Consider the following 57,671-nt stretch of genomic DNA (forward strand, 5'->3'; position numbering starts at 1 on the left):
CACGATCATCCTGTGCATGTAGATGAAAGGTGTGTTTTCCCAGATCGATGGCGGCAATAGCTACTTTGCTCATGGCAATGATCTCCGATAAGCCCCCTGTGAAAGCTTAGTGGGCGATCACAGGGGGTGGCGGGGGTAGCCATTTCATTAGTGGATCTCTGTTGTTCTCAGGGGCCGGGTTACAACACCGAAGCCGTCTGCGGCAGTTTCGGTTGGCGGTACAGGTCCAGCAGCACCTGATCGAGCACCGAGGAGGCGCCGAACGGGGCCTTGTCGTTGAGGATCGCCACCACCGCCCAAGTGTTGCCGTTGACGTCGCGACTGAAACCGGCAATCGCCCGCACGGTGTTCAGGGTGCCGGTCTTGACGTGGGCTTCACCGCGCATGGCAGTGGTCTTCAGACGTTTGCGCATGGTGCCGTCGGTGCCGGCAATCGGCATCGAACTGATGTATTCGGCGGAATACGGGCTGTGCCAGGCCGCTTCGAGCATCGAGGCCATTTCCCGGGCGCTGACACGCTCGGCACGGGACAGGCCGGAGCCGTTCTCCATCACCAGGTGCGGCGCGGTGATGCCCTTTTTCGCCAGCCACTGACGCACGACACGCTGGGCGGCCTTGGCGTCGTCACCATCGGCATCGGTGCGGAAGCGTTGGCCGAGGCTCAGGAACAACTGCTGGGCCATGGTGTTGTTACTGTACTTGTTGATGTCGCGGATGATTTCCGCCAGGTCCGGCGAGAACGCCCGGGCCAGGACCTTGGCGTCTTTCGGAGTTGGCGCCAGCACATCCTTGCCCTGAATGCTGCCACCCAGTTCCTTCCAGATCGCGCGGACGGCGCCGGCGGTGTAGGTCGCGTGGTCGAGCAGCGACAAATAAGTCTGCGAGCTGCAGCCTTCACCCAGCTGACCGCCGACCGTCACGGTCACGCTGCCATCGGCCTGTGCCACCGGGTTGTAGCGCACGCCACCGGTGCATTGCTTGGAGTTGAGGGCCTTGACCTGGTTGTCGATGCGGATGCTCGCAATCGGCGGCTCCACCGAGACCAGCACCTTGCCCGAGTCATTGCGCGCGACAAAGCGCAGCGCCTTGAGGTTGACCAGCAGCGAGTCGGGCTTGACCAGGAACGGCTTGTTATCGTCGTTGCCGTCGTCATTGAACTCCGGCAATTGCGATTGCACGAAGAAGGTTTTATCCAGCACCAGGTCGCCGGTGACCTGGGTGACGCCGTTGGCACGCAGGTCGCGCATCAGCAGCCAGAGTTTTTCCATGTTCAGCTTCGGATCGCCGCCACCCTTGAGGTAGAGGTTGCCGTTGAGAATGCCGCCACTCAAGGTGCCGTCGGTGTAGAACTCGGTTTTCCACTGGTGGTTCGGGCCGAGCATTTCCAGCGCCGCGTAGGTGGTGACCAGTTTCATGGTCGACGCCGGGTTGACCGACACGTCGGCGTTGAACACCGTCGCGGTGCCGGGGCCGGTGAGCGGGATCATCACCAGCGACAGGGCGTTGTCCTGCAACTTGCTGGCTTTCAGGGCTTTTTCAACGTTGGGCGACAACGCGGTATTGATTGGAGCGGCGCAAACGGGAAGGGCCAGAGGGAGAAGAAAACCGGCCAACAGCAATGGACGCAAAGATTTGATCATCTGAAATAAAACCCTACAGCCGAGGGGAAATAAGATGAGGGCACGGAGATAAATTCCCTCAATGGTCATGAAAGTGTCGGCATTATGCCCCAAGGTGTCACGGCTTGGGCCGTGCGCGGGCATTCTGATCGGCTATTTTTTACCGACGGTAGGCATGGTGGCCCAGAGAGTCAGGCAATCGGCGGCTTAAACTGCTAAAGTGCCGCCCGTTATTACTTAAGAGGATTGTTCCAATGGCGACTAACCGTTCCCAGCGTCTGCGCAAAAAACTGTGCGTCGATGAATTTCAAGAGCTGGGTTTCGAACTGAACCTGGATTTCAAAGAAGATTTGGCTGATGAAGCCATTGATGCTTTCCTCGATGCGTTCCTCAAAGAAGCCATGGAAGCCAACGGTCTGGGCTATGTTGGCGGCGACGACTACGGTCTGGTTTGCCTGCAGAAGCGTGGCTCGGTCAGCGCTGAACAGCGCTCTGCCGTTGAAGCCTGGCTCAAAGGCCGCACCGAGCTGACCAGCGTTGAAGTCAGCCCGCTGCTGGACGTCTGGTACCCGGAAAAGCCGATCAACCCGGTAGCTTGATGTTCTAAAAAAACGGCGACCCAAGGGTCGCCGTTTTTTTATGCCCGGGTTTTGTGTATTTCAGGCCTTGCGCCCGTTCAGAATCACCAACGTCACCACCCCCGCGACAATCCCCCAGAACGCCGAACCGATGGAAAACAGCGTCAGCCCCGATGCCGTGACCATGAAGGTGATGAGCGCCGCTTCACGTTCCTTCACTTCGCTCATGGCGATGCTCAAGCCGTTGATGATCGAGCCGAACAGCGCCAGCGCCGCAATCGACAGCACCAGTTCCTTGGGCAGCGCGGCAAACAATGCCGCGAGCGTCGCGCCGAACACGCCGGCGATCCCGTAGAAAATCCCGCACCAGACGGCTGCGGTGTAGCGCTTGTTGCGATCCTCATGGGCGTGCGGTCCGGTGCAGATCGCTGCGCTGATCGCCGCCAGGTTGATCCCGTGGGAGCCGAATGGTGCCAACAGCAAACTGGCGATGCCGGTGGTGGTGATCAGCGGCGAGGCAGGCACCGTGTAACCATCGGCGCGCAATACGGCGATGCCGGGCATGTTTTGTGAGGTCATGGCGACGACAAACAGCGGGATGCCGATGCTGATGGTCGCCGCCAGGGAGAAGTGCGGCGTGGTCCAGACCGGCGTGGCCACTTCCAGATGGAAACCGCTGAAATCCAGCAGCCCCATGAAGCCTGACAATGCCGTGCCGATCAGCAATGCTGCCAGCACCGCGTAGCGCGGCGACAGGCGCTTGACCACCAGATAAGTGACAAACATCCCCAGGACCAGGGCGGTGCGGTGTTGCGCCGCGACGAAAATCTCGCTGCCGATCTTGAACAGGATCCCCGCCAGCAGGGCGGCGGCCAGGGATGCCGGAATCTTTTTCATCAGTCGTTCGAAGCTGCCGGTCAGCCCGCAAATCGTCACCAGCACCGCGCAGGTGATGTAGGCGCCGATGGCTTCGCCGTAGCTCACGCCGCCCAGGCTGGTGATCAGCAGCGCGGCGCCGGGGGTCGACCAGGCAATGGTGATCGGCGTGCGATAGCGCAGGGACAGGCCGATGGAGCACACCGCCATGCCGATCGAGATGGCCCAGATCCACGAAGAAATCTGCCCGCTGCTCAGGCCCGCCGCTTGCCCAGCCTGGAACATCAGCACCAGGGAGCTGGTGTAGCCGGTCATCATGGCGATGAAGCCGGCGACGATGGCCGAGGGCGAGGTGTCGGCCAGCGGACGGATTTGCGTGTGGGTGGCGTCGTTCATGACGGTGGTGTTCCTTTTACAGATGAAGATGTTCGCTGCAACGCTGAATCCTGTGGGAGCGGGCTTGCTCGCGAAGAGGACGTGTCAGTCGGCATTGATTTAGCTGACAGACCGCATTCGCGAGCAAGCCCGCTCCCACAGGGATTGCGTTACAAAGGCGGATTCTGCGAACAAGCCTAAACTCAAAAGTAATCAGGCGTTGCGATACAGCCGAGGCAACATTCAGCCGTACAGTCGTGTTGCCACCCTCCATTGTGTACAATCGCAGTGTTTTTTACGCGATACTTGCCAGCGACCCACTGTGCCGTATTACAGTCGCGGTCAATTCGCCGCAGTTCTTCCGACTCGAGTGCCCATGAACGAACAGTTGCAACCCCTAAAGAAACAACCGCGAGCAGGCAAAGCCGGGCGCAGCGGTACCCAGGACGATATTGTCTACGCGCATATCTTCGAGGCCATCCTCGAGCAGCGCCTGGCGCCCGGCACCAAGTTGAGCGAAGAAGCGCTGGGGGAAATTTTCGGGGTCAGCCGCACCATCATTCGCCGCGCCTTGTCGCGCCTGGCCCATGAAGGCGTGGTGTTGCTGCGTCCGAATCGCGGCGCCGTGGTCGCCAGCCCGAGCGTCGAAGAAGCCCGCCAGGTGTTCATGGCCCGCCGTCTGGTGGAGCGAGCGATCACTGAACTGGCCGTTCAGCACGCGACCGCCGAACAGATTGCCGAATTGCGCCAGATGGTCAACGACGAACGCGACAGCTTCTCCCGTGGCGATCGTGGTGCCGGCATCCGCCTGTCGGGTGAATTCCACCTGAAGTTGGCCGAAGCTGCGAAAAACGCGCCGCTGATCAGCTTCCAGCGCAGCCTGGTGTCCCAGACTTCGCTGATCATCGCCCAGTACGAAAGCGGCAACCGTTCCCACTGCTCCTACGACGAGCACACCCAGTTGATCGACGCCATCGAGAAGCGCGACGCTGAACTGGCGGTCGACCTGATGATGCATCACATGGATCACATCGACAGCAAGCTCAACCTCGACGAGGAAAGTGCTTCAGATGATCTACATGCGGTGTTCTCGCATTTGTTGCAGACCAAGAAGCCTGGGCGTTCGCCGGCGAAAATCTGATCGACCGCGTCGCCTGATTCGCGAGCAAGCCCGCTCCCACAAGGGATTTGTGAGCGGCACAGATCAAATGTGGGAGCGGGCTTGCTCGCGAAGGCGGCCTCAAAGATACAAAAATCCCCCGGAATCTAACGATTGCGGGGGATTTTTTATGCCCGTAAAACCTTATCGCTGATGCACCAGATTCCCCGCCGCATAGGTCTGCTGAACAGTCCGGTCATCCCCCAGGGTCATCAACACAAACAACGTCTCGGCAATGTTATTGGCCTGCTTCAGGCGATAGCCCAGCAGCGGCGTGGCGTTGTAGTCCAGCACCAGGAAGTCGGCGTCGGTGCCAGGTTGCAGGGTGCCGATCTTGTCTTCCAGGCGTAGTGCGCGGGCGCCGCCGAGGGTGGCCAGGTACAGCGACTTGAACGGGCTCAGGCGTGCACCTTGCAGCTGCATGACCTTGTAGGCTTCGTTGAGGGTTTGCAGCAGCGAGAAACTGGTGCCGCCGCCCACATCGGTGCCGATGCCGACATTGAGCTTGTGCTTCTCGGCCATCGGCAGGTTGAACAGGCCGCTGCCGAGGAAGAAGTTCGAGGTCGGGCAGAACGAGATGGCCGAACCGGTTTCTGCCAGGCGCGCGCACTCGTCATCGCACAGATGCACGCCGTGGGCGAACACCGAGCGCTCGCCGAGCAACTGGTAGTGGTCGTAGACGTCCAGGTAACCCTTGCGCTCGGGGAACAGCTCCTTGACCCACTCGATTTCCTTGAGGTTTTCGCTGATGTGGGTCTGCATGTACAGATCCGGGTATTCGGTCAGCAACTGGCCGGCCAGGGTCAACTGTTCCGGGGTGCTGGTCGGTGCGAAGCGTGGGGTGACCGCGTAGTGCAGGCGACCCTTGCCGTGCCAGCGCTCGATCAATGCCTTGCTTTCGACGTAGCTGGATTCGGCGGTGTCGGTCAGGTAGTCCGGGGCGTTGCGGTCCATCATCACCTTGCCGGCGATCATCCGCAGGTCGAGCTGCTCGGCCGCTTCGAAGAACGAGTTCACCGATTGCGGGTGCACGCTGCCGAATACCAGCGCAGTGGTGGTGCCGTTGCGCAGCAGTTCCTTGATGAAAATGTCCGCGACCTGGTCGGCGTGGGCCTTGTCGGCGAACTGGCTTTCGCACGGGAAGGTGTAGGTGTTGAGCCAGTCCAGCAATTGCTCGCCATAGGCGCCGACCATGCCGGTTTGCGGCAGGTGGATGTGGGTGTCGATGAAGCCGGGAGTGATCAGTGCGTCCTGATAGTGGGTGATTTCGACGTCAGCCGGCAGGGTCGGCAGCAGTTCGCTGGCGTGGCCCAGGGCGCTGATCTGGCCGTTATCCACAACCAGCAAGCCGTCTTCGAAATACTCGTAGGAAGCTTCGATGCCCACGACGGCTGGGTCGGCGATGCTGTGCAGGATGGCGGCGCGGTAAGCTTTGCGAGTCAAAGGCATGTGAGTTCTCAATTGGAGGCTTGACTGCGGCGTGACGCAGGCAGCAGTTTGGCAATCGATCCGGCGCTGACGGTGTGTTGGCCGAAGTTCGCGTTATAGGTGGCGATGATTTCACCGGCGATGGAGATGGCGATTTCCACAGGCAGCTTGCCTTTGACTTCGCCGATGCCCATCGGGCAGCGCATGCGTTGCACGACGCTGTTATCGAAACCGCGGTCGCGCAGGCGATGTTCGAACTTCACCCGTTTGGTCTTCGAACCGATCAGGCCGAAGTAGGCGAAGTCGTTGCGCTTGAGGATCGCAGCGGTCAGTTCGAGGTCGAGCTGGTGGTTGTGGGTCATCACGATGCAATAGCTGCCGGCCGGCAGATCATCGATTTCATCCACCGGTTCTTCGCTGACGATCTTGCGCACGCCATGGGGGATCTGCTCGGGGAATTCATCTTCCCGCGAATCGATCCAGCGCACCCGGCAAGGCAGGCTGGCCAGCAGCGGAACGAGGGCGCGGCCGACGTGGCCGGCACCGAACACGGCGATCTGCGCCTGAACCTGGCCCATCGGTTCGAACAGCAAAACGGTTGCACCACCGCAGCACTGGCCCAGGCTGGCACCGAGGCTGAAACGCTCCAGATGGGTGTCCTGCTTGCCGCTGGCGAGCATCTCGCGGGCGATCTTCATGGCCTTGTATTCCAGGTGCCCGCCACCGATGGTGTCGAAGCTCTGGTTCGCGCTGATGACCATCTTCGAGCCAGCGTTGCGCGGCGTCGAGCCGAGCTCTTCGATGATGGTCACCAGCACGCAGGGCTCACCCCGGTTTTGCAGGTCGGCGAGGGCGTCGATCCAGTTGTACATGTTTCACCTCAACATCTCTGTTGTTTGTACCGGCCTCTTCGCGAGCAAGCCCGCTCCCACATTTGGAATGCATTCCCCTGTGGGAGCGGGCTTGCTCGCGAAGGCCGCACCTCGGTCTAGAGCGAAGCCAACTCGGCCTCAGCCTCGACAGCCTTCGCCGCCTTCAGCTGGCGCATCTGCTCACAGCCCCACAACACCCGCTCCGGGGTCGCCGGGGCGTCGATTTTCGGTTGATGCCGGTAATCGCCCAGGCTCGCCACGGCGTCCTTGATCGCACACCACGAGGCGATGCCGAGCATGAACGGCGGCTCGCCCACGGCCTTGGAATGGAACACCGTGTCTTCCGGGTTCTTGCGGTTCTCCACCAGCTTCACCCGCAGGTCCAGCGGCATGTCCGCTACGGCCGGGATCTTGTAGCTGGCCGGGCCGTTGGTCATCAGCTTGCCCTTGTTGTTCCACACCAGCTCTTCCATGGTCAGCCAGCCCATGCCCTGGATGAACCCGCCCTCGACCTGACCGATGTCGATGGCCGGGTTCAGCGAGGCGCCGACGTCGTGGAGGATGTCGGTGCGCAGCATCTTGTATTCGCCGGTCAGGGTGTCGACCAGCACTTCGCAGCACGCCGCGCCAAAGGCGAAGTAGTAGAACGGACGGCCGCGCGCCTGGCTGCGGTCGTAGTAGATTTTCGGGGTCTTGTAGAAGCCGGTGCTCGACAGCGACACCTGGGCGAAATACGCCTGCTGGATCAGTGCTTCGAAGGTCAGGATGTGATCGCGGACCCGCACGTGGCCGTTGTGGAATTCCACGTCTTCTTCGCTGACCTTGTACTGGCGAGCCGCGAACTCCACCAGGCGTTGCTTGATGGTTTCGGCGGCGTTCTGCGCGGCCTTGCCGTTCAGGTCGGCACCGCTGGAAGCGGCGGTCGGCGAGGTGTTCGGTACTTTGTCGGTGTTGGTCGCGGTGATTTGCACGCGGTCCATTTCCACCTGGAACACTTCGGCCACGACCTGCGCAACCTTGGTGTTCAGGCCCTGGCCCATTTCGGTGCCGCCGTGATTGAGGTGGATGCTGCCGTCGGTGTAGACATGCACCAGGGCACCGGCCTGGTTGAGGAAGCTGGCGGTGAAGGAAATGCCGAATTTCACCGGGGTCAGCGCCAGGCCTTTTTTCAGGATCGGGCTGTTGGCGTTGTAACGACGGATCGCTTCGCGACGCTCGGCGTACTGGCTGCTTTCTTCAAGTTCCGCAGTCATCTCTTCGAGCATGTTGTGCTCGACGGTCTGGTAGTAGTGGGTGACGTTGCGCTCGGTCTTGCCGTAGTAGTTGGCCTTGCGCACGGCCAAAGGATCCAGGGCCAGATGGCGAGAGATGGCATCCATCACTTCTTCGATGGCGACCATGCCTTGCGGGCCGCCAAAACCACGGTAGGCGGTGTTCGACGCGGTGTTGGTCTTGCAGCGGTGGCCGTTGATGGTCGCATCGCCCAGGTAGTACGAGTTGTCCGAGTGGAACATCGCGCGGTCGACGATCGACGCCGAGAGGTCAGGCGAGCAACCGCAGTTGCCGGCCAGTTCCAGGTTGATGCCGTGCAGGCGGCCGGTGCTGTCGAAGCCGACGTCGTACTCGACATAGAACGGGTGACGCTTGCCGGTCATCAGCATGTCTTCGACCCGTGGCAGACGCATCTTGGTCGGCTGGCCGGTGAGGTGCGCGATCACCGCGCACAGGCACGCCGGGCTGGCCGCCTGGGTTTCCTTGCCGCCGAAACCACCGCCCATGCGGCGCATGTCGACGACGATCTTGTTCATCGACACGTCCAGCACTTCGGCCACCAGTTTCTGCACTTCGGTGGGGTTTTGCGTGGAGCAATAGACGATCATGCCGCCGTCTTCGGTCGGCATCACCGAAGAGATCTGGGTTTCCAGGTAGAAGTGTTCCTGGCCGCCGATGTGCAGGGTGCCTTGAATGCGGTGCTCAGCGGTGGCCAGCGCGGTGGCTGAATCGCCACGTTTGTGGGTGTGGCTGTCGAGTACGAAGTGGCGTTTGCGCAGGGCTTCGACCACGTCCAGCACAGGTTCCAGGTCTTCGTATTCGATAATCGCGGCCATTGCGGCCTTGCGCGCGGTTTCCAGGTCTTTCGCGGCAACGGCGATCACCGGTTGACCGACGAATTGCACGGTGTCGATGGCCAGCAGCGGATCGCCTGGCAGCAACGGACCGATGTCTTTCAGGCCCGGTACGTCTTCGTGGGTGATGGCGATGCGCACGCCTTCGAAGGTGTAGCAGGGCGAGGTGTCGATGCTGATGATCCGGGCGTGGGCACGGTCCGACATGCGCGCATAAACGTGCAACTGGTTCGGAAACTCCAGGCGGTCGTCGATGTACTGCGCTTCACCGGCCACATGCTTGGCGGCGCTGTCGTGCTTGACGCTGCGGCCGACACCGGTGGTCAGGTCCTTGGCGAACAGTTCAGCCAATTCGGCTTGGGTCTTCTCTACGGCGTGATGATTAGACATAAGCGGTCACCCGAGTCTCGATGTGCGGTGTTTGCAGTTCGATGAAGTATTTGCGCAGCAGGTTCTGCGCGCTGAGCAGGCGGTATTCCTTGCTGGCGCGGAAGTCCGAGAGCGGCGTGAAGTCTTCGGCCAGGGCAGCGCAGGCGCGTTCGACAGTAGCGTTGTTGAATGGCGAGCCGAGCAACGCGGCTTCGCAGGCAGCGGCGCGTTTCGGGATGGCCGCCATGCCGCCGAAGGCGACGCGGGCTTCAGCGACGACACCGTTTTCCAGGCGAATGTTGAAGGCGGCGCACACTGCCGAGATGTCGTCGTCCAGGCGCTTGGAAACCTTGTAGGCGCGGAACAGTTTTTCGACGCTGGCCCGCGGCACGATGATCTTCTCGATGAACTCGCTTTCCTGGCGCGCAGTGACGCGGTAATCGATGAAGTAATCTTCCAGTGCCAGGGTACGGCGGGTTTCGCCTTTGCACAGCACGATTTGCGCGCCGAGGGCGATCAGCAGGGGCGGCGAGTCACCAATTGGCGAGGCGTTGCCGATGTTGCCGCCCAGGGTGCCCTGGTTGCGGATCTGCAAGGACGCGAAGCGGTGCAGCAATTCACCGAAGTCCGGGTACTCGGCGTTCAGGGCCTCGTAGCAATCGGAAAGGGAGGTGGCGGCGCCGATTTCCAGACGGTCGTCAAAGCGCTCGACGCGCTTCATCTCGGCGACGTTGCCGACGTAGATCATCACCGGCAGGGTGCGGTGGAACTGTGTGACTTCCAGCGCCAGGTCCGTACCGCCGGCCAACAGGCGGGCCTGTGGATAAGCGTCGTAGAGGTCGGCCAGGTCGGCCACGGTCAGTGGCACCAGGCAGCGTTTGTCGCCGCTGTTGAGTTCGCCGATATCGGTCGGGGCAATGGCTTTCAGGCGCGCGATGGTGTCGGCCTCGCGGGCGTCGAACTGGTCCGGTTGCTTGGCGCAGCAGGACTGCTCGGCGGCTTCCAGGATCGGCCGGTAGCCGGTGCAACGGCAGAGGTTGCCGGCCAGTGCTTCGTGGGCCTTGGCATGATCCGGTGCATCGCTGTTCTTTTGCAGGGCAAACAGCGACATCACGAAACCGGGGGTACAGAAGCCGCATTGCGAGCCGTGGCACTCGACCATGGCTTTCTGCACGCTGTGCAGTTCACCCTTGTGCTTGAGGTCTTCGACGCTGATCAGTTGTTTGCCGTGCAGGGACGACACGAAGGTCAGGCACGAGTTGAGGCTGCGATAGCGAATGTGTTCGCGGCCGTCATCCTCGGTCTGCAATTCGCCGACCACCACGGTGCAGGCGCCGCAGTCACCGCTGGCGCAGCCTTCTTTGGTGCCGGGCTTGCCCACATGGTCGCGCAGATAATTGAGCACGGTCAGGTTCGGGTCCAGGGCGTGCTCGCTACGGAGTTCCTGGTTTAGTAAAAACTGGATCACGGAAGGCCTCGCAGACTCATTATTGTTGTTAACCGATAGGAACTGAATTTAGCAGGTCTGACTTTTCGGTCAATGATTTTCTGACTTAAAGGTCAGGAAATTGCAATTTGTCGATTAACCACCTGTTCCTTAATTATTGTCGTTGCTTTGATAGCCTGCCTTTTTGCTTGAATTTGCTTGAATCGTGCCAAAAACCTCCGGGCGGGCACTCCGCCCTGACGCAGCAATTGCGCTACACTGCGCCGCTTGTACAGATCAAAGAGTTTGAAGGACAACCATGACGTTCAAGGCGCCGGACAGCCTCGCCGAGCAAATCGCTCACCACCTCGCCGAACGCATCATTCGCGGCGAAATGAAGCCCGGGGAGCGCATCCAGGAACAGAAGGTCACGCTGGCCCTCAATGTCAGCCGTGGTTCGGTCCGCGAGGCCTTGCTGATCCTCGAGCGTCGGCACCTGATCGCGATCCTGCCGCGACGGGGCGCCCACGTCACCGAGCTCACGCCGCACAAGGTGCAGAGCCTGTGCACGCTGATGAGCGAGCTCTATATCCTGCTCGGCAACTCGGTGGCCAGCGGCTGGAAAACCCAGGCCGACATGGCGCCGTTCGTGCAGATCCAGCAACGCCTGACTGCCAGCTACGAGCGTCAGGACATCCGCACGTTCGTCGACGACAGCTTCAATGTGATGCGCGCCGCGTACCCGTTCGCCAACAACCCGTACTTGCAGGAAACCGTCGAGAATCTGCAGCCGGCCATGAGCCGTGCGTATTTCCTCGCGCTGGACCAGCGCAAAGCGTCGATGAGCGAATTCCTCGAGCTGTTCGAACGCTTGCTCGCTGCCGTGCTGGCCCGTGATTTTGCGCAGATTCGCGTGGTGCTGACGGCTTACGCCCAGCGCAGTTGCGATCTGGTGATCTCTGCCCTGACGGACGCCTGAGGGTGCGGCTCAAGTGCATCAAGCTGGCGGGGTTCAAGTCCTTCGTCGACCCGACCACGGTGAACTTCCCCAGTAACATGGCGGCGGTGGTCGGGCCCAATGGTTGCGGCAAGTCGAACATCATCGACGCCGTACGCTGGGTGATGGGCGAGAGTTCGGCGAAGAACCTGCGCGGCGAATCGATGACCGACGTCATCTTCAACGGCTCCACCAGCCGCAAGCCAGTGAGCCAGGCGAGCATCGAACTGGTGTTCGACAACTCCGACGGCACCTTGCTCGGGGAGTACGCCGCTTATGCGGAAATCTCCATCCGCCGCAAAGTGACCCGCGACAGCCAGACCACCTACTACCTCAACGGCACCAAATGCCGGCGCCGCGACATCACCGACATCTTCCTCGGCACCGGCCTTGGCCCGCGCAGCTATTCGATCATCGAGCAGGGGATGATCTCCAAGCTGATCGAGTCCAAGCCCGAAGACCTGCGTAACTTCATCGAAGAAGCCGCGGGTATCTCCAAGTACAAGGAGCGCCGGCGCGAGACCGAAAACCGCATCCGCCGCACCCACGAAAACCTTGAGCGCCTGACCGACCTGCGCGAAGAGCTTGAGCGTCAGCTCGAACGCTTGCACCGCCAGGCCGAGGCCGCCAAGAAGTATCAGGAACTCAAGGGCGAGGAGCGTCAGCTCAAGGCCCAACTGTCAGCCCTGCGCTGGCAGGCGCTGAATGATCAGGTTGGCCAGCGTGAAGCGATCATCGGTAACCAGGAGGTTTCTTTCGAAGCCCTGGTGGCCGAACAGCGCAATGCCGACGCAAGCATCGAGCGCCTGCGTGACGGACACCACGACCTGTCGGAGCGCTTCAATCTGGTGCAGGGGCGCTTCTACTCGGTTGGCGGCGACATTGCCCGAGTCGAGCAGAGCATCCAGCACGGCCAGCAGCGTTTGCGCCAGTTGCAGGAAGACCTGAAAGAGGCCGAGCGCGCACGCCTGGAAACCGAATCGCACCTGGGCCACGACCGCACGCTGCTGCTAACCCTCGGCGAAGAGCTGGACATGCTCACCCCGGAGCAGGAAGTCACCAGCGCCGCCGCCGAAGAGGCCGCTGCCGCGCTGGAAGAATCCGAAACCACCATGCACGGCTGGCAAGAGCAGTGGGATACGTTCAACCTCACCGCCGCCGAGCCGCGCCGTCAGGCCGAAGTGCAGCAATCGCGGATCCAGCAGCTGGAAACCAGCCTCGAGCGCCTGGCCGATCGCCAGAAGCGTCTTGGCGAGGAACGCGCCTTGCTCTCGGCGGACCCGGAAGACGCGGCGATCATGGAGCTCAGCGAGCAGCTCGCCGAATCCGAAGCGACCCTTGAGGATTTGCAGACCAGCGAAGAAGCCCAGGTCGAAAAGCTTGAGCAATTGCGTCAGGAACTGCAGCAGGCGTTGACCGCGCAACAGCAGGCCCAAGGCGATTTGCAGCGCCTCAACGGTCGGTTGGCTTCGCTCGAAGCCTTGCAACAAGCCGCGCTCGATCCGGGCACCGGCACCGCCGAATGGCTGCGCGAACAGAATCTTGCGAATCGCCCGCGCCTGGCCGAAGGCCTGAAAGTTGAGGCCGGTTGGGAGCTGGCGGTGGAAACCGTGCTCGGCGCCGACCTGCAAGCGGTGCTGGTGGATGATTTCAACGATTTCGATCTATCGGGTTTTGCCCAAGGCGATTTGCGTTTGCTCAGCCCGTCCAGCGATGGCGTACGGATGCCAGGCAGCCTGCTGGACAAGGTTGAGGCGCAGCTCGATCTGTCGCCATGGCTGGGGCAGGTCAAGCCGGTGGACAGTCTCGAACAGGCCTTGGCCTTGCGGGGGCAATTGGCTGCCGGGCAGAGCCTGATCAGCCGTTGCGGTTATTGGGTCGGACGGCATTTTCTGCGGGTGCGTCGGGCCAGTGAAGCGGAAAGCGGCGTGCTCGCCCGTGGACAGGAAATCCAGCAACTGGGCCTTGAGCGTGAAGAGCGCGAAGCCGCCGTCGAAACCCTGGAAACCCGACTGCAGAATCTCAGGGCGCAGCAGCGTCAGCAGGAGAACGGCCGCGAACATTTGCGCCGTTTGCTGCAGGACGAAGCGCGTCAGCAAGGTGAATTGAAGGCTCAATTGTCCGCCGGAAAGGCCAAGGCCGAACAATTGACCCTGCGCCGTACGCGTCTCGACGAAGAGCTTATCGAACTCGACGAGCAGCGAGCGCTGGAACACGAAAATATCGGTGAAGCGCGCCTGCAATTGCAGGAAGCCCTCGACAGCATGGCGCTGGACACCGAACAGCGGGAGTTACTGCTGGCCCAGCGCGACAGCCTGCGCGAACGCCTGGACCGGGTGCGTCAGGAAGCCCGGCAGCACAAGGATCACGCCCATCAGTTGGCGGTGCGCCTGGGCTCGCTCAAGGCCCAGCACGATTCAACGCGTCAGGCGCTGGAACGTCTGGAGATGCAGTCCGAGCGGCTGACCGAAAAACGCGAGCAACTGAGCCTCAATCTGGAGGAGGGCGAAGCACCGCTGGAAGAGCTGCGTTTGAAGCTCGAGGAGTTGCTCGACAAGCGCATGACCGTCGACGAAGAACTCAAGACTGCGCAGATCGCCCTCGAAGACGCCGACCGCGAACTGCGCGACGCCGAGAAGCGCCGCAGCCAGGCCGAACAACAATCCCAGTTGATTCGCAGTCAGCTCGAAACCCAACGCATGGAATGGCAAGCCCTGACCGTGCGCCGCAAGACCTTGCAGGACCAATTGCTGGAAGACGGCTACGATCTCCACGGCGTACTCGCAACATTGACCGCCGAGGCCAGCGAGAAGGATGCCGAGGAAGAACTCGAGCGCATCGCTACGAGGATCCAGCGTCTGGGCGCGATCAACCTGGCGGCCATCGATGAGTACCAGCAGCAATCGGAACGTAAACGTTATCTGGATGCGCAGAACGACGATCTGGTGGAAGCGCTCGATACCCTTGAGAACGTGATTCGCAAGATCGACAAGGAAACCCGTAACCGTTTCAAGGATACCTTTGATCAGATCAATGGCGGTTTACAGGCGCTTTTCCCAAAAGTTTTCGGTGGTGGCCGCGCATATTTGGAACTGACGGGCGAAGATTTACTCGATACAGGGGTAACAATCATGGCGCAGCCGCCAGGAAAGAAGAACAGCACCATCCATTTGCTCTCCGGCGGCGAAAAAGCCCTGACCGCATTGGCCCTGGTTTTTGCGATCTTCAAATTGAATCCGGCGCCGTTCTGCATGCTCGATGAGGTTGACGCGCCACTGGATGACGCTAACGTTGGACGCTACGCGCGATTGGTAAAAGAGATGTCACAGACAGTGCAGTTCATCTATATCACCCACAACAAGATCGCCATGGAAATGGCCGAACAACTGATGGGGGTGACGATGCACGAACCCGGTTGTTCACGCCTGGTGGCGGTGGATGTCGAGGAGGCGATGGCGATGGTGGACGCCTGAGTCGTGGTTGTAGAAAAGGTGGCTTACGGTGTGTAGGACTCTTTTCCTGGCTTCGACTTGCTGGCCAATCGACATATTCGCGCTAGCCAACGTGGTAGACGGTGTAAAGTTGCCTTTGGTCGTGCTAGTTTAATGTCAATTTTTCGTATACGTGGGCAAAACGCCTGTCAGAACATAGAGTTGGCGCCACGTTTTAAAGCGGTTTGCAGGTTGTAAACCCCTTATTTTTCAGCATTTTTTATAGAGGCACGGGATTACATGGAAATCGGTCTGCGCGAGTGGCTGATCGTCATCGGCATTATTGTCATTGCCGGTATTCTTTTCGATGGCTGGCGCCGTATGCGCGGCGGCAAGGGAAAACTGAAGTTCCGTCTTGATCGAAGTCTGTCCAATCTGCCGGACGAGGACAGCAGCACCAGCGCCGAGCTGCTGGGCCCGCCGCGCGTGCTGGACACGCATAAAGAGCCGCAACTGGACGAGCACGATCTGCCGTCGGTGAGCATGCCGGCCCGCGAGCCTCGCGAGTCGGGCTCCAAGCGCGGCAAGCGTGGCCACAGCGAGCCTTCCCAGGGCGACATGAACCTCAGCCTGGATCTGGACGGCGGCCCGAGCTTCAGCAGCCGCGACGACGATTTCCCGGATGACACCAAGTCCTCGCCAGCGGTCAACGACAAAGAGCAACCGCAAGCTGAAGAAGTGCTGGTGATCAGCGTGATCTGCCGCGACGCTGCCGGCTTCAAGGGCCCGGCGCTGTTGCAGAACATTCTGGAAAGCGGTCTGCGTTTCGGCGAGATGGATATTTTCCACCGTCACGAAAGCATGGCCGGCAACGGTGAAGTGCTGTTCTCCATGGCCAACGCCGTCAAGCCTGGCGTATTCGACCTGGACGACATCGACCACTTCAGCACTCCGGCGGTGAGCTTCTTCCTGGGTCTGCCAGGCCCTCGCCATCCGAAGCAAGCCTTCGACGTGATGGTGGCGGCAGCGCGTAAATTGTCGCAAGAGCTGAACGGTGAATTGAAAGACGACCAGCGCAGCGTGCTGACTGCCCAGACGATTGAGCACTACCGTCAGCGCATCGTGGAATTCGAACGCCGCGCCCTGACCCAGAAACGTTGATTGAAATGGTTATTCCCGCGCGGTGCGCGGGATAATCGGCAAAACAGATTGAGCAGCCTCGGCTGCTCTTTTGCTTTATGAGAGAACACCCATGACCGCCGCCAAGAACCGTATTTTAGAGCTGCGCGCTGAGCTGGATCAGCACAACTATCGTTACCACGTGCTCGACGAGCCGAGCATTCCGGACGCCGAGTACGACCGCTTGTTCAACGAGCTCAAGGCTCTGGAAGCGGCCAATCCCGAACTGATCACCAGCGACTCGCCAACCCAGCGAGTGGGCAGCGCGGCGCTGTCGGCATTTACCCAGGTGCGTCACGAAGTGCCGATGCTCAGCCTCGGCAACGCCTTCGAAGAAACCGACATGCGTGAGTTCGACCGCCGGGTGACCGAAGGCCTGGACCTGCCGGCCGGCGATCTGTTCGGTGGCGGCGCAACCGTCGAGTACAGCTGTGAGCCCAAGCTCGATGGCCTGGCCGTCAGCCTGCTGTATCAGGACGGTATCCTGGTGCGCGGCGCGACCCGTGGCGACGGCACCACCGGCGAAGACATCAGCGTCAACGTGCGCACCGTACGCAACATCCCGCTCAAACTGCACGGTACCGGCTGGCCGGCGACCCTGGAAGTGCGCGGCGAAGTGTTCATGTCCAAGGCCGGTTTCGAGCGGCTCAACGCCACGCAACTGGAAGTCGGCGGCAAGACCTTCGCCAACCCGCGCAACGCGGCGGCAGGCAGTTTGCGCCAGCTGGACTCGAAGATCACCGCCAATCGCCCGCTGGAGTTCTGCTGCTACGGCATCGGCCAGGTGTCGGCGGACATCGCCGATACGCACATCGGCAATTTGCAGCAACTCCAGGCCTGGGGCATGCCGATCAGTCATGAGCTGAAACTGGCGCACGGTATCGCCGAATGCCTGGATTATTACCGCGACATCGGTGAGCGTCGCAGCGCGCTGCCGTATGAAATCGACGGTGTGGTGTTCAAGGTCAACAGCATTGCCTCCCAGCGTGAACTGGGCTTTCGCGCCCGTGAGCCGCGTTGGGCCATCGCCCACAAATTCCCGGCGATGGAAGAGCTCACCGAGCTGCTCGATGTGGAATTCCAGGTCGGCCGCACCGGGGCGGTGACGCCGGTGGCGCGTCTGAAACCGGTCAAGGTCGCGGGCGTCACGGTGGCCAACGCCACGCTGCATAACATGGACGAAGTCGCGCGCCTGGGCCTGATGATCGGCGACACGGTGATCATCCGCCGCGCCGGTGACGTGATTCCGCAGGTGGTGCAAGTGGTCATGGAACGCCGTCCGGAAAACGCCCGGCCAGTGCAGATTCCCGAGCAGTGCCCGGTGTGCGGTTCCCATGTCGAGCGCACGCAACTGATCAAACGCAGCAAGGGCCGCGAAACGGTCAGCGAAGGCGCGGTGTATCGCTGCGTCGGTCGTCTGGCCTGCGGTGCGCAGCTCAAGCAGGCGATCATTCACTTCGTTTCCCGTCGCGCCATGGATATCGAAGGCCTGGGTGAGAAGAGCGTCGAGCAACTGGTCGACGAAGGCCTGGTGAGCTCGCCGGCCGATCTGTACGCCCTGACCTTTGAACAGATCGTCGATCTGGAAGGCTTTGCCGAACTGTCGAGCAAGAACCTGCTCGGCGCCATCGAAGACAGCAAGAAGCCGGGCCTGGCGCGGTTCATCTACGCCCTCGGGATTCCCGATGTCGGCGAGGAGACGGCCAAGGTTCTGGCCCGCTCCCTGGGTTCGCTGGAGCGGGTGCAGCAGGCCTTGCCGCAGGTGCTGACGTACTTGCCGGATGTTGGCCTGGAAGTCGCGCACGAGATCCACAGCTTCTTCGAGGACGCGCATAACCAGCAGGTGATCGCCGATTTGCTCAGGCATGGCATGCAGATTCAGGATCAGGGCGAGTTGGGTGCCGAGTTTTCGGCGAGCACCACGCTGGGTGGTTTCCTCGACAAGCTGCATATCCCCTTGGTCGGGCCGGGCGGGGCGCAGAAACTGGCGGACAAGTTCGGCTCGCTGCAGGCGGTGATCGGCGCGGATTGGCTGGATATGCGCCAGGCGCTGCCGGAGAAACAGGCCAATTCGGTGCGCGAATTCTTTGCGGTCGAGGAAAATCGCCAATTGGCCGAAGCGGCGGAGAGGCAGCTGGCCGATTTCGGCATGCACTGGCAGAGCGAGAAGAAGGTCGTCGAAGGCTTGCCGCTGGCCGGGCAGACCTGGGTGCTGACCGGCTCGCTGGAGCTGATGAGCCGCGATATCGCCAAAGACAAACTCGAAAGCCTCGGCGCCAAGGTCGCCGGCTCGGTGTCGGCCAAGACCCATTGCGTGGTGGCAGGGCCGGGTGCCGGTTCGAAGCTGACCAAGGCCAACGAGCTGGGGTTGAAGGTGCTGGATGAAGAGGCGTTTGTCGAGTTTCTGCGCAAGCATGATATTTCGGTGTGAAGCCATTCGTCGGAACGCCGCCCGGAGCAAGCCCGCTCCCACATTTGAACGGGCTCTTCCTGTAGGAATCCGATCGAATGTGGGAGCGGGCTTGCTCGCGAAGGCGATTTCAACAGCCCCGCAGAAAACGGGAACGATCACCTCTCGGGAATGATCTAGTCTCTGCAAGCCCCAGGGAGAGATCACCATGTACCCTTTCTTCGAGCAACTCAGCTCGCGCATCGCCGCGCCGTTCATGGCCGAACATTCGCGCAACAGCAAGGTCTGGTCCTGTCGTTGCGGGCAGTCGCTGTTCTTTCGCAACAGCCAGTGCCTGGCCTGTTCGGCGGTGTTGGGTTATCAGCCGGAGCAGAGTCGCTTGTCTGCGCTGCAACCGGGTGTGCAAGCGGGCACCTGGCTGCTTGATGCCGATCTCGGGGCTGGCCTGTTTCGACGCTGCGCCAACCTCGACTCCCCGGCCGCCTGTAATTGGTTGCTGCCTGCCAATGACCATGACGTCTTGTGCATTGCCTGCAGCCTCAATCGCACCATTCCTGACCTGTCGTTAGCCGACAACCACGAGCGCTGGCGCAAGGTGGAAACCGCCAAGCGGCGTCTGGTCGCGCAACTGCTCAGCCTGGGGTTGCAGGTGATTCCCAAAACCGTCGATGAAGAGACCGGCCTTGCCTTCGATTTCATCGGCGTGGACCTCGAAGGCCAATCGCCTACCACCGGACACGCCAATGGCCTGGTGACTCTTGATATCAAGGAAGCCGACGATGCCCACCGCGAACAAGTGCGGGTGCAAATGCACGAACCCTATCGCACGTTGCTCGGGCATTTCCGTCACGAAGTCGGGCACTACTACTGGGATCGATTGATCGCCAATAGCCAGTGGCTTGAGCCTTTTCGAGGGTTGTTCGGCGATGAACGCGCCAGCTATGCCGAAGCCCTCGAGCGGCATTATCAGCAGGGCGCACCGCTCGACTGGCAGCAGCACTACGTCAGCGCCTACGCCACCATGCACCCGTGGGAAGACTGGGCCGAAACCTGGGCGCATTACCTGCACATGATGGACGCAGTGGATACCGCGCTGGGATTTGGCATGAGCGCCCGGGAAATGGACTTCGACTATCAGCCGTTTCCGTTGGATACCCTCTACGATCCACAGCATCCCGGCGGCGCGGCGTTCCTGTCGTTCGTCAATGCGTGGATCGAACTGGCCGGCATGCTCAACGAATTGTCACGCAGCATGGGGCAGCCGGATTTCTATCCGTTCGTCCTGCCACCGGCGGGCATTGCCAAGCTGCACTTTATCCATCTGGTGATTCAGCAGGAGGGCGGCAGGGCGGATGAGGTGCTTGAGGCACAATAGCAAGTGCTTGAACCCCCTCATATTTTTAATCCGAAACCAACGGTTGTAACTTCGCCTCAGATAGGTACAATGGCGCGGCTCGCCGACAGGTGAGCGTCGTTATGGTGACCCCATCGGTCCCCCCGCAACGATCAACCGTGAACCCGGTCAGGCCTGGAAGGGAGCAGCCGCAGCGGTGACATTGTGTGCCGGGGTGTGGCTGGTGGGGTTACCACCTTAACGCCACGCGAGTGTTCTCTCGCGTTATCTTTCTGAAAACAGTCTTTCGCTAGCTGCCAGGATCTTGTCCAGGGCGGTTTTTCGCCGTTTGCGGTTTATCCACAACCGCAGGTTCGCCACCGATATACCGCCGGACAATCTCATCGATCTCCCCGGACATCTTCATCCGAACCAGGGTGCGCAGAATGCGCTGCACCGGCACTTGCGGGTCGTTGCGCACGGCGGCGCATGCCGGGTGATCAACACGTCGGGTTGAGTGAAGAGCGGGATGCTCCAGAGATAATCGCCAGGCTGATCGGGCAGCCACGATTGCGCAGCCACGCTGTCCAGGCTGATCAACAGCAATGCCCCCAAGGCCAGCCGCATAAACACTCCGTTAATAGCCCCCGATGTGCAGCTTGGCCACAATACACGAGCGCACCGGATGCAATTTGTGCCTTGCTCCGCTAGCATTAGCCGCTTCTGCTTCCTTCGCTGCGACGGTTTTCGATGAGTTATCAGGTTCTTGCACGTAAATGGCGTCCGCGCTCGTTCCGCGAAATGGTCGGCCAGACCCATGTGCTCAAGGCTCTGATCAATGCCTTGGACAGCCAGCGGCTGCACCACGCCTACCTCTTCACCGGTACCCGTGGGGTCGGCAAGACCACCATCGCGCGGATCATTGCCAAATGCCTTAACTGCGAAACAGGTATCACTTCGACCCCCTGTGGCGAATGCTCGGTGTGTCGCGAAATCGACGAAGGCCGCTTTGTCGACCTGATCGAGATCGACGCCGCGAGCCGCACCAAGGTCGAAGATACCCGCGAATTGCTCGACAACGTGCAGTACGCCCCGAGCCGCGGGCGCTTCAAGGTCTACCTGATCGACGAAGTGCACATGCTCTCCAGCCATTCCTTCAACGCACTGCTCAAAACCCTTGAAGAGCCGCCTCCCTACGTCAAGTTCATCCTGGCGACCACTGATCCGCAGAAACTTCCTGCAACGATTCTGTCGCGGTGCCTGCAGTTCTCCCTGAAGAACATGACTCCGGAGCGGGTGGTCGAACATTTGACCCACGTGCTGGGTGTCGAGAACGTGCCGTTCGAAGACGACGCGCTGTGGCTGCTGGGCCGAGCCGCCGACGGGTCGATGCGTGACGCCATGAGCCTGACCGACCAGGCGATTGCCTTCGGTGAAGGCAAGGTCATGGCCGCCGACGTGCGGGCGATGCTCGGGACTCTCGATCACGGGCAGGTCTACGACGTCCTGCATGCCCTGATCGAAGGCGATGCCAAGGCGTTGCTCGAAGCCGTCCGCCACCTGGCCGAACAAGGCCCGGACTGGAACGGTGTGCTCTCGGAAATTCTCAATGTGCTGCACCGTGTTGCCATCGCCCAGGCCTTGCCGGAAGGTGTCGATAACGGTCACGGCGACCGTGATCGCGTGCTGGCACTGGCCCAGGCGTTGCCGGCCGAAGATGTGCAGTTCTACTACCAGATGGGCCTGATCGGCCGCCGCGACCTGCCGCTGGCGCCGGATCCCCGGGGTGGTTTTGAAATGGTGTTGCTGCGGATGCTGGCGTTCCGGCCCGCAGACACCGCGGATGCCCCGAGGCAACCGCTAAAGCCAGTGGGGATCAGCCAGGCCACAGTTGATTCCGCAAACTCAGTGGCTGCCGCGCCGGTTGTTGCGCCGGTAGTCGCTGCGGCCGTTGCACCGATAGTGGCTGCGCCAGTGGCGGCTCCATCGCCTGCACCGGAACCGGTTGCGCCGGTCGTTGTGCCAGAACCTGTAGCTGCGCCTGTGGTTGAAGCGGCCGTAGTCGAAGAGGTGGTCGACCTGCCGTGGAATGACCCGGTCGAGCCAGCCCCCGTTCAGCAACCGGCGGTGGAGCCGGTGCTGGAAACCGCCAGCGAACAACCCGAATTACCGCCGATGCCGTTGCCGACGCCGGACAGCGTGGTGCCGGACGCCCCGGAGTGGGCCGCCGCGCCGATCCCGGAACCATCGGTGGCCGCCGTCGATGCCGCGACGCCGGGCATGGACCTGGATGACGAGCCGCCGCTGGATGAGGATTACATCGAGCCGGACATGGATTCGGCCTACAGTTACCTCGACGAACTGGCCAGCGAGCATGCCGCCGACCCGGCTCCGGAGCCCGAGCCTGAGCCCGCGGCAATGCCCGCCACCGGCCTGGCCCTGCAATGGCTGGAGCTGTTCCCGAAATTGCCGATCTCCGGCATGACCGGCAGCATCGCCGCCAACTGCACGCTGATTGCGGTGGATGGCGACAATTGGCTGATGCACCTGGACCCGGCCCACAGTGCCTTGTTCAACGCCACTCAACAGCGTCGCCTCAACGATGCGCTGAACCAGTATCACCAGCGCACGCTGACCCTGAGCATCGAGCTGATCAAGCCCGAGCAGGAAACCCCGGCACAAGCGGCTTCGCGCCGCCGCGCCAACCGTCAGCGCGAGGCGGAGGAATCGATCCACGGTGATCCGTTCATCCAGCAAATGATGCAGCAGTTCGGTGCGGTGGTCCGTAACGATACTATTGAACCTGTCGACGCCCTGGTCACTCAGGGCTAATAACGCAAGGCGTCCGGCCGCATGGGCCGGGCGCTGTTTTAATCCAAGTACTTTTGAGGTGATTACCATGATGAAAGGTGGCATGGCCGGCCTGATGAAGCAGGCGCAGCAGATGCAGGAAAAAATGGCCAAGATGCAGGAAGAACTGGCCAACGCCGAAGTCACCGGTAAGGCCGGTGGCGATATGGTCACCGTGGTGATGACCGGTCGTCATGACGTCAAGAGCGTGACCATCGACCCAAGCCTGGTTGAAGGCATGAGCGAAGACGACAAGGAAATGCTGGAAGCGGTCATCGCCTCCGCGGTCAACGATGCCGTTCGCAAGATCGAAGCCAACAGCCAGGACAAAATGGGCAGCATGACTGCCGGCATGCAACTGCCGCCGGGCATGAAACTGCCATTCTGATTCGCCTTCAGGCGGCAGATGAGTTACAAAAATGCCAGGCATAGCGCCTGGCATTTTTGTTTCTGGCCATTGGGTCTGTGGTGACAGGCATGCCGCCATCGCGAGCAAGCTCGCTCCCACAGGGGGATTGCATTGCAAATGTGGGAGCGAGCCTGCTCGCGAAGAATTCACCCCGGTGCAACTGAAAACACATCGAACGCCATACCGCCACAAAGGTCTGCTCCCTATATCACTGAACCTCATCGATCTCAGGAGACGCTGCCATGTCCGACCCCATGACCCTCAATCAACGCATTGTCCTGGCTTCTCGCCCGGTGGGTGCGCCAACGCCGGAAAACTTCCGCATGGAACGGGTAGCGCTGCCGGACCTGGCCGACGGTCAGGTGCTGCTCAAGACCGTTTTCCTGTCGCTGGATCCCTACATGCGCGGACGCATGAGTGACGCACCTTCCTACGCCGCACCGGTGGAAATCGGCGAAGTGATGACCGGGGGTGCTGTCAGCCGGGTCGAGCGCTCGCTCAATCCGAAGTTTCAGGAGGGTGATCTGGTGGTCGGTGCCACTGGTTGGCAAAGCCACAGCATCAATGACGGTCGCAGCATCATTCCGATTCCCGCGCTGCCAAGCCCTTCGATGGCCCTTGGGGTGCTGGGGATGCCGGGCATGACCGCGTACATGGGCCTGATGGACATCGGCCAGCCCAAGCCTGGCGAAACCCTGGTGGTGGCGGCCGCGTCCGGGGCGGTGGGTTCGGTGGTCGGCCAGGTGGCGAAGATCAAGGGGCTGCGCGTGGTTGGTGTGGCGGGTGGTGCGAAAAAGTGCCGTTATGTGGTCGACGAGTTAGGCTTCGACGCCTGCATCGATCACAGGAGCCCGGATTTTGCTGAGGAACTGGCGCAAGCCTGTCCCAAGGGCATCGATATTTATTATGAAAATGTCGGCGGCAAAGTGTTCGACGCCGTGGTGCCGTTGCTCAATCCCAAGGCGCGGATTCCACTCTGCGGCCTGATTGCCTCTTATAACGCCCATGAAGCGCCGAGCGGCCCGGATCGCCTGCCACTGTTGCAGCGCACCCTGTTGACCAAGCGGGTGCGCATCCAGGGCTTCATCGTGTTCGATGACTATGGCGATCGTCAGCCGGAATTCCTCAGCGCCATGGCGCCCTGGGTGCGCGATGGCAAGGTGAAGTTCCGCGAAGACGTGGTCGATGGCCTGGAACAGGCGCCCGATGCGTTCATCGGCCTGCTGGAAGGGCGCAACTTCGGTAAATTGGTGGTTCGGGTTTCCCGGGACTGAGTAATTGACGCTGCAATTTGACGCTCAACCGAGGCGCGGGTATAAACCGCGTCTCGTTGTCTTGTCGGACTTTTCCACCATGAGCTTCAGCCCTTTGATTCGCCAACTGATCGACGCCCTGCGAATTTTGCCAGGCGTGGGTCAGAAAACCGCCCAGCGCATGGCGTTGCAGTTGCTCGAGCGCGACCGCAGCGGCGGCTCGCGGCTGGCGCTGGCCCTGAGCCAGGCCATGGAAGGGGTCGGTCACTGCCGCTTGTGCCGTACGCTGACGGAAGATGATCTTTGCCCGCAATGCGCCGATACCCGTCGCGACGACACCTTGCTTTGCGTGGTGGAAGGCCCGATGGACGTCTATGCCGTGGAGCAGACGGGTTTCCGTGGGCGCTATTTCGTGCTCAAGGGGCATCTGTCGCCGCTCGACGGCTTGGGGCCGGAAGCCATCGGCATTCCGCAGTTGATGGCGCGGATCGAAGAGGCCGGCACATTCGCCGAAGTCATCCTGGCCACCAACCCGACCGTGGAAGGTGAAGCCACGGCGCACTACATCGCCCAATTGCTCAGCAGCAAAGGCCTGATCGCCTCGCGTATCGCCCATGGCGTGCCGCTGGGTGGTGAACTGGAACTGGTGGATGGCGGGACGCTGGCGCATTCGTTTGCCGGGCGTAAGCCGATTTCGCTCTGAGTTCATGTGGCGTCCATGCTGACGCCATCGCGAACAAGCCCGCTCCCGCAGGGTTTTGTGTTTGCCGCATGATCCGGGCACGACGCATAACCTGTGGGAGCGGGCTTGCCCGCGAAGGCGTCCTCTCAGACACCGCAACTACAAGATCTGCCACCCCCCACCCAACGCCTTGTACAGCGCAATACTCGCCTGCATCCGCGACAGCCGCAGTTGCACGTTCAAATCCTGCGCCGCATACAGCGTGCGCTGGGTTTCCAGCACCGTCAGTAAATCCTCGGCCCCGGCCTGGTAACGGCTTTGCGCGATGTTGAACGCGGTCTGCGCCTGGCTCAGCTCTTCACTCTGCCACCCGCGTTGTTCATCCAGTCCGCGAATGCTGTTGAGGGCTTTTTCGACGTCGGCGAAGCCGTTGATGATCGCGCCGCGATAAGTCTCCAGCAGTTCTTCCTGGCGCGCCGTGGCCTTGTCGCGCTGGGCGCCGAGGCGGCCGTTGTTGAACACCGGCGCGAGCAGCCCGGCAGTGAGGTTGTAGAAGGGGCTGCGCAGGATGTCGTTGGCCCGGTCGGCGCCGGAGCCGATTTCGGCGGTGAGGGTCACGGTCGGCAGCATCGCGGCCCGGGCGACGGTGACGTCGGCCTGGGCCGCGGCCAGTTGCGCCTCGGCCCGGGCAATGTCCGGACGGCGGCTGAGCAACTGGCTGGGTACCCCGGCGTCAATCGCGGGCCAGGTCAGTTGATCGAAGTGTTCCTGGCCCAACGACAGCGCCTGAACCGGGCGGCCGAGCAGGGCGGCGAGGCTGATCCGTGCATCCTCGGCCTGTTGCTGCACCAGCGGCAGCTGGCGTTGCTGCGCCGCCACCAGGCTTTTTTGCTGCGCCAGTTCCAGGGCCGTGGCCGAGCCCGAATCGAAACGGGTCTGCACCAGTTTCAACACGTTTTGGGCATTGGCCAGATTCAATTCGGCGATGCGGCTCTGCTCCTGCAACGACAAGGCTTGCGCGTAGCCGTTGGCCACGCCGCTGAGCAACGTCAATTCCACCGTGGCCTGATCGAACTCGCTGGCTTGCAGACTGAATTGCGCGCTGTCGCGGCTGGCCCGTTGTCCTCCCCAGAAATCGATTTCGTAGCTGGCAGTCAGGTTTGTAGTGAAGTAGTCGACGGCGTCGTTATCGCTGTCGGCATCGAGCTGACTGTAGCCGCTGCCGCGCAGGAGTTTCTGGCGATTGGCGTTGACCCCGGCCTTGACCTCGGGCAGTTGCGAGCCGCCGGCAATCACCGTGTCGGCCTGGGCTTGGCGCACTCTCGCGATGGCCGCGGCCAGGTCGTAGCTGCCGAGCCGCGCCTGTTCGATCAGGCGATCCAGTTGCGGGCTGCCGAAGCGGTTCCACCATTGCTGGTTGTCATGGACAGCGCCTGCGGTGTGCGGCGATTGCCAGGCGGTCGGCGGCTGGATGCCGCTGTCGGGGCGCTGTGCCGGGGTGCCGCAGGCGCCGAGCAACAGGCACAGGGTTAACACACTGAGTGGCGGCTTCATCAATCGATCATTCACTGGTAAGGGCCGTGACCGGGTCGAGTCGGGCAGCCTTGCGGGCCGGCATGTAGCCGAAAACGACACCGGTGACCAGGGCGCAGCCGAAGGCGCCCAGCACCGCTATCAGGGAGAACGCGACAGCGACTTCGCTGAAAATCAGCACGCCACCGACGATCAGCGCCAGGGCGATCCCGGTGAGGCCGCCCACCACCGAGAGCATCACCGCTTCGGTGAGGAACTGGCGCAGGATGTCGCGTTGGCGGGCACCGGTGGCCATGCGGATACCGATCTCGCGAGTCCGCTCGCGCACGGTCATGAGCATGATGTTCATCACGCCGATCCCGCCCACCAGCAGGGAAATCGCCGCAATCGAGCCGAGCATCAGCGACAGGGTGTTTTGCGTGCGCGCCTCGGCCTGGATCATCGCCGCGTTGTTGGTCAGTTCGAAATCGTGCTTGCCGTCGTGCAGGCGCAGCATCAGTTGTTCGATGGCTTTTTCGGTCTCCTTGACCTTGCGCGCATCGGCGGCGGCGATGGCGATGTACTCGGGATTGTGGGTGCCGAACAGGCGCACGCTGGCAGCGGAGTAGGGGATGGCGATGCGGTCGTCGCTGTCGGAGTCGCCGGAGCTGGCGCCTTTTTCCGCGAGCACGCCGACCACTTGGAAGGGGACGTTTTCGATCAGGATGTACTGGCCGATCGGGTTGGCCACGTCCTTGAGCAGTTTGGTCCGCACCTTGTGCCCGATCACCGCGACCGCCGCGGCGTTCTGTTCATCGGCGTGGGTGAAGTAGCTGCCTTCGACCACCGGCCAGTTGAAAATCGCCGGGAAGTTGGTGTCGTTGCCACCGACGTAGCTCAAGTGGTCGAGGTTGCCAAAGCGCACCCCGGCCTCCTGGCCGTTGACCGGCATGATCCGCATCACCTGGGGCAAACTGGCAATCGCGGCAACGTCATCGAGGGTGACGATGCCCATGGGCGTACGCGGGTTGGGCGCCGAGCCGCTGAGGTAAATGATGTTGGAACCGAACGCGCCCATCTGCGCCATCACCTGGCGCTTGCTGCCTTCGCCGACGGCCAGCATCACCACCACCGAGGCCACGCCTATGATGATCCCGAGCAAGGTCAGCGCGGTGCGGAACTTGTTGATCCACATCACCCGCCACGCCGCGTGCACGGCATCGACCAACTCGCCTTTCCAGGCGCCGGTGGCTTCGGCGCCTTCGCTCAGGCGCTTGCGCAAATCGACGGCTTGCAGGGCGCCGGGATTGGCCGAGTTTTGCGCGGTGGGATTGTCCCGGGCGCTGTCGCTGATGATCTCGCCGTCGCGAATTTCGATGATGCGTTTGGCCCGGGCCGCCACTTCGCGGTCGTGGGTGATGAGGATCACCACGTGGCCCTGGCTCGCCAGTTCGTCGAGCAGGGTCATGACCTCGGCGCCGCTGTGGCTGTCGAGGGCGCCGGTGGGTTCATCGGCAAGGATGATGTGGCCGCCATTCATCAACGCGCGGGCAATCGACACCCGTTGCTGTTGCCCACCGGAGAGTTGATGGGGGCGGTTGCCGGTGCGCGAAGCCAGGCCGAGGCGCTCGAGCAGGGCCGCGGCGCGGGCGTGGCGTTCGGCGGCCGGGGTGCCTGCGTAGATCGCCGGCATCTCGACGTTTTCCTGGGCCGAACCGGAGGGAATCAGGTGGTAGCCCTGGAACACAAAACCGAAGGCTTCGCGCCGCAGCCAGGCCAGTTCGTCACTGTCCAGGGCCGCGACGTTTTCCCCGGCGAAGCGGTATTCGCCCGAAGTAGGGCGGTCGAGGCAGCCGAGGATGTTCATCAGCGTCGACTTGCCGGAGCCGGAAGCGCCGACGATCGCCACGAACTCCCCGGCATGGATCGACAGGTCGATGCCGCGCAATACGTGAACTTCAGGCGCGTCGCCACCGCCGTAGGCTTTGCGGATGTCCGAAAGGTCGATCAGGGGCGTGTGCATTCAGCCGCCACTCCCGTCGACCGGGCCGATCAACAGGTGATCGCCTTCTTGCAGGCCGTCGAGGATCTGCACCCGCAGGCGGTCGCTGATGCCAGTGCGCACGTTGCGCTGTTCGATGCTGCCGTTGCTGGCGACCACTTGTGCTGTCTGCCGGTCTGTCTGCGGGCCGGCCTGCAGGGCTGCTATGGGCGCGGTGAGTACGTTCTGCGCCTGATTGGCGACGAAAAATACCTGGGTGGTCATTTCCGCCATCAAGGCGTTGTCGGCGTTGTCGACGTCCAGCAACACGGTGTACAGCACCACGCGGGCACTCCCGCTTTTGCTGGCGCTGGCGGGGCTGCCGCCGCCCTGGCTGGTCTGGTCCAGCGGCTTGGGCGGGACGGGGAGGATTTGCCGCACGGTGCTGGTCCAGCGCCGGGTGCCGCCACTCAGGGTGGTGAACCAGGCGTGCATGCCGGGTTTGACGTGGCCGATGTCGGCCTCCGAGACCTCGGCCCACACGGTCATCGGCGACAGTTTGGCGATGCGCAGGATCAGCGGCGTTTGCTGCTGGGCGTTGAGGGTCTGGCCGACCCGGGCATCCAGCGCGACCACGGTGCCGGCCATTGGTGCATATATGCGCGTGTAGCCGAGCTCCGCCTGGTCGCTGCGCAGGCTGGCCTCGGCCTGGCGGATCTGCGCCTGGAACATGTCGACCCGTGCCTGGGTGGCGCGCAGTTCGGCCTGGGCGGTCTGCACGTCTTCTTCACGGGTGGCGCCGCCGGCGGCGAGGTTCTGTTGACGCTGGTACTTCTGCCGAGCCAGGTCGTGTTGCGCGCGTTGTTCCTGCAGCTGCGCCTTGAGATTTTCGACGGAGAAGCGCCCGGCATCGAGTTTGGCCTGTTGGGTGGACGGGTCGATTTCCACCAGCAATTGGCCTTCCTTGACCACATCGCCGACTTCCACATGGATCTTGTGGATCTGCCCGGACGCCTGGGCGCCGACGTCGACATAGCGCCGCGGTTGCAGGGTGCCCAATGCGGTGACGCTGCTTTCAATGTCGGCGCGGCTGACCTGGACGGTGGCGAACCCGTCGCGGCCCGGCGGGATGAACTGCCAGGCGGCAACGGCAACCACGGGGATCAGACAAAGTGCTGCAAGCAGGGCGCGTCGGGTCTGTCGGGGACGTTTCATGCAGGGTTCCGGCCTGGGAAAATCGGCCCGTCGTTCAGCGGCGGGACGATGGCTGAACGCTGCCGGCAGGGCCGGACAGGGACGGGGAGCTGTCCTGTAAACGTAGAAAGCGCCGGGGAATTTAGGTGCTGACACAAACTAATGTGGGAGCGGGCTTGCTCGCGAAGGCGGTGTGTCAGGCGCATGAATGATGAATGTGACGGCCTCTTCGCGAGCAAGCCCGCTCCCACATAGACCAGCACTATTTATCGGGCAAGTTGAAGCAGTACTTTAAATCTATATGAGAATTACTATAAATTACGCGACTCGAACTGCCACTATCGTGCCACTGTGTGATTCAGCAGTCGCCGAAACGGCTCAAGGACAGAAACCGCACCCCCGTGCGGACGGGAGTCATGTTGGAAAACTACTATCGCGAACTGGTGTGTTTCCTGAACGCCAGGCTGGGCAACCGTCAGGTGGCCGAAGATGTGGTGCATGACGCTTATCTGCGGGTCCTGGAGCGTTCCAGTGATACGCCGATCGAGCAGCCCCGGGCATTCCTTTATCGCACCGCCCTCAACCTGGTTATCGATGACCATCGACGCAACGCCCTGCGTCAGGCCGAACCTCTGGACGTGCTCGATAATGAGGAGCGCTATTTCACCCCTTCACCGCAAAACGTGCTTGATCATGGCCAGCGCCTGGACATGCTCCAGCGGGCGTTGGCGGAGTTGCCACGGCTGTGCCGCGAAAGTTTCCTGCTGCGCAAGATCGAAGGCCTGTCCCATCCGCAGATTGCCGAGCAACTGGGCATTTCCCGGGCAATGGTCGAGAAGCACATAGTCAATACCATGAAGCATTGCCGTATACGCATGCGACAGTGGGACGCCCAGTGATCCTGCGCGGTTAAATTTTTTTTCACGGTCCTCGTTCCTACTCAACAGACGACCTGTTGTGCGGCCCTTGGCGGGTCAGGTCACTTAGGTTCAATGCCCCGTCTTTGAGGGGAACATCCAGAGGACACTGGACATGACACAGGCAATTGCATCGCCCCTCGTTCACGACTTGATCGGCGTCGGTTTCGGCCCGTCGAACCTGGCACTGGCCATCGCGCTGCAAGAGCGCGGGGCGAGCCAGGGCAACCTGGATGTGCTGTTTCTCGACAAGCAGGCCGACTACCGCTGGCACGGCAACACCCTGGTGACCCAGAGCGAGTTGCAGATTTCCTTCCTCAAGGACCTGGTGACCCTGCGCAATCCGACCAGCCCTTACTCGTTCGTCAATTACCTCAAGGCCCACGGGCGCCTGGTGGATTTCATCAACCTGGGCACCTTCTATCCGTGCCGCATGGAGTACAACGACTACCTGCGCTGGGTCGCCGGGCAGTTCACCGGGCAAAGCCGCTATGGCGAAGAAGTGCTGACCATCGAGCCGGTGCTGCACAACCATCAGGTCGAGGCGTTGCGGGTGATTTCCCGCGATGCGACGGGGCATCAACATGTGCGCACCACCCGTTCGGTGGTGGTCAGCGCCGGTGGCACGCCACGCATTCCCGAAGTGTTCAAGGCGCTCAAGGATGACGGCCGGGTGTTCCATCACTCCCAGTACCTGGCGCAGATGGCCAAGCAGCCATGCGTGGACAACCGGCCGATGAGCATTGCCATCATCGGTGGCGGGCAGAGCGCGGCCGAAGCCTTCATCGATTTGAACGACAGCTTCCCGTCGGTGCAGGTGGACATGATCCTGCGCGGCTCGGCACTCAAGCCGGCCGACGACAGCCCCTTCGTCAACGAAGTGTTCTCGCCGGAGTTCACCGACCTGGTGTTCCAGCAGCCCGACAGCGAGCGCGAGCGACTGGTGAACGAGTACCACAACACCAACTATTCGGTGGTGGACATCGATCTGATCGAGCGCATCTACGGCATCTTTTACCGGCAGAAGGTCTCGGGCATCGCCCGTCATGCGTTCCACACTCTGACCACTATCGAAAAAGCCACCGCCAACGAACGGGGCATCGAACTGGTGTTGCGCAACAACGCCACCGGCGAAGTCTCGGTGCGTTACTACGATGCCGTGGTACTGGCCACCGGTTACGAGCGGCAGATGCACCGCAAGTTGCTGGCACCGCTGGAAGAGTACCTGGGTGATTTCGAGGTCGATCGCAACTACAAGTTGATCACCGATGAACGCTGCAAGGCCGGCCTCTACATGCAGGGCTTTTGCCAGGCCAGCCATGGGCTGAGCGACACCTTGCTGTCGATCCTGCCGATTCGTGCGGATGAGATTGCCGGCTCTTTGTATGAGCACGGCAAGCATCGCGGGCATGGGCGGTCGGTGGTGGATTTGTTGTTGGCGACGGCGAGCTAGGATCTTCAGCGCCTGTCAGGCCGCCTTCGCGAGCAAGCCCGCTCCCACAATTGATCTGCGAACACAGGTCAAAATGTGGGAGCGGGCTTGCTCGCGAAGGGGCCATCACAAACACCACCAAACTTGAATCCTGAACCCTTCCTGAAGAACCCCGCATTTCCCCCAGCAATATTTTGTATCGGGTTTACTCCCCAAACATCGGGGCGTAAGCTTCGCGCGTTTTCATCCATTACGGAGACCCACAGTGGGTACTTGTTCGAGTGACAGTTGTCGGCCGGTCTCGGTAACCGGCATTTTCTCGGCAAGATAACGCGCAGTCTCCTGTGCCGTTGTCTCGCCGACAAGCGAGCAGCGGCATCCTGATCATGGCCAGTCCCGGCCGTGTCCCGACGCCCCTCTCATCGACGCTGAACAGTGCGTGGTTTCGACTTTTTGTCGTGGCCGCCGCTCTATCGACACGCCTGTCATTCGTGACCGGCGCGCCAGGCCTTGCTTTGCCGGTTGTTCCGGCGGCAGCGGCGTGGACCTGCCTGCTCGACGGTTTCCCGGCTGACCAAAGGGGCACCAGCCATGAAACTTACCCTCAAGGAATTCTTCGCAGGTTTCCTGCGTAACCGCCACATCGCCCGGCACTTCCGTCGCCTGGCGTTGCTGGAAACCTTCACCGACACCACGGTCAGCCGTGAAGTCCCGCCCACCCTGGCGCAAACCCTGGTGGCCGCAGCCGGCAGCGACACCGGTCAATTGCTCAACACCCTGGGCAGTCACACCGACGGCTTGAGCGAGTTCGAAGCCGATGCCCTGCGCGAGCAATTCGGCCTCAATGAAGTCGAGCACGAACAGCCGCTGCCCTGGTGGACGCACCTGTGGCACTGCTACAAGAATCCGTTCAACCTGCTGCTGACGTTGCTGGCGGTCATCTCCTGGCTGACCGAAGACATGAAAGCCGCCATCGTGATTTTCTCCATGGTGGTGCTCTCTACTTTGCTGCGCTTTTGGCAGGAAACCAAATCCAACCAGGCCGCCGATGCTCTCAAGGCCATGGTCAGCAACACCGCCACGGTGATGCGCCGCGACCTTGAGGACCGTGGCGCGCAGCGCATCGAATTGCCGATCAGGCAACTGGTGCCGGGCGATCTGATCGTGTTGTCGGCCGGTGACATGATTCCCGCCGATTGCCGGGTGCTCAGCGCCAAGGACCTGTTCGTCAGCCAGGCGGCCATGACCGGCGAATCGATGCCGGTGGAAAAATTTCCCCGCCAGCAGGACCGTGACACGCGCAATCCGCTGGACCTGGACAACATCCTGTTCATGGGTACCAACGTGGTGTCCGGCACGGCCATGGCGGTGATCCTTACCACCGGCAACAGCACCTATTTCGGTGCCCTGGCCCAGCGCGTGGGTGCAACCGACCGGGCGCCGACTTCGTTCCAGACCGGGGTCAACAAAGTCAGCTGGCTGCTGATCCGCTTCATGTTCGTGATGGCGCCGCTGGTGTTGTTCATCAACGGTTTCACCAAGGGCGACTGGACCGAAGCGTTGCTGTTCGCGCTGTCGATTGCCGTGGGCCTGACCCCGGAAATGCTGCCGATGATCGTCACCTCGACCCTGGCCAAGGGCGCGGTGTTCCTGTCGCGCAAGAAAGTCATCGTCAAACGCCTCGACGCCATCCAGAACTTCGGCGCCATGGACGTGCTGTGCACCGACAAGACCGGCACCCTGACCCAGGACAAGATCTTCCTGGCGCGCAACGTCGACGTCTGGGGCAACGACTCCGATGACGTGCTGGAAATGGCCTACCTCAACAGCTACTACCAGACCGGCCTGAAAAACCTGCTGGATGTGGCGGTGCTCGAACATGTCGAAATCCACCGTGAGCTGAAAGTCGGCACGGCGTTTCGCAAGGTCGACGAGATCCCGTTCGACTTCACCCGCCGGCGCATGTCGGTGGTGGTCGCCGAGCGCGATCAACCGCACCTGCTGATCTGCAAGGGCGCTGTGGAAGAGGTGCTGGCGGTGTGCTCGCGGGTGCGCCATGGCGAAGTCGATGAAGCCCTGACCGAAGAACTGCTGGCGCGCATCCGTCAGGTCACTGCCTCGTTCAACGCCGAGGGCCTGCGGGTGGTTGCGGTGGCGGCACGGCCAATGGTCGAAGGGCGCAACACCTACGGCCTGGCCGATGAACAGGCACTGACGCTGATCGGTTACGTGGCGTTCCTCGATCCGCCGAAAGAAAGCACCGCGCCCGCCCTCAAGGCTCTGGCCGCCCATGGCGTGGCGGTGAAAGTGCTGACCGGCGACAACGAACTGGTGACGGCGAAGATCTGCCGCGAAGTCGGCCTGGAACAGCAAGGCCTGCTGATGGGCAACGACATCGAACGCATGAGCGATGCCGAGCTGGCGAAGGCAGTGGAGACCACTAACGTCTTCGCCAGGCTGACGCCGTCGCACAAGGAGCGCATCGTCCGGCTGCTCAAGGGTAACGGCCATGTGGTCGGTTTCATGGGTGACGGCATCAACGACGCCCCGGCCCTGCGCACCGCCGACATCGGTATTTCCGTGGACAGCGCCGTGGACATCGCCAAGGAAGCGGCCGATATCATCCTGCTGGAAAAGAGCCTGATGGTGCTGGAGGAGGGCGTGCTGGAAGGGCGCCGGACCTTCGCCAACATGCTCAAGTACATCAAGATGACCGCCAGTTCAAACTTCGGCAACGTGTTCTCGGTGCTGGTGGCCAGTGCGTTCATCCCGTTCCTGCCGATGCTGCCGATGCACCTGCTGGTGCAGAACCTGCTCTATGACATTTCGCAGATCGCCATCCCGTTCGATAACGTCGATGACGAAATGCTCAAGCAACCACAGCGCTGGCAGCCGGGCGACGTCGGACGCTTCATGCTGTTTTTCGGGCCGATCAGTTCGATCTTCGACATCACCACGTTCGCCTTGATGTGGTACGTGTTCGATGCCAACACCCCGGATCACCAGACCCTGTTCCAGTCCGGCTGGTTCGTGGTCGGGCTGCTGACCCAGACACTGATCGTGCACATGATTCGCACGCCGAAGATCCCGTTCCTGCAAAGCCGCGCGGCCATGCCCTTGCTGGTGATGACCGGGCTGATCATGGCCGTGGGGATTTTCCTGCCGATGGGACCGCTGGCGCATTACTTCAAGTTGCAGGCGTTGCCGTCGCTGTACTTCGTGTTCCTGCCGGTGATCCTGCTGGCGTACATGGCGCTGACCCAGGCGGTGAAGGGGTTCTACATTCGCCGGTTTGGCTGGCAATAAGGCCGCGAGGCTGGCCAATCAATGCAACCCCTGTGGGAGCGAGCTTGCTCGCGATGACTGAGTGTCAGTCGGTATCTATGTCAACTGACACACCGCTATCGCGAGCAAGCTCGCTCCCACAAGGGGATCGTGTGTTTTTTCAAGGGATTCATCATGCAAGCACTTAACAACCTCAACCTGACCTCCCTGCTCGACACCCTGGTCAGCCTCAGCGCGGCCTTCATCCTCGGTGGCCTGATCGGTTTCGAGCGCCAGTACCGGCAGCGCACCGCGGGCCTGCGCACCAACGTGCTGGTGGCGGTGGGCGCGGCGATTTTCGTCGACATGGCCAACCGTCTCGCCGGTGCCGAAGGCGCCGTGCGGGTCGTAGCCTACGTGGTTTCCGGCATCGGCTTTCTCGGTGCCGGGGTGATCATGCGCGAAGAGGGCAATGTGCGCGGCCTCAATACTGCCGCCACGCTCTGGACCTCGGCGGCAGTCGGTGCCTGCGCCGGTGCCGACCTGCTGGCCGAGGCCTTGCTTGGCACCCTGTTTGTGCTCGCGGCAAACACGCTGCTGCGGCCAATCGTCAACAACATCAACCGTCAGCCGCTGGATGTGATTTCGGCGGAAGTCACCAACATCGTCTACGTCATTGCCCGGCGCACGCAGCAGAAAACCGTGCTGGCCTTGCTCGAAGCCGAGCTGGAACGCAGCAACTACCCGGCCAGCGATGTCGATGTGCACGCCTTCGGCACGGATGAAATTGAAATCGAAGCCACCCTGGCCACCACCTCGGTCGATGGTGATGAACTGGATGCGCTGGTGGCACGTATTTCAACCTCGACCTTGGTGGTGCAGGCGTTCTGGAGTCCGAGTACCACGGAGTAAAGGCCAGGGTTTCCCTGGCAAGAGTCAGACAAACCGGCATTTATTTGGGAATATTCCTACATAAACCTAGGGCGGTCTTCCGTAGGCTTTGCGACCTCTTGAAACCGACATCCTTTTGGAGGTCACCTTGCCGAACAAATCCCTGCGCATCCTGATCGCCGATGCGCAGCACTTCAACCGCCTGCGGATCGAGCGGCTGTTCAACCAGCTTGGCTATTTCCGGGTGTCTCCGGTGCAGAGCCTCGACGAGCTCCTTCCACTGGTTGAGTACGGTTGCGAGCCTCTGGATCTGGTGCTCGTCAATGGGGCGATGGCCAGCGGAGCGCTGGACCTGTTGAATTTCTTTACCGACAACCCGCAGGTTCATCACGTCTTCATCTTTAATGAGCAGCAGGCGCCGTTGCCGCCAGTCGCGGGCAACGTCCAGGTCAGCCAGGCCGCTCTGCCGGACCTGGCGTCCGTTACGCAGTTGATGAGCGCCGTCGATCGCCGGCTACCGTTCGTCGGAACTGTCATTTCTGTCAGGTAGTTCTTTCCAGCCTTCCATGCAAGAGTCTATGCGCAGCGTTGTGCCTAACCGCTGTGGTGCCTGGAGGGCATTTTTTGCCCGATCGTGTTTTTTTGCACGGGAGTTGTCATGAAGTCAGCACTGATTGTGGAAGATCATCCGGTGGTTCGCTCCATGATCAAACTCGTACTCAAGGGCGAAGGGTTCAAGCAGATTTACGAGGCCTCCCGAGGCGATGAGGTCCTGGCGTTGATCCGGGAACATCAACCGGATGTCGTGCTGCTTGATCTGGGTCTTCCCGGTGTGGCGGGGCTTGAGGTGATGGACCGTATCAAGGCCGAAAACACGCGATGTCGCGTGGTGGTGTTCACCTCGCTGGAGGCCCAGTTCTATCAGGACCGCTGCATGCGTGCCGGGGCTGTTGCCTATGTTTCCAAGAGCAAGGACCTGGATGACTTGAAGGCGGCGGTGAATTCCGTGATGGCCGGCTATACCTATTTCGCCCAGATCCCTTCGAGTTCCGTGTCGATGGGGGAGTTGCAACGCAGTGAAAAGCAGTTGATCGACAGGCTCTCCAATCGTGAGTTGACCATTCTGCAGTACCTGGCCCGGGGTTCGAAAAACCTGGAAATCGCCGAGATCATGCACCTGAGCTACAAGACCGTCAGTACCTACAAGACCCGACTCACCCTCAAGCTCAACGTGAGCTCGTCGGTGCACTTGAGGGATTTCGCCCTGCGCAATCATTTGATCTGAATGAACGCTCTCCGACGACTGGCAGGCGGCTTGCTGATTGGCCTTCTTCTCTGGGCATCGACGGTCTGTGCGCAACAGTCGTTGACCCTGTTGGGACGCTCGAGTGCCGAAGGCCTGAGCGTCAGGTGGACGGAAACCGAATTGCACTGGCTAGAGAAAAAAAGCCGATTGGTGCTGGCGGTCTCGGCGCCGGACTATCCTCCTTTCGAGTTCAACACGGCGGGCAGGGTGTTCGAAGGCGTGACAGCCGATTACGCCGGGTTGCTCGAACAATTGTTGAACGTCGTCATCGAGGTTCAACGTTATCCGTCGCGGGCCGCCGCGGTGCAGGCCATCAAGGAAGGGCAGGCAGACCTGCTGGGAACGGCCAATCGATTTGAAGCCGAAGATCCGCTGTTACAGATGTCCAGCGCCTACGCGGTCGATCAACCGGTGCTGGTCACGCGTACCGATTTCCCTCCGGTGCTCGACCCGACACTGGCCGGCAAGCGGCTGGTGATGCTGTATCACTACTTGCCCGAATACAGCGTGCAACAGTTCTATTCCAAAGCGCAGGTCGAGCTGTTTCCCTCGACACTGGCGGCGATGGGCGCCGTGGCGTTCGGCCAGGCCGATGTCTATCTGGGCGATGCGATCAATGCCCATTATCTGATCAGCAAGAATTACCTGAACAACGTGCAACTGACGGACTTCTCGCCCATGGAGTCCGGGCGTTTTGCCTTTGCGATGGCCCGCGACAACGTTGCGCTATTGCGTGTCGTCAACAAGGCGCTGGCGGTCATCACCACCAATAAGCAAATGAACATCCTGCGTCGTTGGGGGGCAAACGGGGTGTCTATCCCCGGCACCCAGTCATTGCAATTGAGCGTGGCCGAACAGCACTGGCTCGAACGCCACCCGCGGGTGAGGGTTGCGATCAACGAAAATATCCCGCCGATTTCATTTATCGACAGCGAAGGCAAGTTTCGCGGTATTGGCATCGATGTGCTGACGAAAATCAGTTTGCGCACCGGGTTGCAATTTGACATCCGCGGCATGAAGTCGGTGGCTGAAATGATGACCGGCATCACCAGCGGCCAGATCGATGTGCTGGCCGGTATCGGCCTCAGTTCCCAGCGTGAAGATCAACTGCTGTTCACCCGGTCGTTCCTGAGCAGCCCTTCGGTACTGGTCACCCACGTGGATACGGACAGCCCCAGGACGCTGGATGACATGGCGGGAAGGACGTTGGCGCTGACCCGGGGCAACATTGTCGGCGAGTACCTTCGCCAGCACTACCCGCAGATCCAGTTGGTGGATGCGCCCCTGTCGACAGACGCCATGGAAATGGTCGACCAAGGCAAGGCCCAGGGCGGCATCAACTCCTTGATCAGTGCCCGTTACCTGATTTCCCGGCAGTATCGCGATCGCCTGCAAGTGACCAGCACCGTGGGCACCGACCCGGCACGAAGCACCCTGGCGACCGGTCGCGAGGCCACCGAGCTGCATTCGATCCTGGACAAGGCGCTGTTGAGCATCCCTCCCGAAGAAATTGACGAGCTGACCCAACCCTGGCGCTATGACGCGATGGTCGAGCAGAGTTACTGGCTGCGACACCGGCAGGCGATCGTGCAGGCGTTTGCGGTGGCGGGTGTCTTGCTGTTGCTCGCCTTGGCCGGGATCGTCTGGCAGCGGCGGCAGATTCGCCAGCGTCAGCAATTGCTCGGGCAATTGCAGGAAGCCAAGGACGCGGCGGACGAGGCCAACCGGGCGAAGACCACGTTCCTGGCCACCATGAGCCATGAAATCCGCACGCCGATGAACGCGCTGATCGGCATGCTCGAACTGGCGCTGAAACGGGCCGATGAAGGGGAGACCGACCGCGCCGCCATCGAGGTGGCGTCCAACGCCGGGCAACAATTGCTGGATCTGATCGGCGACATTCTGGACGTCGCCCGGATCGAATCCGGGCATTTGTCGCTGGCGCCGGAGCGGGTCAATCTGCACGCGCAGGTGACGTCGGTCTGCCGGGTTTTCGAAGGGTTGGCGATACAGAAGAATCTGCAGTGGCGGGTCGAGCTCGACGAGCACAGTGACTGTGACGTGATGCTCGACCCCACGCGCTTCAAACAGGTGCTGTCCAATCTGCTGAGCAATGCGATCAAGTTCACCCGGGAAGGCCAGGTGAGCCTGACGCTGCGAGTGCGGCCTCAAGCTCCGGCGCACCTCGCCGTCAGCGTACAGATCGAAGACAGCGGCATCGGCATCAGCGCATTCGACCAGCAACGCCTGTTCAGCCCGTTCGTGCAGGCGGGAAACAGTCAGCAGACAGCCCGGCAAGGCTCCGGCCTGGGCCTGGTGATCAGTCGTACCCTGTGCGAAACGATGGGCGGCCAGTTGCAACTCGACAGTGAGCCTGGGCGCGGGACGCGGGTGGACATCAGCCTGGTGCTGCCCGCCCTGCAAGCGTTACCCGTGGAGGGGACGCCCCAGGATCCGGCGCAGCTCACCACCCGGGCGTTGTCGATTCTGGTGGTCGACGATTATCCGGCCAATCGCCTGTTGCTCTCGCGGCAGCTGAGCTACCTGGGCCATCGCGTGGTGCTGGCTGAGGACGGGGCACAGGGGCTTGAACAGTGGCGTGGGCACGGGTTCGACCTGGTCATTACCGACTGCAACATGCCGGTGCTCAGTGGTTACGAATTGGCGGGCGCGATACGTGAGCAAGAGCGGGTGCAGGGGCTGTCGCCGACGCCGACGCTGATCCTGGGCTTTACCGCCAATGCGCAGGCCGAGGAGAAAGCCCGGTGTCAGGCCGCGGGCATGAACGATTGCCTGTTCAAACCCATTCGCCTGGTGGATTTGCAGGCGTGGCTGGCCCAGCGGTTTTCCAGCGCACCCTCAGCGGCAATCGACGACCATGGCTTCGCCGAATTCGATTTGAGCGGACTGGAGCGCTATGTGGATTCGGACCGTGAGCTGATCGATCAACTGATGCACGATCTGGCGCTGACCAACCGCGAGGACCGCGTGCATTTGCTGGCCTTGCACGCCGGTGGCAATCGCCCGGGCTTGCAGACGCTGGCACACCGGATCAAGGGCGGGGCGCTGATGGTGCGAGCGCTTGCCCTGGTCGAGTGTTGCGAACAACTGGAGCAGGCGTGCAATGACGGCCGCGCGGCACTGATCGACGACGCCGTCGACCAGTTGCAGCAAGCCATGGCCCGCCTGGACCAGCGTCTGGAGCAGGATTGAGGCTCAATCCCAGTTTGGCGCGATGCCTTTGGGGCTGGTCAACCGGTGGCCGCGATCCAGCGTTGCGATCAAGGCCATGTCGGCCTCGCTCAAGGTCAGCTCGCGAGCCTTCAAGTTGCTTTCGAGATTGGCCCGACGCGTGGAAGACGGGATCACGGCGTAACCCGATTGCATGGCCCAGGCCAGGGTGACCTGCGCCGGAGTCGCGTGCAGGCGTTCGGCGATCTGCTGGATGAGCGGGTCCTTGAGGACTTCGCCGTAGGCCAGGGTCATGTACGAGGTGATTCCGATGCCCTGGCTTTGTGCGAAGGCGACGACGTTGCGGTTTTGCAAGTACGGGTGCAGTTCGATCTGGTGGGTGGCGATGTGCTCGACTCCGATGGCTGCAATCGCTTGCTGCATCAGGCCGATGGTGAAGTTGGACACGCCGATCTGCCGGGTCAGGCCCAGGCGCTTGGCTTCGAGCAGGGCGCCCATGAACTCTTCGACCGGCACTTGATCGTCCGGCGACGGCCAGTGGATCAGGGTCAGGTCCAGGTAATCGGTCTGCAGTTTGCGCAGGCTTTCTTTCAGGCTGTCGATCAGGCGATCACCGGCCAGGTTGGCGACCCAGATCTTGCTGGTGATGAACAACGCTTCCCGGGCGATGCCGCTGGCGGCGATAGCCTCGCCGACTTCGGCTTCGTTCTCGTAGATTTGTGCGGTATCGATCACCCGGTAGCCGAGCGCAAGGGCACTGCTCACCGAATCGATGACCACCTGGCCTTGCAAGCGAAACGTACCCAGGCCGAAGGCGGGAATAGACATCAATGACTCCAGAGGTTGCAGTGGGAATGGACGGCAGTATCCGCACCTGCATCCGTGAGAAAAACCGCTGGAGCGGCAAAGCAATGTTTACCGAAAGTCATGAATCGGGGCAGGAAGATGTGTTGATGGTGTCTGGTCTGACGCCTTCGCGAGCAAGCCCGCTCCCACAGGGATTTACTGCGTCCACAGCTTTTGTGCACGACCCGGATCATTGTGGGAGCGGGCTTGCTCGCGAAGGGGGCAACCCGGTTTCAGAGCCTTACCCCCGCGCCTCAAGCATCATGCAATTGGTCGATCTGGTCGCATACAACCATCCCCCTAAGCAATATCGCTACGACTGAATTCCTCCCCAAGAAAATCGATCAACGTGCGCACCGAAGGCAGCAATCCCCGACGCGAGGGGAATATGGCATGGATGACACCGCTCTTCGGTGCCCAGCCCGGCACCAGTTCCACCAGTTGCCCGGCAGCGATTTCATCTCGCACCACCACACTGGGCAGGTGCACGATGCCGATCCCGGCGAGCGCCGCATGGCGCAAGGCCAACAGGTCATCGGTGACCATCCGCGGCGCGTGGCGAATCATCGCGGTGCTGCCGTCGGCACCGAACAGTTCCCACTGATATTCGCGTTGCGCCGCGCCCCAGTGCAGGCTCGGCAAGCCGCTGAGGTCGGCCGGGGAGGCCGGTGTCGACAGGCGCGATAAAAAGGCCGGGCTGCCGACCACGCTCTGGGTGCTGTTGCCCAGCACCTTCATCACCATGTCGGTGTTCTCCAGAGGCGGAAAGCGTACCCGCAGGGCAATGTCGAAGCCTTCGTGAATCAGGTCGACCCGGCGGTTGGTGCTCTCGATGAACAACTCCACCAAGGGGTACTTGAGCATGTAGCGGGTCAGCATCGGCCCGACCCAGGAATTGAGCAGCGCCGTCGGGCAACTGACACGCACCAGGCCCTGGGGCTCGGAGCGGTTGCGCTCGATCAGTTCGGCGGCGCTTTCCGCCTCCACCCGCATGGCCAGGCAACGCTGGTAATAGGCCTGGCCGATTTCCGTCAATGAACAATGCCGGCTGGTGCGGTGCAGCAGGCGCACGCCAAGGCGTTCTTCAAGCTCGGCGATGCGTCGGCTGAGCTTGGACTTGGGCATGTCCAGCGCCCGGCCGGCCGCGGCGAAACCGTGATGCTCCACCACCTGGGTGAAGTAGTAGAGGGTGTTGAGGTCTTCCACCATCGTTCTCCAAATAGAACGCTAAAGCTGATTTTTGCAGTCTAGCGCAGCAAAGGTCACGGTTTTAAGCTTTGTCCATGGCTTCACTCACCTCATCAGGAGACACCATGAAAAACATCATCGGTATCTACACCAGTCCACGGACCCATTGGGTTGGCGACGGTTTTCCGGTTCGCACGCTGTTTTCCTACGACAACCTGGGCAAGCACATCAGCCCGTTCCTGTTGCTGGATCACGCCGGCCCCGCTGAATTCACCCCGACCAGCGAGCGACGTGGCGTTGGTCAGCATCCGCATCGTGGCTTCGAAACCGTGACTATCGTTTACAAGGGCGAGCTGGAGCACCGGGACTCCACCGGCAGCGGCGGCAAGATCGGCCCCGGCGATGTGCAATGGATGACCGCGGCCTCGGGGATCCTGCATGAAGAGTTTCACTCCGAAGGTTTCGCCAAAAGCGGTGGCACCCTGGAGATGGTGCAACTGTGGGTCAACCTGCCGGCCAGGGACAAAATGGCCGACCCCGGCTACCAGACGATTCTCGACCGTGACATCCCGACCATCGCCTTGAAGGACAACGCCGGCAGCCTGCGCCTGATCGCCGGTGAGTTCGACGGCCACAAGGGCGCGGCGCGCACCTTCACCCCGGTCGACGTGTGGGACATTCGTTTGAATGCCGGCAAGTCGCTCACCCTGGATCTGCATGAAGGGCGCAACACCGCACTGGTGGTGTTGCGCGGCACGGTTCAGGTCAACGGCCTGGAATCGGTGCGCCAGGGGCAACTGGCCCTGTTCGACCGCAAGGGCGATCAGTTGACCCTCGAAGCCAGCGAAGACGCGGTGGTGCTGTTGCTCAGCGGCGAACCGATCGACGAGCCGATCGTCGGTCACGGCCCTTTCGTGATGAACACCGAGCAGGAAATCCACCAGGCCTTCGCCGACTTCCAGTCCGGTCGCTTCGGCCGGATGCACGCTTAGTTCGCAACGCTTTTACACCCGACTCTACACAGGATGAGTAGGCCGGTTTTCAGGCCAGGGATGGCTGTTGCCCAAAAGAAAGAGGAAACGCTCATGAACACTGTCTACGCGGCCAACTTCAACGGCCAGAAACCGACCATCGACCCCAACGACAGCGCGATGCTGTTGATCGATCACCAGAGCGGACTGTTCCAGATCGTCAAGGACATGGACGTGCCCCAACTGCGTGCCAACGCCATTGCCCTGGCCAAGGCCGCGACCCTGCTGAAGATGCCGGTGATCACCACCGCTTCCGTTCCCCAGGGGCCGAACGGGCCGTTGATCCCGGAAATCCACGAGGCCGCACCCCATGCGCAATACGTGGCGCGCAAAGGTGAAATCAACGCCTGGGACAACCCGGAGTTTCACGCGGCGGTCAAAGCCACCGGCAAGAAAACCCTGGTGATCGCCGGCACCCTGACCAGCGTGTGCCTGGCGTTCCCGTCCATCGCCGCCGTGCATGAAGGCTACAAGGTGTTTGCCGTGGTCGACGCCTCCGGCAACCACTCGAAACTGGCCACTGATCTGACCGTTGCCCGTTTGGCCCAGGCCGGGGTGGTGCCGATCGACATCATGGCTACGCTCTCTGAGCTGCAAGGCTCGTGGAACCGTCCGGATGCCGAGCAGTGGGCCGCTGTCTACGCCCAGGCCATGCCGCATTATCAATTGCTGATCGAGAGTTACCTCAAGGCCCAGCAAGTGGCGAACGAACACGAGGCGCTGGACTCCCAGCGCTGACCGGTGACCCCACGCCGATTTCCACTCGGCATCGATAACACGCGAGGACTACTGCAATGACTACTTCCTACAAGCGTCTGGACAAGGACAACGCCGCGGTTCTGATGGTTGATCATCAGGCGGGCCTGCTGTCACTGGTGCGCGACATCGACCCGGATCGATTCAAGAACAACGTGCTGGCCCTGGCCGACCTGGCCAAGTACTTCAAGCTGCCAACCATCCTCACCACCAGTTTCGAAACCGGTCCCAACGGACCGCTGGTGCCCGAGCTCAAGGCACTGTTTCCGGACGCGCCGTACATCGCTCGCCCGGGCCAGATCAACGCCTGGGACAACGAAGACTTCGTCAAGGCGATCAAGGCCACCGGCAAGAAGCAACTGATCATCGCCGGTGTGGTGACGGAGGTGTGCGTGGCATTCCCGGCGCTTTCGGCCCTGGCCGAAGGCTTTGAGGTGTTCGTGGTCACCGACGCGTCCGGCACCTTCAACGAACTGACCCGCGAGTCGGCGTGGAACCGTATGACCGCTCAGGGCGCGCAACTGATGACCTGGTTCGGCCTGGCCTGTGAACTGCACCGCGACTGGCGCAACGATGTCGAAGGGTTGGGCACATTGTTCTCCAACCATATTCCGGATTACCGCAACCTGATGACCAGCTACAGCACGCTGGCCAATAGCAAGTAACTTCGGCATCACGCATCCCCCCTGTGGGAGCGGGCTTGCTCGCGATGACGGTACAACAGGCACTGATGTAGTGACTGTCAGGCCGTCATCGCGAGCAAGCTCGCTCCCACAGGTTTTTTGGGTGTCCAGCCAGACGTGTTCATCCCGCCAAATCAATTGCTCCTACACTATGGCCAATCCATGCGATCTTCGCGTAATTGGCCCTGGCTGGAGTTGCTTGATGCTGTCATTGCTCACCGAACACCCGCTGATCTGCGCACTGGCGCTGATCCTGATCGATCTTGGGTTGTGGTACTTGCTCAGTGCCCTTGGCAGCGCCTGGCGGCTGTTGGTGCGGGTGGTGATTTTTTCGTTGTTCAGCCTCCTGTTGTTCAACGAAGGCCTGAACCCGATGGAGCCGCCGCCTTGGCCTGACAACGTACCGTTGCATCTGGCGGCCACCGGCTTGCAGATCGGCTGGTGGTTGTTCGGTGCGCGGACCCTGACCGTGCTGATTGGCGCGGTGATGATGCAACGGGTCGGGCATACCGGGCGATTGCTTCAGGATTTGCTCGGTGCGGTGATTTTCCTGATCGCGGTCATCGCCGCCCTGGCCTATGTGTTGGATCTGCCGGTCAAGGGTGTGCTGGCGACCTCAGGTGCATTGGCGATCATTGTCGGCCTGGCCTTGCAAAGTACCCTCAGCGACGTGTTCTCCGGGATCGTCTTGAACACCACCAAACCTTACCAACTGGATGACTACATCTCCATCGATGGCATGGAAGGCCGGGTCACCGACATCGACTGGCGTGCCACGCGCCTGCAGACCGCCCAGGGTTGCATGGCGGTGATACCCAACTCCCTGGCCGCCAAGGCCAAGATCATCAATTTCAGTCGGCCGAGCGATATGTTCGGCATCTCCGTTTCGTTGGAAGTGAGCCCCCACGCGCGACCGAACACGGTGATCGAAGCCCTGGAGCGGGCCATGCAGGGTTGCCGCTTTCTGCTGGACACTCCGTCGCCGAGCGTCGGCATGAAAAGTGCCGGCAACACCGGCGTGGTCTATGAAATCAGCGGATTTGTCGCGCAGATGGACCAGAAGCGTTCGGTGCGCAATCAACTGTTCGACCTGGCCTACCGGCACTTGCAGGCGTCCGGCGTCAACCTGTTGTCGAGCGTGGAGCCCAATCCGCCAGGCAACCTGTCGCGGGCCCGGGCGTTGCTCGACAGTTCGCCGATTTTCTCCACCCTGCGCCAGGAAGAGAAAGACACCTTCAGCCAGAACATGACCTTGCAATCGTTCCGCGCCGGGGAAACGATCCTGGAGGCGGGGGAGGTCAGTGATCACCTGTTCATCATCGAGTCCGGGGTGGTGACGGTGACGCTGACCCGGCACGGCGAACCTTTTGAATCCGGGCGCATGGGGCCGGGGGAAGTGATAGGCGAAGCCGGGATCCTGGACGGCAGCTCGGTGCCTGCGCAGTTTACCGCCAAGACTTTCTGTGGCCTGTACCGCATCGAAAAGTCCTACCTCAAGCCATGCCTGGATGCCCGTCACGACATCAGCGATGCAATGAAAACCTTGCTCGATTACCGGCTGCACAAAGCGAAAACCCTGACTCAGGACCTGCCGGTGGCGGAGGCGAAAAAGGGCTTTTTGCAGTGGTTGCGCAACCGGGTTTGAATTCGGTGGTGAATGGCCGCTACGCGGTTCGTCGCTCGGAGCAACCTCGCTCCCACAGGGGAATGCGCTCAAATGTGGGAGCGGGCTTGCTCGCGAAGGCGGCAGTGAACTCACCAAAAGTGAAGCGTGAAACCCATCACCCCCGCGCCTCCACCGACAACCAGGAAGGAACCGCCAATGGCCTCCTCGACTTCTGGAAGATTGGCTATTTGTGTAGACCGGTCGTGGGACTAACGTAGTGACACACTCATTTACCCTGGAGCACGCCATGCAACCCCGTATCGATTTCTACACCGCTTCCCCTGATGCCCTCAAAGCGATGATCGCCCTGGAAACAGCGGTGTCGAAACTGCCGCTGGAAAAAAACCTGATCGAACTGGTCAAGCTGCGTACCTCGCAAATCAACGGCTGCGCCTTCTGCCTGGACATGCACAGCGCCGATGCACGCAAGGGTGGTGAGTCCGAGCGTCGCCTGGCGACACTGTCGGCCTGGCGCGAAACACCGTTCTTCACCGAGCGTGAACGCGCCGCCCTGGCCTGGACCGAATCCCTGACCCTGATCAGCCAGACCCACGCCCCGGACGAAGACTATGAACTGGCTACCACGCAGTTCGATGCCAAGGAATTGGTCGACCTGACCGTCGCCATCACCACCATCAACGCCTGGAACCGCCTGGCCATCGGCTTCCGCAAAATGCCCCAGGCCTGACCTGCACAAGCATCAATGAGCATCGGCACTCGGCGCGGCCGGTGGTTGCACCTTGCGCATCAGGGGCACCATCGCCGTGGCGATAATGAAGCAGACCATGATCATCAGGAACGCGTCGCCATAGGTTTGCGTCTGGGCTTCGCGGTAGGTCAGCAACCATAGCTGATGCAGGCTGGCGGTGACCCCGGCGTCACCGCTCTGGCCGAGGGCGGCGAAGTTGTTGCCGACCTGGGACAACCACTGGTTGAGCGCCTCGTTGGTGCTGTTGAGATTCTCCGCCAGCCGGGTGAAATGCAGGTTGGTGCGGTCGTTGAGGATGGTCGCGCACGCGGCGATGCCGATGGCCCCGCCCAGGTTGCGCATCAGGTTGAACAACCCCGACGCATGCTTGAGCCGCGCCGGCGCCAGGCCGCCGAGGGTCAAGGTCACCGTCGGCGGCACCGCCAATTGCTGGGCAATCCCGCGCAGGGCTTGCGGCAGCATCAATTCTTTGGCCCCCCAGTCATGGGTGATCGGGCTGAAATCCCACATTGACAAGGCGAACAGCCCGAGGCCGGTCATCATGATCCAGCGCAGGTCGATGCGGTTGGCCAGAAAGGCATACAGCGGAATCGCCATGATCTGGAACACTCCGGTGGAGAAAACCGCCAGACCAATGTCCAGCGCTCCGTAGCCACGCACCCGGCCGAGAAACAGCGGCGTCAGGTAAATGGTGGCGAACAGGCCGATGCCGGTGACGAATGAGAAGAAACAGCCAAGGGCAAAGTTGCGATCCTTCAAGGCGCGCAGATCGACAATCGGATTGGCCACGTGCAGGGTCCGGCCGATGAAAGCCAGCCCGGCCAGGCCGCTGATCCACGCGGTGGTCAGGATCGTGCGGTCGCTGAACCAGTTCCAGCGCGGGCCTTCTTCGAGGGTGTATTCCAGGCAGCCGAGGAACAGCGCCAGAAACACCATGCTCAGGTAATCCGCGCCTTTGAGCAGCGACAGTTCCGGCTGGTCGATTTTCACCAGCATCGGCACGGCCACGGCGACAAAGATGCCGGGGACCAGGTTGATGTAGAACAACCAGTGCCAGGACGATATGTCGGTGATCCAGCCACCGATCACCGGTCCCAGGGTCGGTGCCAATGAGGCCACCGCGCCGATGGTCGCGGCGGCGATCACCCGTTGCTTGCCGGTGAAGAACACGAAGGCCGTGGTGAACACCAGCGGGATCATCGAGCCGCCCAGAAACCCTTGCAGGGCACGGAAGGCAATCATGCTCTGGATGTTCCAGGCCACGCCGCACAGCAGGCTGGTCAGGGTGAAACCCACCGCCGACGCACAAAACAGCCAGCGCGTCGAGAACACCCGGGACAGCCAGCCCGACAGGGGGATGACAATGATTTCGGCGATCAGGTAACTGGTTTGCACCCACGCGGTTTCGTCGGTGCCGGCGGAAAGCCCGCCGCCGATGTCACGCAACGAAGCCGAGACAATCTGGATATCCAGCAGCGCAATGAACATGCCGATGCACATGCTGGCAAAGGCGAAAACCTTGGTCGCCGTCGCCATGTTCGCGGCATTGAACGGTTGCGCCGGGGCGGCGAGGGCGCGGCTCATGGCGCGCTGGCCACGGCTGGCGCTTCAGGCTCCTTGCGCGTGTCCACTTCAGCGGTCACCGACAACCCCGGACGCAGGTGGCCGAGCACACTGTCGGCCGGGTCGAGGTGAATCCGCACCGGCACCCGTTGCACGATCTTGGTGAAGTTGCCGGTGGCGTTTTCCGGCGGTAACACACTGAATTGCGAACCACTGGCGGGGGCGAGGCTGTCCAGGTGACCGTGGAATTCCTGCCCCGACAGCACGTCGGCACGGATCACCACCCGTTGCCCCGGCACCATGTGCGCCAGTTGGTCTTCCTTGAAGTTGGCATCGACCCACAGACCGCTGGTGGGCACCACCGAGAGCAATTGCGAGCCGGCCTGGGCATAAGCGCCGACCCGGGCCCGGCGATTGCCGATCACACCGTCGACCGGCGCCTTCAGTTCGGTGTAGCCGACATTCAATTGCGCCAGGTCGCGCTCGGCCTTGGCCTGGATCAAGGCGGCCCGGGCTTGTTGTTTCTGGGTATCGATCACATTCAACTGACGTTGCGCGGCCAGCAGTTCAGCCTGGGCGCGGTTGCTTTGGGCCTGGGCCGTCTTGAACGTGGTGTTGGCTCGCTGGGCGCTTTCCACCGAGACGGCGTTGGTGATCACCAGTTTTTTGTAGCGGGCATCGTCATCCCGCGAGCGGGCGGTTTCGGCACCAGCGGCGTCGATGCCGGCACGGGCCTGGCCGATGACGGCCTGTTGCAGTTGTTCGGTGGCGTCGAGGTTGGCCAGCAAGGCCTCCTGGGCGGCCACAGCGCCTTCGGCCTTGGCCAGGTTGGCGCGGTAGTCGCGCGAATCGAGACGGATCAGCACGTCGCCGGCCTTGACCTGCTGGTTGTCGGCCACCAGCACTTCGTCGATGTAACCCGCCACTTTCGGCCCGATCACCGTCACATCACCGCCGATGTAGGCATCGTCGGTTTCCTCGATGAAACGACCGGCAGTCCACCAATGCGCGCCATACACCCCGGCCAGTACCAACGCTGCAATGCCCACGGTTGGCAACAGCAGGCGCTTGAGCAGGGGAGGTTTTGCCGGTTTCACCGGGGAGTCCAGATCGGGTTCTACGGTGGACATGCTGGTCATGGAGGGATACCTGTCAGGGCGGCGGTTAATTATGATGGCTGTAATATGACGCATGTAATATTTTGTGGCAAATGGTTTTTGCTGCCGGTCGTCAGGTCCTATTTCAGCCAGTCGCCGGGGGTGATGCCGGTCATGTCCTTGAAGAAGGCGATGAAGGCACTGTCACTGGCAAATCCCAGTTCAAAAGCGCTGTAGCCGATGTTGCGTCCGGTCGCGAGCAGTTCGATGGCGCGCATCAGCCGCCACTGTTGCCGCCATTGCTGATAACTCATGCCGGTCTCACGCTGGAAGATTCGGCCAATGGTGCGGCCGCTGGCGCCTATCCGTGCTTGCAGTGCCTGAAGTTTCGGCGGCAGCTTCTCGACGGTCGCGAGCAGCGGTGCCAGGCGTTTGTCCGACGGCAGCGGTAGCAGCATGGGCTGGCGGGCCGCGTCGCGAATTTCGCTCAGGCACAGCCCCAGCAGATGGACGTATTTCCCCTGCTGCCAGGCGGTGTCGAAGCCGGCGAGGGCTATCGACTCCAGCACGGCCCGCAGCAACGGGCTGACTTCGATCACGCAGACCTGTTGCGGCAGGTCTGCGCATAACGCGGGGCTGAGGTAAATGGAACGGTAATCGACGCTCTGTTGCATCACGGCGCGATGGGCCACACCGCAAGGAATCCAGGCCGCGCGCGAGGGTGGCAAAAGGCACAGCTGCTGCGCCAGGGTAATGCGCGTACAGCCCTGGCGGGTAAACAGCAGTTGCCCGCGTTGATGTTGATGCATGCCCGAATCGTGATCACCGAGGGTTGCGGCGATGCCGATAACCGGTACGGTGAAGCTGTCGGGATCGAAATGTGCGTGGGCGTCGAGCCAGGCCATGGGTTGTCCGATTTCAGCGATAAATTGGCAGGGTTCTGATAGTACGTCAGTCACGATTTCTTAAGCTGCACGGCAATTTCTTTTAAGAGTGAAGCCGTGATGAATGACAAGAAAATCGTGGTATTGGCCGTCGCGCTGCTGATGTTTCCCCAGTTGGCGCAATCCATTTACAGCCCGGCGTTGGCGGACATCGGCCGGGCCTTTGCCGTCGGGCCGCAGGCGTCGGCGCAAATGCTTTCCATCTATTTCCTGGCGTTCGCGTTCGGCGTGGTGGTGTGGGGCCGGATGTGCGACCTGGTCGGGCGTCGCCCGACAATGCTTGCAGGGTTCGCCCTGTACGCCGCGGCTTCGTTGATGGCGCTCAGTGTCAGCACGTTCGATGCACTGTTGGCGGCCCAAGGCCTGGCCGCGTTTGGCGCAGCGGTGGGCTCGGTCGTTACGCAAACGGTGTTGCGCGACCGCTTCAAGGGGGTGGCACTGGCCCAGGTGTTTTCGCTCATGGGCATCGCACTGGCCGCCAGCCCGGCCATCGGGCTGTTCGCCGGAGCAAGCCTGGTGCAAGGCTTCGGTTATCCAGGCGTGCCGGGTGGGCTGCTGGTGCTATCCGTTGGACTGTGGTTCTGGTGCCTGCGGGTTTTGCCGGAAACCCGACCACAGCAAGTGGCTTCGCCCGCGCTGTTCGAGACGCTGTGGCAAATGCTCCGGGATCGCGATATATGGCGTTCGACGTTATTGGTAGCAGTCTTCAACATTGGCCTGTTCAGCTACTACAGCCTGGGTCCCTTCATGTTTGAGCGGCTGGGGCTGAGTGCGCAAATGTTCGGCTACAGCGGCGTCATCCTGGCCCTGGGTTCCGGCCTTGGGGCCGGGCTCAATAAACGGCTGCTGCGACGAGGGTCGAGTGGTGCGCAACTGATCCAGGTGTCGGGTTCGCTGATGTTGGTGGGTGCCAGTTTCGTCTGGCTGATGGAGGACAGCGCTCTGTTCGTGCTGGCGATGTTGTTGGTGGTACTGGCCTTTGGCATGGCGATCCCGAACATCCTCGGTTCGGCCTTGGTCAACTACGGTGATCGACTGGGAACGGCCGGCGCGCTGTTTGGCTTGCTGTATTACCTGTTGATCGGTGGCGGGCTGATGCTGGCAGCCTGGGGGCAGGCATTGGGCGCGACCTTGATGGTATGTGCGGTGGTGGCCTGGATGTTGGCGTGGATCAAGCCACAAAAGACCTAGTCATCCAGGGGTTTCTTGCCGCGGCTGCGGTAATGACGGATTGCGAACCGTTCGCGGATAAAAGCCATCAAACAATCGGCGCGCGGAAATGAAAAAAAGGCCGGTGATCTGCGCAATCACCGGCCTTTTTTACAGCTATTGCTTAGACGCGTTCAAAAATCGCCGCAATCCCCTGGCCACCACCGATGCACATGGTCACCAGCGCATAACGACCGCCGGTGCGGTGCAGTTCGTGGATGGCCTTGGTGGCGATGATCGCGCCGGTTGCGCCCACCGGGTGGCCCAGGGCGATGCCCGAACCGTTCGGGTTGACCTTGGCCGGGTCGAGGTCCAGTTCCTGGCTGACGGCGCAGGCCTGGGCGGCGAAGGCGATGTTGGCTTCGATCACGTCCAGGTCGGCGACGGTCAGGCCGGCGCGCTTGAGCGCCAGGCGGGTGGCCGGGATCGGGCCCAGGCCCATGAATTCCGGTTCGACGCCGGCGTGGGCGTAGCTGACCAGGCGGGCGAGTGGCTTCAGGTTGTTGGCCTGGACCGCGTTGCCGGTGGCCATGACCAGTGCGGCGGCGCCGTCGTTGAGGCCCGAGGCGTTGCCGGCGGTGACCGAGCCGTCCTTCTTGAACGCAGGCTTCATCGCAGCCAGTTGTTCCAGGGACGTGGCGCGCGGGTGTTCGTCGACGCTGAACAGTTTGACGCCTTTGCGATCCTGGATTTCCACGGTCGCGATCTGCTCGCTGAAGTAGCCGTTGGCAATCGCGTGGGCCGCGCGTTGCTGGTCTTCGAAAGCCAGGGCGTCCTGCATTTCGCGGGTGATACCGTTGCGCGCAGCGACGTTCTCGGCGGTGATGCCCATGTGGATGCCATGGAACGGGTCATGCAGGATGCCGAGCATGTAGTCGATGACCTGGGCATTGCCCATGCGCGAACCCCAACGGGCGGCCGGCATCAGGTACGGGCCGCGGCTCATGGATTCGGCACCGGCACCGACGACAATGTCGGCATCGCCGAGCATCAGGGTCTGGGCGGCGTTGATGATGGCTTGCAGGCCCGAACCGCACAGGCGGTTGACGTTGTAGGCCGGGGTTTCTTTCGGAATGCCGGCGTTCATCGCCGCGACGCGGGAGATGTAGGCATCGCGGGTTTCGGTCGGGATCACGTTGCCCATCACCAGGTGGCCAACGAGCGCCGGGTCCACGGCGGCTCGCTCCAGGGCGGCTTTTACGGCCGTGGTCGCGAGGTCGGCCAGTGGCACGTCCTTGAGCGAACCGCCGAATGTACCGATGGCGGTACGGGCGGCGCTGACGACGTAGATTTCTGGAGTGTTCATGGCTGGTTTCCTTTCGGTGGATTCTTATCTGTACTGCGATTGAGCAGGGCGTTCAAGGCGGTTTTCGCCTCGTCGGTATTCAGGCGCTGAATGAACAGCGTGTTTTCTTCGCGCAGGGTGGCTTCCAGTTCGGCCAGGGAAGCCTGTTTCATCAATTGCCGGGACTGGCGCAAGGCTTGCTGGGGCATGGCCAGGAAGCGCTGGGCGATTTTTGTCGCCGCCGCCAGGCATTGTGCGCCGTCATCGAAGGCTTCATTGGCCAGGCCCCAGGCCACCGCTTCGTTGCCGTCCAGGCCGTTGCCCAACAGCAGCAGGCTCGCGGCGCGGGCATGGCCGAGCCGGCGTGGCAGCAACAGGCTGGCGCCGAATTCGGGGCACAGGCCGATGTTGACGAACGGCATGCGCAGCTTGGCGTTGCGGGTCACCAGCACCTGATCGCAATGCAGCAGCAACGTGGTGCCGATGCCGATGGCCGCCCCGCAGACTGCCGCGACCAGCGGTTTTTGCAGGCGCGTGACGACCTTCATCAAGTAGAACGCCGGGGCGTCCAGATGAGTGGGCGGATTCTGCAGGAAATCCACCAGGTCATTGCCGCTGGTGAAGCACGCCGGGCCGCCGGTGAGGATGATCACGCCGGTCTGCGGGTCTTCGTCGGCGGCCAGCAACAGCTCGGCCAGTTGCGTGTACATGGCGTTGTTCAGCGCGTTGAGCTTGTCCGGGCGGTCGATGGTCAGCGTCAACACGCCGTCGCGTTGCTCGTGTTTGATCAGGTCGGTCATCGCAGGCTCTGCAGGGTCGGTTCAGGGCTGCCACTTTAAGCGCCGGACAAACTCCGGATCTATGGCAAAACGGGTCAACTGCACTGCCGCTTTTTGCCATGCCGGTGTGCCAAAAGCGACACACACCCATTCGGGGTATGGCCGCGTCCGGCGAATCGACCAATAGTGGGGGCATCCGCTCATCCAGAGCCGAACTCGCTATAAGGTGCATTTGCTATGGGCAAGACGCTGCTTAAGGTGATTTCCAGTCTGTTTGTTGTACCGCTGACCTTTCATGCCTACGCCGCTCAAGTGGACGACAGCCATACGCTGCGGCTGTACAACTGGGCGGATTACATCGGCGAAAAAACCGTGGCCGATTTCGAAAAGGCCACCGGCATCAAAGTCATCTACGACACCTTCGATGCCTACGAAACGGTGCAGGCCAAATTGCTCACCGGCCACTCCGGTTATGACCTGATCGTGCTGAATGCGTCCCTGGCGCCGCCGCTGATCAAGGCCAAGGTGTTCCAGCCGCTGGACAAGAAACAGCTGCCGGGCTGGACCAACCTGGACCCGAAAGTCCTGGAGGATCTGCAAGGGTACGATCCGGGCACCACGTACTCAGCGCCTTATACCTGGGGCAGCAACGGCGTCACCTACAACGTCGACAAGATCAAGGAACGCATGCCGGACGCGCCGATCGGCTCGCTGGCGATGATCTTCGACCCGAAGATCGTCTCGCGCTTCGCCGATTGCGGCGTGACCCTGCTCGATGCCCCGACCGAAGTCATTCCCATGGCCCTGAAGTACCTGGGGCGTGATCCACGCAGCGCCGCACCGGAAGATCTGAAAGCCGCCCAGGACTTGCTGTTGTCGGTGCGGCCGTACATCCGCAAGTTCGACTCGGTCAATTACCTGACCAGCCTGCCCAACGGCGACGTGTGCATGGCCATGACCTGGTCCGGAGACTACGCCACCGCCATGGCCCGCGCCGCAGAAGCCAAGAAGAAGATCGACCTGGCGTACTTCATCCCCAAGGAAGGCTCGTTGATCTGGTTCGACAACATGTACATCCCGGCCGATGCGCCTCACGTCGCCAATGCCCACAAGTTTCTCGAGTACCTGATGCAGCCGCAGGTGATGGCGGACGTGAGCGACTTCATCAATTACGCCAACAGCAACGCCGCGGCCACGCCGTTGTTGAACGCCGATGTACGCAATAACCCGGCCATCTATCCCGATCCACAGACCCGCGAGCGGCTGTTTCCGCAGAAGACCCAGGACGCCAAGGACATGCGGGCGATTACCCGGGTCTGGAGCACCGTGAAAAGCGGCATCTGATGGGTTCGATCGTTAGTCATTTCGGTTAGAGGTTTATTTATGGCGACGCCAACACGCAGCGTTTTTTCCCCAGCGGACGAGTCCCGGCTGGTCAAGGCCGACAAGGCCCATCATATGCACGGCTATCACGTGTTCGATGAACACGCCGAACAAGGCTCGCTGAACATCGTCGCAGGCGATGGCGCCTACATCTACGACACCCAGGGCAACCGCTTTCTCGATGCGGTAGGCGGCATGTGGTGCACCAACATCGGTTTGGGCCGTGAGGAAATGGCCGAGGCCATCGCCGATCAGGTGCGGCAACTGGCCTATTCCAATCCGTTTTCCGACATGTCGAACAACGTCGCCATCCAGCTGTGCGAAAAACTCGCCAGCCTCGCTCCCGGCGACCTCGACCATGTGTTCCTGACCACCGGCGGCTCCACCGCCGTGGACACCGCGTACCGGCTGATCCAGTACTATCAGAACTGCCGTGGCCTACCTGCGAAGAAGCACGTCATTGCGCGGTTCAACGCCTATCACGGCTCCACCACCCTGACCATGTCGATCGGCAACAAGGCTGCCGACCGGGTGCCGGAGTTCGATTACGCCAACCCGCTGATCCACCACGTCTCCAACCCGAATCCGTACCGCGCGCCGGACGGCATGGACGAGGCGCAGTTCCTCGAGTTCCTGGTCAAGGAATTCGAAGACAAGATCCTCTCGATTGGCGCGGACAAGGTCGCCGGGTTCTTCGCCGAGCCGATCATGGGCTCGGGCGGGGTGATCATTCCACCCCGGGGTTATCTCAAGCGCATGTGGGACATCTGCCAGCGCTACGACATCCTGTTCGTCGCCGACGAAGTGGTGACTTCGTTCGGCCGCCTGGGCAAGTTCTTTGCCTCTTATGATGTGTTCGATGTGCAGCCCGACATCATCACCACCGCCAAGGGCCTGACCTCGGCCTACCTGCCGCTGGGCGCGTGCATCTTTTCCGAGCGCATCTGGAAAGTCATCGCCGAACCGGGCAAGGGCCGCTGCTTCACCCACGGCTTCACCTACAGCGGACATCCGGTGTGCTGCACCGCCGCGCTGAAGAACATCGAGATCATCGAACGAGAAAACCTGCTGGCCCATGTCGACACGGTGGGTGCTTATCTGGAAGAGCGCCTGGCAACCCTGCGGGACTTGTCGCTGGTGGGGGATGTGCGCTGCCAGAAACTCATGGCCTGCGTGGAGTTTGTCGCCGATAAACGCACCAAGGCGCTGTTCCCCGACGAGATCAACATCGGCGAGAAAATCCATGTGCGGGCCCAGGCCCGGGGCTTGCTGGTGCGGCCGATCATGCACCTCAACGTGATGTCGCCACCGTTGATCCTGACGTTTGCCCAGGTCGATGAAATCGTCGAGACCCTGCGCGAATGCATTCTGGAAGTGGCCGCCGAGCTTGAAGCGAGCGGACAGTACGCGGGCCAATGATTTCGTCAGTCAGGCTGTTACCAAGGGCGTGTCCAGCCGCTAGACTGCGGGG

44 protein-coding genes, 1 other RNA gene and 1 pseudogene (1 of these 46 running past the window's edge) are annotated in these 57,671 nt (G+C 61.6%); 29 read left to right on the plus strand and 17 right to left on the minus strand.

The features are described 5' to 3' along the window. Positions 1–179: 179 nt before the first annotated feature. Positions 180–1,640, minus strand: coding sequence for a D-alanyl-D-alanine carboxypeptidase/D-alanyl-D-alanine-endopeptidase (dacB, locus tag KGB28_RS14630; protein WP_223446089.1), 1,461 nt, complete (start codon positions 1,638–1,640; stop codon positions 180–182). 233 nt (positions 1,641–1,873) lie between these two features. Here dacB and KGB28_RS14635 point away from each other — a divergent pair, with 233 nt between their 5' ends. After that, a complete protein-coding gene (locus tag KGB28_RS14635) occupies positions 1,874–2,218 on the plus strand; it encodes a YggL family protein (protein ID WP_223446091.1) in 345 nt (114 codons plus the stop codon). A gap of 60 nt (positions 2,219–2,278) precedes the next feature. On the opposite strand, the gene KGB28_RS14640 is transcribed toward KGB28_RS14635, so the two are convergent. Further along, on the minus strand, positions 2,279–3,469 hold the full coding sequence (locus KGB28_RS14640) for a benzoate/H(+) symporter BenE family transporter (protein ID WP_223446093.1): 1,191 nt from the start codon (positions 3,467–3,469) through the stop codon (positions 2,279–2,281). A gap of 355 nt (positions 3,470–3,824) precedes the next feature. Between KGB28_RS14640 and KGB28_RS14645 the strand changes: the two genes are divergently transcribed. Continuing rightward, positions 3,825–4,589, plus strand: a complete 765-nt coding sequence (locus KGB28_RS14645; protein ID WP_008021853.1) for a GntR family transcriptional regulator — start codon at positions 3,825–3,827, stop codon at positions 4,587–4,589. A gap of 162 nt (positions 4,590–4,751) precedes the next feature. On the opposite strand, the gene guaD is transcribed toward KGB28_RS14645, so the two are convergent. From guaD to xdhA, 4 genes are all read right to left on the minus strand, one after another. Continuing rightward, positions 4,752–6,056 carry a guanine deaminase gene (gene guaD, locus KGB28_RS14650; RefSeq protein ID WP_046042873.1) on the minus strand — a complete coding sequence of 435 codons (1,305 nt, stop codon included), beginning with the start codon at positions 6,054–6,056 and terminating at the stop codon, positions 4,752–4,754. An 8-nt stretch (positions 6,057–6,064) separates the two neighbouring features. Then, positions 6,065–6,907, minus strand: a complete 843-nt coding sequence (gene xdhC, locus KGB28_RS14655) for a xanthine dehydrogenase accessory protein XdhC (RefSeq protein ID WP_223446095.1) — start codon at positions 6,905–6,907, stop codon at positions 6,065–6,067. A gap of 116 nt (positions 6,908–7,023) precedes the next feature. Next, a complete protein-coding gene (xdhB, locus tag KGB28_RS14660) occupies positions 7,024–9,423 on the minus strand; it encodes a xanthine dehydrogenase molybdopterin binding subunit (RefSeq protein ID WP_223446097.1) in 2,400 nt (799 codons plus the stop codon). Further along, positions 9,416–10,870, minus strand: coding sequence for a xanthine dehydrogenase small subunit (gene xdhA / locus KGB28_RS14665; protein WP_223446099.1), 1,455 nt, complete (start codon positions 10,868–10,870; stop codon positions 9,416–9,418). Before xdhA ends, xdhB begins: the two co-directional genes overlap by 8 nt. A gap of 277 nt (positions 10,871–11,147) precedes the next feature. On the opposite strand from xdhA, the gene KGB28_RS14670 reads away from it, so the two are divergent. The 6 genes from KGB28_RS14670 (at position 11,148) to ffs (ending at position 20,428) form a co-directional block, all read left to right on the plus strand. Beyond that, positions 11,148–11,807 (plus strand): GntR family transcriptional regulator, encoded by a 660-nt coding sequence (locus KGB28_RS14670; protein WP_046042869.1) that lies wholly within the window; start codon positions 11,148–11,150, stop codon positions 11,805–11,807. A gap of 2 nt (positions 11,808–11,809) precedes the next feature. Further along, a complete protein-coding gene (smc, locus tag KGB28_RS14675) occupies positions 11,810–15,298 on the plus strand; it encodes a chromosome segregation protein SMC (RefSeq protein WP_223446101.1) in 3,489 nt (1,162 codons plus the stop codon). Positions 15,299–15,556: 258 nt separating this feature from the next. After that, positions 15,557–16,417: a cell division protein ZipA gene (zipA, locus tag KGB28_RS14680; RefSeq protein WP_223446103.1), complete on the plus strand. Its 861-nt coding sequence runs from the start codon at positions 15,557–15,559 to the stop codon at positions 16,415–16,417. Between the two features lie 91 nt (positions 16,418–16,508). Then, positions 16,509–18,866 (plus strand): NAD-dependent DNA ligase LigA, encoded by a 2,358-nt coding sequence (ligA, locus tag KGB28_RS14685; RefSeq protein WP_223446105.1) that lies wholly within the window; start codon positions 16,509–16,511, stop codon positions 18,864–18,866. A 187-nt stretch (positions 18,867–19,053) separates the two neighbouring features. Continuing rightward, positions 19,054–20,220 (plus strand): putative zinc-binding metallopeptidase, encoded by a 1,167-nt coding sequence (locus KGB28_RS14690; RefSeq protein ID WP_223446107.1) that lies wholly within the window; start codon positions 19,054–19,056, stop codon positions 20,218–20,220. A gap of 111 nt (positions 20,221–20,331) precedes the next feature. Further along, positions 20,332–20,428: signal recognition particle sRNA small type (gene ffs, locus KGB28_RS14695), an RNA gene on the plus strand. A gap of 60 nt (positions 20,429–20,488) precedes the next feature. Here the strand turns inward: ffs and KGB28_RS14700 are convergent. Next, positions 20,489–20,757, minus strand: a pseudogene (locus KGB28_RS14700) (amino acid ABC transporter substrate-binding protein); the annotation flags it as partial. A gap of 171 nt (positions 20,758–20,928) precedes the next feature. On the opposite strand from KGB28_RS14700, the gene dnaX reads away from it, so the two are divergent. From dnaX to recR, 4 genes are all read left to right on the plus strand, one after another. Next, the gene (gene dnaX, locus KGB28_RS14705) at positions 20,929–23,010 is read left to right on the plus strand and encodes a DNA polymerase III subunit gamma/tau (RefSeq protein ID WP_223446109.1); all 2,082 of its coding nucleotides are present in this window, start codon (positions 20,929–20,931) and stop codon (positions 23,008–23,010) included. Positions 23,011–23,077: 67 nt separating this feature from the next. Further along, positions 23,078–23,416 carry a YbaB/EbfC family nucleoid-associated protein gene (locus tag KGB28_RS14710; protein WP_007971455.1) on the plus strand — a complete coding sequence of 113 codons (339 nt, stop codon included), beginning with the start codon at positions 23,078–23,080 and terminating at the stop codon, positions 23,414–23,416. A gap of 263 nt (positions 23,417–23,679) precedes the next feature. After that, positions 23,680–24,711 carry an NADP-dependent oxidoreductase gene (locus KGB28_RS14715; RefSeq protein ID WP_223446111.1) on the plus strand — a complete coding sequence of 344 codons (1,032 nt, stop codon included), beginning with the start codon at positions 23,680–23,682 and terminating at the stop codon, positions 24,709–24,711. Positions 24,712–24,790: 79 nt separating this feature from the next. After that, entirely contained in the window at positions 24,791–25,393 is a 603-nt protein-coding gene (gene recR, locus KGB28_RS14720; protein ID WP_008050204.1) for a recombination mediator RecR, read from the plus strand. Between the two features lie 138 nt (positions 25,394–25,531). Here recR and KGB28_RS14725 read toward each other — a convergent pair whose 3' ends face one another. Genes KGB28_RS14725 through KGB28_RS14735 form a run of 3 tightly spaced genes read right to left on the minus strand, consistent with a single transcriptional unit; the run spans position 25,532 to position 30,080 of the window. Beyond that, a complete protein-coding gene (locus tag KGB28_RS14725) occupies positions 25,532–26,926 on the minus strand; it encodes an efflux transporter outer membrane subunit (RefSeq protein WP_223446113.1) in 1,395 nt (464 codons plus the stop codon). A gap of 7 nt (positions 26,927–26,933) precedes the next feature. After that, positions 26,934–28,907 carry a MacB family efflux pump subunit gene (locus KGB28_RS14730; protein ID WP_223446115.1) on the minus strand — a complete coding sequence of 658 codons (1,974 nt, stop codon included), beginning with the start codon at positions 28,905–28,907 and terminating at the stop codon, positions 26,934–26,936. Beyond that, entirely contained in the window at positions 28,908–30,080 is a 1,173-nt protein-coding gene (locus KGB28_RS14735) for an efflux RND transporter periplasmic adaptor subunit (protein ID WP_223446117.1), read from the minus strand. 395 nt (positions 30,081–30,475) lie between these two features. Here KGB28_RS14735 and KGB28_RS14740 point away from each other — a divergent pair, with 395 nt between their 5' ends. The 7 genes from KGB28_RS14740 to KGB28_RS14770 all read left to right on the plus strand — a co-directional run bounded on the left by KGB28_RS14740 (position 30,476) and on the right by KGB28_RS14770 (position 41,082). Beyond that, positions 30,476–30,958 carry a sigma-70 family RNA polymerase sigma factor gene (locus tag KGB28_RS14740; protein ID WP_317853302.1) on the plus strand — a complete coding sequence of 161 codons (483 nt, stop codon included), beginning with the start codon at positions 30,476–30,478 and terminating at the stop codon, positions 30,956–30,958. A gap of 133 nt (positions 30,959–31,091) precedes the next feature. After that, a complete protein-coding gene (locus KGB28_RS14745) occupies positions 31,092–32,429 on the plus strand; it encodes a lysine N(6)-hydroxylase/L-ornithine N(5)-oxygenase family protein (protein ID WP_223446119.1) in 1,338 nt (445 codons plus the stop codon). A gap of 570 nt (positions 32,430–32,999) precedes the next feature. Next, entirely contained in the window at positions 33,000–35,714 is a 2,715-nt protein-coding gene (gene mgtA / locus KGB28_RS14750; RefSeq protein ID WP_223446121.1) for a magnesium-translocating P-type ATPase, read from the plus strand. A 153-nt stretch (positions 35,715–35,867) separates the two neighbouring features. Further along, on the plus strand, positions 35,868–36,584 hold the full coding sequence (locus tag KGB28_RS14755) for an MgtC/SapB family protein (RefSeq protein WP_102672669.1): 717 nt from the start codon (positions 35,868–35,870) through the stop codon (positions 36,582–36,584). A 127-nt stretch (positions 36,585–36,711) separates the two neighbouring features. Continuing rightward, positions 36,712–37,113 carry a chemotaxis protein CheY gene (locus KGB28_RS14760; protein ID WP_223446123.1) on the plus strand — a complete coding sequence of 134 codons (402 nt, stop codon included), beginning with the start codon at positions 36,712–36,714 and terminating at the stop codon, positions 37,111–37,113. 108 nt (positions 37,114–37,221) lie between these two features. Then, positions 37,222–37,848, plus strand: coding sequence for a response regulator transcription factor (locus KGB28_RS14765; RefSeq protein ID WP_150725745.1), 627 nt, complete (start codon positions 37,222–37,224; stop codon positions 37,846–37,848). Next, positions 37,849–41,082, plus strand: a complete 3,234-nt coding sequence (locus KGB28_RS14770) for a transporter substrate-binding domain-containing protein (protein ID WP_223446125.1) — start codon at positions 37,849–37,851, stop codon at positions 41,080–41,082. A 3-nt stretch (positions 41,083–41,085) separates the two neighbouring features. On the opposite strand, the gene dkgB is transcribed toward KGB28_RS14770, so the two are convergent. Further along, positions 41,086–41,889, minus strand: a complete 804-nt coding sequence (dkgB, locus tag KGB28_RS14775; RefSeq protein WP_223446127.1) for a 2,5-didehydrogluconate reductase DkgB — start codon at positions 41,887–41,889, stop codon at positions 41,086–41,088. Between the two features lie 2 nt (positions 41,890–41,891). Between dkgB and KGB28_RS14780 the strand changes: the two genes are divergently transcribed. Continuing rightward, positions 41,892–42,230: a hypothetical protein gene (locus tag KGB28_RS14780; RefSeq protein ID WP_223446129.1), complete on the plus strand. Its 339-nt coding sequence runs from the start codon at positions 41,892–41,894 to the stop codon at positions 42,228–42,230. On the opposite strand, the gene KGB28_RS14785 is transcribed toward KGB28_RS14780, so the two are convergent. After that, positions 42,208–43,116, minus strand: coding sequence for a LysR family transcriptional regulator (locus KGB28_RS14785; RefSeq protein ID WP_056722601.1), 909 nt, complete (start codon positions 43,114–43,116; stop codon positions 42,208–42,210). The two genes, KGB28_RS14780 and KGB28_RS14785, sit on opposite strands and share 23 nt — an antisense overlap. Positions 43,117–43,220: 104 nt before the next feature. Between KGB28_RS14785 and KGB28_RS14790 the strand changes: the two genes are divergently transcribed. From KGB28_RS14790 to KGB28_RS14810, 5 genes are all read left to right on the plus strand, one after another. After that, positions 43,221–44,087, plus strand: a complete 867-nt coding sequence (locus KGB28_RS14790; RefSeq protein ID WP_223446131.1) for a pirin family protein — start codon at positions 43,221–43,223, stop codon at positions 44,085–44,087. A gap of 93 nt (positions 44,088–44,180) precedes the next feature. Continuing rightward, the gene (locus tag KGB28_RS14795) at positions 44,181–44,864 is read left to right on the plus strand and encodes an isochorismatase family protein (RefSeq protein WP_008049795.1); all 684 of its coding nucleotides are present in this window, start codon (positions 44,181–44,183) and stop codon (positions 44,862–44,864) included. A gap of 56 nt (positions 44,865–44,920) precedes the next feature. Further along, positions 44,921–45,547, plus strand: a complete 627-nt coding sequence (gene ycaC, locus KGB28_RS14800) for an isochorismate family cysteine hydrolase YcaC (protein WP_223446133.1) — start codon at positions 44,921–44,923, stop codon at positions 45,545–45,547. A 220-nt stretch (positions 45,548–45,767) separates the two neighbouring features. Next, positions 45,768–47,210: a cyclic nucleotide-binding domain-containing protein gene (locus KGB28_RS14805; RefSeq protein WP_223446135.1), complete on the plus strand. Its 1,443-nt coding sequence runs from the start codon at positions 45,768–45,770 to the stop codon at positions 47,208–47,210. A 268-nt stretch (positions 47,211–47,478) separates the two neighbouring features. After that, positions 47,479–47,919, plus strand: a complete 441-nt coding sequence (locus tag KGB28_RS14810) for a carboxymuconolactone decarboxylase family protein (RefSeq protein ID WP_223446137.1) — start codon at positions 47,479–47,481, stop codon at positions 47,917–47,919. Between the two features lie 12 nt (positions 47,920–47,931). Here the strand turns inward: KGB28_RS14810 and KGB28_RS14815 are convergent, their stop codons facing one another. The 3 genes from KGB28_RS14815 to KGB28_RS14825 form a co-directional block, all read right to left on the minus strand. Further along, a complete protein-coding gene (locus KGB28_RS14815; RefSeq protein ID WP_223446139.1) occupies positions 47,932–49,524 on the minus strand; it encodes a DHA2 family efflux MFS transporter permease subunit in 1,593 nt (530 codons plus the stop codon). Beyond that, entirely contained in the window at positions 49,521–50,642 is a 1,122-nt protein-coding gene (locus tag KGB28_RS14820) for an HlyD family secretion protein (RefSeq protein ID WP_223446141.1), read from the minus strand. The genes KGB28_RS14815 and KGB28_RS14820 overlap by 4 nt, the downstream gene beginning before the upstream one ends. Before the next feature lie 98 nt (positions 50,643–50,740). Beyond that, positions 50,741–51,505, minus strand: coding sequence for an AraC family transcriptional regulator (locus tag KGB28_RS14825; RefSeq protein ID WP_223446143.1), 765 nt, complete (start codon positions 51,503–51,505; stop codon positions 50,741–50,743). 99 nt (positions 51,506–51,604) lie between these two features. Between KGB28_RS14825 and KGB28_RS14830 the strand changes: the two genes are divergently transcribed. Beyond that, a complete protein-coding gene (locus KGB28_RS14830) occupies positions 51,605–52,735 on the plus strand; it encodes an MFS transporter (RefSeq protein ID WP_223446145.1) in 1,131 nt (376 codons plus the stop codon). Between the two features lie 142 nt (positions 52,736–52,877). Here the strand turns inward: KGB28_RS14830 and KGB28_RS14835 are convergent, their stop codons facing one another. After that, a complete protein-coding gene (locus KGB28_RS14835) occupies positions 52,878–54,059 on the minus strand; it encodes an acetyl-CoA C-acyltransferase family protein (protein ID WP_223446147.1) in 1,182 nt (393 codons plus the stop codon). After that, entirely contained in the window at positions 54,056–54,838 is a 783-nt protein-coding gene (locus KGB28_RS14840; protein WP_223446149.1) for an enoyl-CoA hydratase-related protein, read from the minus strand. Before KGB28_RS14840 ends, KGB28_RS14835 begins: the two co-directional genes overlap by 4 nt. Before the next feature lie 216 nt (positions 54,839–55,054). Here KGB28_RS14840 and KGB28_RS14845 point away from each other — a divergent pair, with 216 nt between their 5' ends. The 3 genes in view from KGB28_RS14845 to KGB28_RS14855 are tightly spaced (at most 39 nt apart) and all read left to right on the plus strand, a layout consistent with a single transcriptional unit that may run on beyond the window. Beyond that, entirely contained in the window at positions 55,055–56,161 is a 1,107-nt protein-coding gene (locus tag KGB28_RS14845; RefSeq protein WP_223446151.1) for a polyamine ABC transporter substrate-binding protein, read from the plus strand. Positions 56,162–56,200: 39 nt separating this feature from the next. Then, positions 56,201–57,619 (plus strand): aminotransferase, encoded by a 1,419-nt coding sequence (locus KGB28_RS14850; protein WP_223446153.1) that lies wholly within the window; start codon positions 56,201–56,203, stop codon positions 57,617–57,619. Continuing rightward, positions 57,616–57,671, plus strand: partial view of a LuxR C-terminal-related transcriptional regulator gene (locus KGB28_RS14855; protein ID WP_223446155.1) — the 5' end (the start) only. 853 nt of this gene lie beyond the right edge of the window; only the first 56 of its 909 coding nucleotides appear in the window; its start codon is at positions 57,616–57,618; its stop codon lies off the right edge, out of view. The genes KGB28_RS14850 and KGB28_RS14855 overlap by 4 nt, the downstream gene beginning before the upstream one ends.

It is taken from the genome of Pseudomonas sp. BF-R-19, assembly GCF_019956445.1.
Classification (GTDB): Bacteria; Pseudomonadota; Gammaproteobacteria; order Pseudomonadales; family Pseudomonadaceae; genus Aquipseudomonas; species Aquipseudomonas fluorescens_BH.

Bases quoted from the DNA above. Each gene is read 5' to 3' on its own strand.
- KGB28_RS14730 (WP_223446115.1), bottom strand. From the start codon at position 28,907: ATGCACACGCCCCTGATCGACCTTTCGGACATCCGCAAAGCCTACGGC.
- KGB28_RS14690 (WP_223446107.1), top strand. From the start codon at position 19,054: ATGTACCCTTTCTTCGAGCAACTCAGCTCGCGCATCGCCGCGCCGTTC.
- KGB28_RS14805 (WP_223446135.1), top strand. From the start codon at position 45,768: ATGCTGTCATTGCTCACCGAACACCCGCTGATCTGCGCACTGGCGCTG.
- xdhB (WP_223446097.1), bottom strand. From the start codon at position 9,423: ATGTCTAATCATCACGCCGTAGAGAAGACCCAAGCCGAATTGGCTGAA.
- dnaX (WP_223446109.1), top strand. From the start codon at position 20,929: ATGAGTTATCAGGTTCTTGCACGTAAATGGCGTCCGCGCTCGTTCCGC.
- KGB28_RS14645 (WP_008021853.1), top strand. From the start codon at position 3,825: ATGAACGAACAGTTGCAACCCCTAAAGAAACAACCGCGAGCAGGCAAA.
- KGB28_RS14640 (WP_223446093.1), bottom strand. From the start codon at position 3,469: ATGAACGACGCCACCCACACGCAAATCCGTCCGCTGGCCGACACCTCG.
- KGB28_RS14795 (WP_008049795.1), top strand. From the start codon at position 44,181: ATGAACACTGTCTACGCGGCCAACTTCAACGGCCAGAAACCGACCATC.
- KGB28_RS14745 (WP_223446119.1), top strand. From the start codon at position 31,092: ATGACACAGGCAATTGCATCGCCCCTCGTTCACGACTTGATCGGCGTC.
- dacB (WP_223446089.1), bottom strand. From the start codon at position 1,640: ATGATCAAATCTTTGCGTCCATTGCTGTTGGCCGGTTTTCTTCTCCCT.
- KGB28_RS14850 (WP_223446153.1), top strand. From the start codon at position 56,201: ATGGCGACGCCAACACGCAGCGTTTTTTCCCCAGCGGACGAGTCCCGG.
- KGB28_RS14785 (WP_056722601.1), bottom strand. From the start codon at position 43,116: ATGGTGGAAGACCTCAACACCCTCTACTACTTCACCCAGGTGGTGGAG.
- xdhC (WP_223446095.1), bottom strand. From the start codon at position 6,907: ATGTACAACTGGATCGACGCCCTCGCCGACCTGCAAAACCGGGGTGAG.
- KGB28_RS14765 (WP_150725745.1), top strand. From the start codon at position 37,222: ATGAAGTCAGCACTGATTGTGGAAGATCATCCGGTGGTTCGCTCCATG.
- KGB28_RS14845 (WP_223446151.1), top strand. From the start codon at position 55,055: ATGGGCAAGACGCTGCTTAAGGTGATTTCCAGTCTGTTTGTTGTACCG.
- KGB28_RS14770 (WP_223446125.1), top strand. From the start codon at position 37,849: ATGAACGCTCTCCGACGACTGGCAGGCGGCTTGCTGATTGGCCTTCTT.
- zipA (WP_223446103.1), top strand. From the start codon at position 15,557: ATGGAAATCGGTCTGCGCGAGTGGCTGATCGTCATCGGCATTATTGTC.
- KGB28_RS14670 (WP_046042869.1), top strand. From the start codon at position 11,148: ATGACGTTCAAGGCGCCGGACAGCCTCGCCGAGCAAATCGCTCACCAC.
- dkgB (WP_223446127.1), bottom strand. From the start codon at position 41,889: ATGTCTATTCCCGCCTTCGGCCTGGGTACGTTTCGCTTGCAAGGCCAG.
- mgtA (WP_223446121.1), top strand. From the start codon at position 33,000: ATGAAACTTACCCTCAAGGAATTCTTCGCAGGTTTCCTGCGTAACCGC.
- KGB28_RS14710 (WP_007971455.1), top strand. From the start codon at position 23,078: ATGATGAAAGGTGGCATGGCCGGCCTGATGAAGCAGGCGCAGCAGATG.
- KGB28_RS14825 (WP_223446143.1), bottom strand. From the start codon at position 51,505: ATGGCCTGGCTCGACGCCCACGCACATTTCGATCCCGACAGCTTCACC.
- KGB28_RS14815 (WP_223446139.1), bottom strand. From the start codon at position 49,524: ATGAGCCGCGCCCTCGCCGCCCCGGCGCAACCGTTCAATGCCGCGAAC.
- recR (WP_008050204.1), top strand. From the start codon at position 24,791: ATGAGCTTCAGCCCTTTGATTCGCCAACTGATCGACGCCCTGCGAATT.
- KGB28_RS14780 (WP_223446129.1), top strand. From the start codon at position 41,892: ATGACTCCAGAGGTTGCAGTGGGAATGGACGGCAGTATCCGCACCTGC.
- KGB28_RS14810 (WP_223446137.1), top strand. From the start codon at position 47,479: ATGCAACCCCGTATCGATTTCTACACCGCTTCCCCTGATGCCCTCAAA.
- KGB28_RS14725 (WP_223446113.1), bottom strand. From the start codon at position 26,926: ATGAAGCCGCCACTCAGTGTGTTAACCCTGTGCCTGTTGCTCGGCGCC.
- guaD (WP_046042873.1), bottom strand. From the start codon at position 6,056: ATGCCTTTGACTCGCAAAGCTTACCGCGCCGCCATCCTGCACAGCATC.
- KGB28_RS14735 (WP_223446117.1), bottom strand. From the start codon at position 30,080: ATGAAACGTCCCCGACAGACCCGACGCGCCCTGCTTGCAGCACTTTGT.
- KGB28_RS14830 (WP_223446145.1), top strand. From the start codon at position 51,605: ATGAATGACAAGAAAATCGTGGTATTGGCCGTCGCGCTGCTGATGTTT.
- KGB28_RS14820 (WP_223446141.1), bottom strand. From the start codon at position 50,642: ATGACCAGCATGTCCACCGTAGAACCCGATCTGGACTCCCCGGTGAAA.
- ligA (WP_223446105.1), top strand. From the start codon at position 16,509: ATGACCGCCGCCAAGAACCGTATTTTAGAGCTGCGCGCTGAGCTGGAT.
- ycaC (WP_223446133.1), top strand. From the start codon at position 44,921: ATGACTACTTCCTACAAGCGTCTGGACAAGGACAACGCCGCGGTTCTG.
- KGB28_RS14755 (WP_102672669.1), top strand. From the start codon at position 35,868: ATGCAAGCACTTAACAACCTCAACCTGACCTCCCTGCTCGACACCCTG.
- KGB28_RS14835 (WP_223446147.1), bottom strand. From the start codon at position 54,059: ATGAACACTCCAGAAATCTACGTCGTCAGCGCCGCCCGTACCGCCATC.
- KGB28_RS14635 (WP_223446091.1), top strand. From the start codon at position 1,874: ATGGCGACTAACCGTTCCCAGCGTCTGCGCAAAAAACTGTGCGTCGAT.
- KGB28_RS14840 (WP_223446149.1), bottom strand. From the start codon at position 54,838: ATGACCGACCTGATCAAACACGAGCAACGCGACGGCGTGTTGACGCTG.
- KGB28_RS14740 (WP_317853302.1), top strand. From the start codon at position 30,476: ATGTTGGAAAACTACTATCGCGAACTGGTGTGTTTCCTGAACGCCAGG.
- KGB28_RS14715 (WP_223446111.1), top strand. From the start codon at position 23,680: ATGTCCGACCCCATGACCCTCAATCAACGCATTGTCCTGGCTTCTCGC.
- KGB28_RS14790 (WP_223446131.1), top strand. From the start codon at position 43,221: ATGAAAAACATCATCGGTATCTACACCAGTCCACGGACCCATTGGGTT.